The organism is Enterococcus sp. BWR-S5 (genome assembly GCF_016745255.1).
In the GTDB taxonomy this organism is placed as follows: Bacteria; Bacillota; Bacilli; order Lactobacillales; family Enterococcaceae; genus Enterococcus_L.
Map to the genome: position 1 here is coordinate 173,015 of NZ_JADOEQ010000004.1, position 57,671 is coordinate 230,685.

Genomic DNA, 57,671 nt, shown 5'->3' on the forward strand with positions numbered 1-57,671 from the left:
AACAGCAGCAGTAATCTCACCACTATTCAAAGCTGTTGGATCAAACTGAACGGACATTTTCTCTGTAGCCAGATTCACCGCCGCTTGTTCGACACCGGGCAACCGATTAACCGCCTTCTCTATCGTCTGAGCACAAGAAGCACAGCTCATCCCTTCTATTGCATACGTTTGTTTGATCGTTTGACCGACAGCAAGAAATCCTGCATCTGAAACTGCTTGTTTTATCTCTGCTTCCCCCAATTGGTCACCATCATATTGAATCGTTAACTTTTCCGTCGCAAGATTGACGCTGGCCTTTGCCACCCCAGTTAACTTACCTGTTGCTTTCTCAACGGACTGCGCACAAGAGGCACAGCTCATCCCCTCTATACCAAAGGTTTTTGTTTCCAACTCACTTCACTCCTTTACTTTCAATCAAATGACATTGGCACTGCCCCGGAATACAATTACAGGGAACCTGCTCAACAGCTGACTGCTTCTTTTCCTGTAAGAGCTGCTCAAGCTGTTCAATATCAGAAAAGCTTAATACACTGTCCTGAATCAGCTGCCCGACAACTTGCCCGACCTTACGGCTGCAGACCTTCGTCAACAGCTCATCAGATAAATCCTGAAGGCTTTTTCTTTCTTCAATCTGTGCATAATAAATAAATTTATTTCCCAAAGGCTTGGTAGCCAGCAGCTCTTTTTCTACTAAACGTCCCAGCAGCGTTTTAATCGTATTCTTCTTCCACTGCATCTTTTCGTTAAGAATCGTGTAGACATCGTTGCTGGTTGTTTCCTGCTGTGCCCAGACAACACGCATAACTTCCCACTCAGCATCCGTTATTTTCGATTCGGTCATTTTTATCCCTTCTTTCAAATTATCGATTACATTTGTAGTCGTTTAATTCATTTTCATTCTAACTGATTTATTTTCACCTGTCAAAGTTTTTATTTCGAATCCCTCCACCCATAGTTGAAGATACAGAAAAAGCATGGAATCAGCTGCTCCATGCTTAACCTCTTTCTATTCGTCTGTCTTCGAGTAAATCGATGTAATCATACCCTGCTCTATATACGAGTCCACCACACGAACCCGTACCGATTTGTTCATCTCCTTGAAAAGAGGAATCCCTTTGCCAAGAAGGATAGGCACTGTCGTAATCACATACTCATCAATCAGGTTATTAACAACTAACGGCGCGATAATTTGACCTCCGCCAACAATCCAAATATCCTTGCCCTCTTCTTCTTTTAGTCGTTGAACCAACTCATCCGGCTGCTCATCTGTAAAAATTAACTGCTCCTTACCCGCTATTGGATGATGTGTAATGATATAGGATGTCTTATCCTCATAGGGATACTCACCCGGTGTCAGCTCATTGACCAATTGATTATAAGTTGTTCGACCAAGAATAACGGTATCGATTCGTTCCAGCAGCTGTGTATAGCTGTCGAATGCCTCCACTTCAGGACTGGTATCTGCTGTCAAAAAATCAATTGACCCATCTACTTCAGCAATATAGCCATCCAAGCTAGCTGCTATATATAAAATAATTTTTCTGGACATTCTGTATCCTCCTTCAACTGACTGCTTTTTCTATTATACGATGGTTCCCAACGTTGTGATGAACATAATGCTCACACAGCTGAATCCAGTCGCTCCTTTTCCTTCCAGCGTAGATTAAGCCTTCATTTCTCGATGCAGCTGTTTCTGTGTTTTCACCAGAAGAAAAACACCGACAAAGAAAACCACGGATTCAACTAACGGCAAACTTGTCCATACGCCAACAATACCAAAAGCATTTCCTAGAAGGAAAACGGCAGGAATGATTAGCACGTAGCCTCTCAGTAATACCAAAACAAAGGAGTAATTTGATTTTGCAATTGAGGCAAAAAAGATACTGAATACGACATTCATCCCGGAAAAGAAGAAGCTGAAAAGATAGATGGGAATCCCTTGGCTGGCATAACGAATCAGCTCTTGATTATTGGTACTGTTGAAAAACTGAATGACAGGTAGTTGGAAAATGACCATGGCTGCATATAAACAGATACCAATTCCCAAACTAACAAAGCTGCCAAATTTTAACGCTGCCGTAACTGCAGAAAAGTTCTTCTTCCCGAATTCCCGACTAACAATCGGCTGTATCCCTTGAGCGGCTCCGGTAAACATCGATAACCCTATCAGAAAGATATTCGCAAGCACACCAAATGCTGCTACCGCAATATCTCCTGCCAACGAGAGAAGGACAATATTGAAGACTAAAATACTGATGCCGTTACTCATTTCAGTTAGGAAAGAAGGAATCCCCAATTTGATACTTTCCTTGACAGTTTTCCAGACAGGTGGTGTCCATTCTAAGCTAAGCAGACGATTGGGCTTCCGACGATGCATCGTCAAAATCAGCAGGCTGAGAATCGGTGAAGCAGCTGTTGCTAGCGCAGCGCCAAACATCCCCATCCCTAATGGAAACACTAGAATGTAATCGAATACGATGTTGAACAAGCTTGAGCCAATCATTGCTACCATCGTCAAATGAGGATTGTTGTCATTTCTTACAAAGCTCAGCGCAAAATTATTTACGACGAAAAATGGCGCCGCAATCAATATCACCCTTAAATAGGTCATCAGATACGGCATCGTTTCCGAACCACCGCCCAAAAGACCAGCCAACGGTTCAACAAAGAATACGCCGCATACGACGAAAATTAAGCCTAAAGCAATACTGATTATTCCTAATTGAGAAAAGTATTTTTTTCCCATTTCAGGTGCGGAGCTTTTATTAAGAGAAAACAGAGTGGCTCCCCCCATCCCCATCAATAAGCCCAAACCGTTGATTAGGTTGAATAGCGGAAGTGCCAGATTCAGTGCCGTCAACCCATACGGTCCCACACCATTAGCTATAAAATACGTATCCGCTAGAATGTATAAAGAAAGCCCCAGCATACTTAATACATTTCTGCTGACATACCCTGTCAGCTCTTTTCGTTCTGTTGTTCTCATCTCTTTTCCTCCAAAAAAAGAGCAGAATGATTATCCTTCGATGGCCTATCGGATAATCTCTCTACTCATGATTTATGCAAAACCCGGCGATTTTGTTTATGGCATAGTTATCTAGTTGTTCTGCATCTGATTTCTCAGATACTCGTTCAAACATCTGAACTCCAACTATTCTAACAATTTTTTCAATGAAAAACAACTGTCGTATCAATGAATTGATGTCTCCTAGCCTTCAAATCAGTTTTGACTCACTTATTTAATCGTCGCTTGATAGCCAGACTGTTGAATCGCCTGTTGAGTGGTGCGACCCACACAGTAGAAATGCAGCTCCCTTTTTATTGCCTGCTTCCGGTACACGGAGTAAAAACGTTCCCATAAGGACGGGCTGGTAAAATACACTGCTTCTAAAGAACCCTCATTCAGCCGTTGCGCCAACGCCTTGCTCTGTTCCTCTGAGAACAGGTTATCATACAAAATTCCTGTCAACAGCTGATGCCCCTGAAGAGAAAACTGCTCCTCCCCTAAGCAATCAGCAAGATTACTTTTAGGATAAAAAATAGTTGCTGATTTCGAGTAGACCTTCAGCCACTCCGAAAACATTTCGTATTTAGTCGCTACCTGTGACTGAAACTCCGGAATCAAACCTGCTGTTATCAGAACTCCGGCTGTTTTCTTTCCGATAACAGCAAACTTTTTCTGTTGAAGCTTCTCCAGTGGGTAATGCTCTAAAAAAACATCCAGGAAAAACAAAGCGCTGTGCTGACTCGTCAAAAATACCCAGTCTGCACAGTCCATACTCATTACTAGTTCAGAGGTTATTCGGCTTAAGGAGAGCTGCAGCAAGGGCTGCTCTATGCACTGATACCCCAGCGCTTCAAAATACTTCTTATCCTCTATGTTATCCCCCACTAAACGAGTAAGCAGGATTTCTCTCATCCGTTCAGTCCTCCCAAATCATGAAGCAGTTCCTCCCCAAGCTTCTTTCCAATGCCAACTATAGATGGAACAACAACACGTTTACTGATGGAATGCTTTAGCAGCTTATCCCCTAAGAAGCCTGACATCTGATAACCACTATCCATTTTCTCAGCATATGCACCGACAGGAACCTCACAATTGCCGTTCAGTACCTTCAAAAAGGCACGCTCTTCTGTTACCAGCTGTTCTGTCAACGGATCATTAATTTCCCTTAAAAAGTCGAACATCAGGGAGTTATCTGCACAACATTCGACAGCCAGCGCACCTTGTCCAACCGCTGGGATACATGTAGCTGTATCCAGTTGTTGATAGGCATGCGTCGGTTCATCAAACCAGCCGATTCGTTTTAATCCGGCTGTTGCCAGAACAATCGCATCCAGATTTTGCTCCTCCATCTTTTTCAATCGAGTACCTACATTTCCACGAATAGAGGTCACTTGAATATCACTTCGTAGCGCACTCATTTGAAACTCTCTGCGTAGGCTGCTCGTACCGATTACAGCATGCTCCGGCAACTCAGAAAGCTCATTTATCTCTCGAAAAATCAAACAATCTGACGGGATTTCCCGCTCAGGGATTGCTGCTAAAACCAGTCCCTCACCAATAACAGCAGGCATATCCTTTAAACTGTGAACAGCAAAATCGATTCTGCCCTCCAACAACGCCTGCTCTACTTCTTTAATAAAGAGTCCTTTTCCACCAATCTTTGACAAACTGACTGAAAGCAAACGATCCCCTGTCGTAACCAGAGGAACGATTTCTATCGGAAAGTCGCCATGCTTTTTTTTCAACAATTCTATAACAATATTCGTCTGTTTCATAGCCAACGGACTCTTTCTAGTCCCGACACGAATGGGTTTCATTTGCTTAAGCTTCTTTCTTTTATACATTTTCTTCTACCATAAATCCAGTCCTATCTCTTTCATTTCCATCTAGGTATTTTCAGAAACAAGACAATACTCTGTTTCTTGATTATGCAGTCGCCTATAAAGAGGACATTCATTCAATAGTCTACCATATAATCCAGTCTGGTAATCTATGGCAAAAGAAATCGTAGGTCTTTTATCATTTTTTATTCAACTAAATTTTACTGATTTAATAGCTTTTTCGTGCCCACTTTATACGCTAAGAAATACATCCCTGCAATAAACAAGCCGCCGCCTACAAGGTTTCCAAAAAATACACTAAACATATTTTTGCCAAACTCTGCCCAAGTATTCCCACCAAGAATAATCCCCATAGGTATTAAAAACATATTTGCAACGACATGCTGATAGCCGCAAATAACAAAGCCCATAATTGGTAAAAATATTCCAACAATCTTGCCAATAAAATCTTTTGCGGCAAAATGAAGGTAAACAGCTGTACTTACCAAAACATTACAAGCGACCCCTGACAGGAATCCTTGCAACAATGTATCCTTTGTACGTCCCAATGAAACCTGAATCGCCCGCTCAGCAAAATCTCCCTGCAATGCACCGCTAAGATAACCGAAGAAGTAAGCAACGAACAATGAACCGATTAAATTAAATACTGTAACAATCACAATATTTCTTAGCCATTCAGTACCGCTGATTTTCTTTGCAAACAGCGCCATAGAGACAACCATCATATTTCCTGTAACCAGTTCTCCGCCTGCTAATAAAAGACAAATTAGACCGAAAGGGAAAACAGCAGCTCCGATTACATTGACTAAGCTGCCCCACTCACTCGGCATCGTTCCCATAGTTCGAATCATTGCTACTCCGGCAATGGCAATAAACATCCCCGCCATAAATCCCAATACAGCCAAAGTTAGGAAGCTGGCACGTGCCTTTTGAATCCCTTTTTCTATTGTAAAATCTACTATTTCCGGTGGTTGAAGTGATCCCATTTTTTTCTCTCCTTTTTATGTATATCTATAATCCTATAAAAACTTTCTTCATATGAAGAACTGCTGCATCTTTTTTACATGTTCAAATCTTTTGAGGGTTTCTACTCATTTATGAAAACAATTGATCTTTTTGGTTGAGTTCTGTCTCTCTATTTCCCAAATAGATAATTTCATCAAAGGTATGGTCAGATAGATAGTGCTCATTTACTTCATCAAATCGTCGGTCCCTATACACACCTGTCTGAACTGCATACACATCAGCTCCCTGCTGAGTATAGCTAAGGAGTGTCTCAAAGGATACTTTATCTGAATCCAACAAAAGAATTTTTCTGCCGAATAACGGCTTTTGTTCAAACCAATCTTGCCCCTCTCTTGCTGAAACTACTTCACCAACAATAATCATGGACGGATTTCTAATCTCATGTTGTGCAATGTCTTCCAGCAAATGGCTTAAATCGGTAATCACAGTGCGTTGACGCCCCAAGGTGCCCCATTCAATAATCGCAACCGGCATTTGATCAGATACCTGCTGCTCCAATAATTTTTTCCGGGTTTCTACTGCATACTCCACACCCATGTATAAACAAATTGTTCCTTTATCCGTCAGCCCTTTGAAATCTATCCTCTCACCGGCTTTGCGATGTGCAGTAACAAAAGTAACCTTGCTGCTGTACTCACGATGAGTCAGTGGGATGCCGCTATAACTGCCGGCTGCAGAAGCAGCTGTAATACCAGGTACAATCTCATAAGGAATACCCAACTCTCTCAACACAGCAATTTCCTCTCCAACACGACCAAATATCCCTGGATCACCGCCCTTTAAGCGTACAACGACTTGTTCTTTTTCACCTTCGTCCTGAAGTAGCTTGTTAATATTTTTTTGCTTCAGCACGTGATTTTTCGGATATTTTCCACTGTAAATAAAACGGGCGTCCTCTTTTGCCAAAAAAAGAAATATCGGATGAACCAATCGATCATAAATAATTACATCGGCGCTTTCCAATAATCGTTTTCCCTTAAGAGTTAGGAGCTCCGGGTCACCAGACCCGGCTCCTACAAAGTAAACAATTCCCATCTAGTCCACCATCACATAGACTTGGTTATCCTCTACAACCGTTTCAAAGGTTCGAACGCACCCTTCATCCGGCTCTTGAACGATACCATCATTCAACGAAATCTTATAGTCATGCAAGGGACAAAACACAAATTCGCCTGAGACAATTCCTTCAGCAAGCGGGCCCTGCTTATGAGGACAAACATTTTCAATCGCTTTTATTTGATTGTCACTTAATCGGTAGACGGCAATTTTCTGTTCGCCAATCAAAACCTCTCTTCCAATTCTGGGAACTAACTCATCTATCGAAGCTACAAATACTTTTTTCATGCTATACTCTCCCTACTGTATACAACTCTTTGCGAAGTTCCTCATCCTTAACGACCTCTTCCCAAGGATTACCTCTACGTCCTTCAACCGCTTCATCCAAACGAGTAATCAGCTCTTTTCTATGGGCCGAATCAAGAAGAACCTCCTTGACCTTCTCAAAACCCAGCCGATCTAACCACGGTGCAGTCCGCTCAGCATAAACACCTGTTTCCCTATAAAACTGCAGCATCGCTCCGCAAATCTCAATAACCTCTTCTTCTGTCGCAACAGTTGTCAGAAGCTGCGCCTCTTTTACTTCTGTTCCGCCATTTCCTCCAACATAAAGCTGGAAGCCATTCTCTACACCAATAATTCCAAAATCCTTCACACCGCTTTCTACGCAGCTTCGTGGACAAGCAGAAACGCCAATTTTAAACTTATGAGGTGTATCAATAAACTCAAAGCGCTGCTCCAACTTAATTCCCAGCCCCAAAGAATCCTGTGTGCCAAAGCGACAGAAATTCGCACCAACACAGGTTTTAACTGATCGAACCGCTTTTGCGTAAGCAGCTGCTGCTGTCATATCTAGCTCTTCCCAGATTTGCGGCATATCTTCTTTCTTGACACCAAATAGGCCAATCCGCTGACTTCCTGTAATTTTAACCATCGGAACATCGTATTTTTCAGCAACCTTCGCAATCAGCATCAACTGCTGCGGATCTGTTTTTCCGCCTCTCATTCGAGGAATTACGGAATACGTGCCATCATTTTGAATATTGCCGTACATTCGTTCATTGACATATCTTGATTCACGTTCATCTGCATGCTCTTTGGGCCATGCAACATTTAAGTAAAAATTAACTGCCGGACGACATTTTGGACAGCCTTCCGGATTTAGAAATTCCAGTTCTTTATATACTTCTTCGGAAGAAGTAAGATGCTTTGCATGAATCTGCGTTACAATTTGGTCTCTAGTCAAAGGCGTACAGCCGCAAATCCCTGTTGGACCACTGACAACAGCTCCGCCCAGCGTATGAGCCAAAATATCACCAATCAATGGTTTACATTTTCCGCAAGAACCGCCGGCTTTTGTATATTTTGTGACTTCGGCAATTGAAGTCAGCTCTTTTTCTTTGATTGCACTAACAATTGTTCCTTTGGTAACACCATTACAGCCGCATATCATTTCATCATCCGGCCACTCTCCAACATCTGTACTGGTTTCTTCTCCTGCCATATGCAAAAGAGAAACCGGTGTGTAGCTATCTATTTCTTCACTTTTTTTCAAAATATTGTAATAACGGTTGCCTTCCGAAGTGTCACCATAGAGAACAACCCCTACAATTTTATTTTCACGAACAAAGACCTTCTTATAAGTAAAGTTAAGTCCATCAAAAGCTTCAATACTAGTAACACCTTCACAGTCCTTTATCTCTCCTGCTGAATACAGGTCACAGCCCGATACCTTTAGAGAAGTAAATGTCGTACTTCCTTGATATGGCGCTGTTTCCTTATCTGTCAAAACATCAGCCAGTACTTTCCCCTGTTCAAATAGCGGTGCGACTAATCCATATACCTGCCCGTTATGCTCTATACACTCGCCAACAGCATAGATATGTTCATTGCTTGTGTGCATAAAATCATTGACCAGAATTCCACGATTGACATCTAAGCCCGCCTCTTTCGCTAACGTCGCTTCCGGTCGAATACCCACAGACATAACAACAAGATTTGTTTCAATAGAAGAACCATCACTAAATGTGATACCAGTCACATGATCTGTTCCTAAAATTTTCTCAGTTCGTTTCTCCATTAGAAACTTTAGCCCTTGCTTTTCTAAGTCTGTCTTAAGCATTTCACCGGCTTTCTCGTCTAATTGAGTTTCCATCAACCATTTCTCAAGATGGATGACTGTAACATCCATCCCTTGATCAACTAAGCCCTTCGCAGCCTCCAGCCCGAGTAAACCACCGCCAATGACGACTGCTTTTGAGTAGCTTTTCGCCGCCGCCAGCATAGCTTCTGTGTCATCAATTGTACGAAAGCCGACGACTCCCGGTAAGCTAGACCCTTCAACGGGTAAAATAAAGGCTCTCGAACCAGTAGCAATAATACACTTGTCATAGGCTATCTCTGCTCCGGAAGCACTATGAACAACCTGGTTTTCCTTATCGATTTTTATGGCAGGGTCGTGATTGATTAATCGAATGCCATTTTCCTCATACCAAGCCAGTGGATTAGTGATGATTTCAGCTACTTCCATTTTCTTTTGAAGGACATTTGAAAGCATGATACGATTATAGTTTGGATACTTTTCTTCTCCAAAAATCGTTATTTCGTATCTGTCTGGATCACGTTCCAAGATTTCTTCAATTGTTCGAACTCCAGCCATACCGTTACCGATCAATACAAGCTTCTCTCTCATTGTATATATCTCCTTATTGTGATTATTTGAACATTCTCGTTTTCAGAATACCAATCCGAAGAAGCTTTGAATATTAGGGAATCTCCTAATAAGTTCATGTAAAAAAAATTTTTTATGTGTCTAAAGAACAAAAAAAGAGAAAACCTTCACGAAGTACGTGAAAATGGTTTTCTCTTTTTGCTAATCTTAAAAATATCCTTCAGACAAAGAAGGAACAAATAGCAGCGCTGCTTTTGCTTTCTACTTTATCTGCCGTTTAAGTGTCTCTTCTATTTCCTGTTTCAATCTTTTTGTTTCTGTCGGTGACTGACCATGACTTGAAAAAGCAACAACCCCCGTCTCATGCTGCAGCACAGCCATATTGTAGAAATCACTGTTCTCTTTTTGACTGCAATCATTAACCCATTGCCAGCTTGCAGCATCTGCAACAATCTGCTGATTGACTGATTTGGAATCTGTACAGGCAAAAATTAATTGTGCTTCCTTCAGCTGTTCAGAGTGATACTTTTCAGAAACAAAAGACACGTTTGTCAACGTCTTGAAACCCTCCTCCAACCTTGGTGCAATGACAGTCACACGACCACCGGCCTGCAGCAAGGACCTCGTCTTGCGTAAAGCAATCCTGCCTCCACCAATCACGATAATTTTTTTATCCGTGATATCAAGCATAATCGGATACATTTAGAGCCTCCTTTACAATCTGCTCAAGATCGTCAAGAATCCTTTGGTCAAATTCCAATGTCGGAGTAACTATAAATGTCTGCTCAGGAAAAGCTTCTGACAGCCTTGTTTTCATCAAATGAATCAAATGCCCATCAAACAAGAAGAATGGTACAATAACCAGTTGACGATTTCCCTTCATTGCTAGTTTTATTTCTGCAAGATAATCATCATGTCCTTTTAAACTTACTGCGTTAATTGGAAAATCTACTGCTGCTTGAATTTCTGCTGCTATCTCCTCCAATACTCTCTGTGGCGCATCAGTCATCTTAGTGCCGTGCGCTAATAGAATTCCTGTCAGTTTCTGATGCGGCAGGTCTTGCTGAACAGTTGCAAAACGCTCTTTTAGCACCGCTCTACTGCCGGACCGGTGCCCAAAAGTTTCTGTCTGTACAAATCGAATATCAGGGTATTTCTTCTGAACCTCCATTATTTCCTCTGGAATGTCTACTCGCGCATGCTTTGCTGCAAATAAAAGAACCGGCACAACAACAATATGGTCTGCGCCTTGTGCAATCAAGGCTTCAGCCTGACTCAAAATTGTATGAGAATGGTTCTCCAAGAATGCTGTTTCCTGCAGCAGCTCTTTTCCTATTCGTTGTTCCAAATTACTAATAAAGGCCGTTGCAGCTTTGTTCTTCTCTTCCTTTTGACTTCCATGAAAAACATATAATATACCGTTCAATCTCTTCACCTCACAAATCAATTAGATGGTGCTTGATGCTATATTGCAGTAATTCAGAAAAGCTGTCAACTTCCAGCTTTTTCATCAAATTGGACTTATGTACTTCTACAGTTTTTACCGAAATGAACAATCGTTCCGCAATTTCCTTATTTGTATATCCTAAAGAGACTAAAGGTAAAATTTCCCGCTCTCTTTTCGATAATCGCTCATAATACTGATTACTTTCACCATCAAGCTCATCTAACCATTTTTTCGGATCAGAAATAGCAAAAAGCGGATCGACGACACACTTTCCCTGCATAACCTGTTTTAACGAATCTAGTAAAACCTCATCTGAGGAGCTTTTTAAAATGTAACCTGCTGCCCCATACTCCAACGCTTTCCTCAGATATTCTTCCTCTTCATGCATGCTCAAAATAATCACCTTAACTGCTGGAAAATGTTCGCTGATTCTTCGTGTTGTCTGCAATCCGTTTTCTCCCGGAGGCATCCGAACATCCATCAAAACAATATCAACTGAATGTTTCTCCAAAAGTAAAAATGTCTCTGTTCCATCTGCCGCATCGCCTACTACACAGACTTCAGGGTACGACTCCAATAATAAGCGCAGACCGCTTCTTACTACAGCATGATCATCAGCTATCACTATATTCATCTGCTTCCCCTCCTAGTCAATCGGCAGCTTTAACGATACCGTCGTTCCTTCTCCTACTTCACTGTGAATCTTAAAAGAGCCGCCAACAGATTCTGCTCGCTCCTGCATATGTAGAAGCCCCAAACCCGCTCCGGAGGCTTGCCCGACAACTGTCGGCGAGAAACCAATGCCATGATCGCGAACCTCCAAGATTAACTGCCCTTCATGTTCTCTCAAGGTTACCCACAGCTCATCAACCGCCGCATATTTGACACTGTTCATCACACTTTCTTGAAGCACCCGATAAGTCACCGTTTCCAAACGCTCTGAAAATCGTTGCTGGCTCAACACAGGAATAAAATGAACAATCAAGCCTGTCGTTTCCATGATACGATGCAGTAATGCTTCGATTGCCGGAACAAGCCCCAAATCATCCAATGCAGTAGGACGCAGGTCAATAGCAATCTGCTTCACTTCTTGCAGCAAAGAGACAAAATCTTCATCGATAGAACCGATTCTTTGAATGATGTCACCTTTGTTCTCCATTCGTTTTAATTGACGAACATCTAGCATCAGACTATAGATACTCTGAGCCAAACCATCATGCAGCTCCTGTGAAATAGCCCGTCGTTCCGTTTCATGCGCTTGATTGACATACTCAATCAAGCGTTTGTTGTCAATGACCTGCTGCATTTTCTCTTGATTCTCTATCCCTCTCAGGCTCAATAAGGTTATCGTGTCATCTACTTGACTCAAACTGCCGCTGAAGCGCTCCTGTATTCCAACGTTTGTTTCCAGAACTACTGGAAACACTGACGGACTCCAAGTTTCTTTGACTTCACAATTTAAGCATTTCTCTGTTGTTGTATGAAGAACACAGCCCTTACCGTTAGCAATCTCAACTATCCGATCCAACGGAACCTTCACCTGTTCTTCCAGCCTTACTGCTGCCTTGTTTTTTCTTACTTCACCAGTCTCAAACAGTAGATATAAGCTGTCACTGGCTTCCAAAAACACTTGCTCAAAAAAATGTTCCTTCATTTCATGCTTCCTCCAATAATACCAGCAGCTGCTCTGCCCTTGCCTCTACCTCTTTCAGAAAGTCATTCTCTATCTTCAACGGCCTACGATAGCCAAACAGCAAAACACCTTGCACACGTCCATTTTTTAAAATGGGTGCAGCTACCGCTGTTTCTATTTTCTCCATTCGAGCAATTGGTAATTCTACCAACTCTTTTGGATCATCTTGCAGGTTCATTTCACAATAGCTTCTACCTGTGCGCCATACAATTCCAGCAATTCCCCTGCCAACCTGAAGACGAATCCGTTTATAGTTTTCATTTGTGTTCCCCGAAACATATTTCCAGTGAATTGTTCGTAAATTGGTCCCAGCACTAACTCTGGATAAAGCAATCCCAATGAAGTCAACCTGAAGCTCTTGACGTATGTTATCGATTACCTGTTGTATTTGAATAGACATTTGACTACTCCTATTCCCTAATTTTTTCCAAAAGCTCTTGTTTTATTCCGTAAACTTTTCTATGCTGAAATCACTATATCACGAAAAGAAAAGGATTGCTTATTCATGTCTAAAAACAACCAGCTTTTCAGTTCGAAGCGACTTGTGATGATTATCACAACAACTGTATTTTCATTTTCCAGTTTGACGACCGCTTTTTTTCTTATGGGGATGAAAGCTCTTCCCTATTTTATCTGGGCAGCAGCATTTTACTTCATCCCATACGCTCTCATTATATCAGAATTTACTGCTATATATAAAAACGATTCCGGCGGACTATACAAATGGCTCTCTGACTGTTTATCTGAAAGAACAGCCTTTATAGCTGCTTTTCTGTGGTATTGCAGTTATTTCGTTTGGATGATTAGCTTGTTCATGAAGTTGTGGATTCCGCTTTCTCTGCTCCTGTTCGGCAAAGACTTAACCAAACAACCAAGTCCGATTCCCTTTGTCTCCACGACTCAGTTGATTGGCTTTCTATCCATTCTTGCTGTCTGCTTTACTTTGTTCATTGTCAGTAAAGGCTTCAAGCAAATTGCCTATTTACTGTATGCCAGTAGTGTGTTGATGTTTTTACTTGTATTTATCAGCTTTAGCAGTAATTTTATTCTGTGGCTAGCTCATCCGGAAGAGATTACTATTCATTTGCTTTCCAGTATTCGCTCAGTTGCTTCGACCTCCCAAAATACAGTTGTTTCACAATTAACCTTCTTAATTTTTGCTGTTACAGCCTTTGGAGGATTGGATACCATTGCCAGTTTAGTAGATAAAACCGGGCAGCAAAAGAAAAGATTTTCAAAGCTGGTTATTTTCAGCAGTGTTTTGATTGTTATCTGCTATTTCATGGGTCTACTGTTATGGAGCGGTGCACTCAATTGGCAAGAGCTGCAAAAAGACCAATCCCTTCACCTCGGAAATTTGATGTATACCTTGATGAATGAATCCGGTCAACGTGTAGCAGAAAGTTTAGGAGGCACCATTGAGATTAATCAATTCATCGGACAGCTATTTACACGGTTAACCGCATTGACACTATTAATTTCTTATATTGCATTGTTATCTTCAATTTTCTATCTACCACTTCGGGTTTTAGTAGAAGGAACACCTAAACATTACTGGCCGTCATGGGTCCGTAAAAGAAACACTCACAATATACCCGCCAATGCACTGCTTGTTCAAGGTGGCCTCATTATTCTCTTTATCAGCATGATTTCTTGGGGAAACTCATATGTTACATTACTATATAACCAACTAACTATGATGACGAATATTTCACGTGCACTACCGTATTTACTTGTTGCATTAGCCTATCCGGCTTTCAAACGAAAATACTCAGAACAAACAGAGCGTCCACCTTATAGAGTCAAGCTGCTGCCATATTTTCTCAGCGCGAGTGTCGCTCTGACGATTGCTGTCTCCATCTTCTCACAGCTTTACCTTCCGCTTATTGAAAAGGAGTACACGCAGATGCTTAGCCTTGCAATCGGCCCTTTGTTCTTTGCAGGTATAGGTGCTTGGCTCTACCAACGCTTCTTCCGAAAAGGAATCGTTAACCAATAAATAGACGCGCAGATCGTTTGACTAGTCTGCGCGTTTTTCTTTTCAAAGGAATCACTATACCAATCAGCATTTGTATTGTAAACTGGAAGAAACATCGAAAAAAGAGGTGACCTGACATTGTTCGATTTGGAAAAAGTTCAAACCTTGAATGATTTAGAGCTGATTGTTTATCAATATATCCTTGAGCACATTACCCAAATCCCAAAATTGACCATTCGTGAGCTGTCTGCAAAATGCCATGTATCGACATCCACGATTCTCCGATTCTGTACAAAAATGGGTTTTGAAGGTTTTTCTGAGCTGAAATTTGCGGTTAAGAATACACAGGAGCGCCCAAATGGCTTTGAAGATTACTATGCAGCTGCCGTTCATGTTGATTCCTTTCTAAAAAAAATCAATCAGGGTAATTATCAGGAAACTTTCAAGCCGGCAATTGATTTAGTTCTAGCTGCACGCCATGTTGTTTTTATTGGACTTGGCACAAGCGGCGTATTAGGTGCTTATGGCAGCCGTTATTTTTCAAACATTGGTATCAACTCTTATAATGTAAGTGATCCATTCACACCGATTCCGCCGCGAGGATTTGAGAGTACACTCGTCATTGTGCTGTCTGTTTCCGGTGAAACCTCGGAGATATTAAAAATGGTCTCTGATTTCAAGTGCTCCAATGCAAAAATTCTTAGTATCACCAATGATGAAAATTCTACGATTGCCAAGCTGGCAGATTACAATATTTCTTATTATATGCCGGAAGAAAAATCAGCCTATGCTGATCCATTCATCAATCTGACCACACAAATTCCTGTCATTGCCTTAATTGAACTGCTGGCTCATCAAGCAGGAAAACAGCTGATGCTTGAACGCGCCGCCAAAGAGGAAGAATAGACCGGTGCACTCAAAAAAGCCCTGACCATTTATCTATCTACTAATAAAAATGCGTTATTTTTGTTCCAGCTTCTTAAAAAGCAGATATGGAAACGTTGTTAAATCAACATTCCTAATCTGCTTTGTTTTTTCGCTTGGAACATGTTTCTCAAACAGAGGAACCTATTCCATTTTCAATCAGAATCTTTTATATTGAATGTGTAAACGTATTCAATATGAAAAAGGAGGTCAACATTTACTTCCCCGAATACACTACATGAACTTATACTTATTTTATTTATTCAAGAGGAGATGAGTTAGAAATGAACGAATGGATTAATGAAAAACTTCTTCCACCCGTACTGAAATTTGTAAACACAAAACCAATTACTGCGCTGAGAAATGGTATGCTTTATACTATGCCATTTACAATCGTCGGTTCTATCTTCCTGTTGCTGGCAAATATTCCTTATGAGCCTGCAGCAAATTGGGTAACAGAATCTGGTTTAGGCGTCTACTTCAACCAAGCATTTGGTGCTTCATTTGCTATTATGGCCGTTTTCGCTGTTATTGGGATTGCTTATTCCTATGTTAAAACAGAAGGCTTTGAAGGTCTTCCTGCCGGGATGATCGGTTTGGTTATCTTCGTTATGTTTATGTCAGCTGAAATAACAGACGCAGAGAGCGGTATTACAATTAGTAACATTATCAACAAAGACTGGACCGGCGGAAAAGGAATGATTACAGCAATCCTTGTTGGTTTGATTGTTGGTTGGGTCTACAGCTGGTTCTTACGTCACGACATCCGCATCAAGCTGCCTGAACAGGTACCTGAAAACGTAGCAAACTCATTTACTGCATTGATTCCTGCAGCCGTATTGATTACTGGTGCAATGTTCGTCTATATCTTCTTTGATAAGGTATTCAGTACAACATTCTTTGAATTCATTTATGATGTTTTACAGTCACCATTACAAGGAGTAACAGATACATTGGGCGGCGCTTTGATTATTGGATTCTTGGTTCCATTCTTCTGGTTCTTCGGCGTACACGGTTCAACTATCGTCGGCGGTATCATGGAACCGATCTTGCAAGCAAACTCATTGGAAAATACGGAAATCCTAAATGCCGGTAAAGCATTGACAATCGAAAACGGTGGACACATCGTGACAAAACAGTTCATGGATCAATTCCAAACAGTAACTGGTGCTGGTATGACAATCGGATTAGTCGTCTTCATGGTATTCCTTGCGAAATCCGCACAGTTCAAGCAACTAGGACGTTTATCACTTGCCCCTGCCTTGTTTGGTATCAATGAGCCAATCGTTTTCGCAACACCAATCGTGATGAATCCGATTATGGTTGTGCCATTCATTTTGACACCTGTTGTGTCTTCTGTAATCACTTACTTTGCCCTTTACACTGGTTTGGTGCCACTCTTTACAGCGGTACAGGTTCCATGGACCACCCCAGCTATCCTTTCCGGTCTATTAGTCGGCGGCTGGCGTACGGCCTTACTACAAGCCTTTGTATTAGTTCTTGGCTTCTTCATCTACCTGCCATTCGCAAGAAAAATGGATGCCATCAACTACGCACAGGAAACCGGACAACCCGTTGAAGAAGACGTGTTGGAAAAAATCGAAGCAGAGCAATAAGAAAAGCGGAATTAACTTGCTCACAAAGCAAAACAATAAAACAAAGCGGGGCAGAAAACCGGAATCAATCGAAAGATACCATCACTGATTCGGTTCCTGCCCCGTTTCTATTCAACTAAATCAACTTACTAAATTTATTACGAATTAAAGAGGTCGATAATTATGTCAATTTTAAAAAATGATTTTCTATGGGGCGGTGCCGTTGCTGCTCACCAGCTGGAAGGCGGCTGGAATCAAGGGGGAAAAGGTGTCAGTGTAGCTGACGTTATGACCGTTGGCGCACATGGCGTTCCCCGTAGAATTACCGACGGAGTGATTGTTGGGGAGAATTACCCGAATCACGAAGCAATTGATTTTTACACACATTATAAGGAAGATGTGAAGCTATTCGCCGAGTTGGGCTTAAAATGCTTCCGTACCTCCATCGCCTGGACACGAATTTTTCCAAACGGTGATGAAGAGACACCTAATGAAGAAGGATTACAATTTTATGATGATTTATTTGATGAATGCTTGAAGTACGGCATTGAACCAGTGATTACACTTTCTCACTTTGAAATGCCTTATCATCTAGTGACAGAATATGGCGGCTGGCGCAATCGAAAGGTCATTGGATTCTTCAAAAAATTTGCTGAAGTCTGCTTTAAACGTTACAAAGATAAAGTGACCTACTGGATGACCTTTAATGAAATTAACAATCAGGCCAATTTTGAAGAAGATTTCGCACCATTTACCAACTCAGGCATCAAATATACTGATGGCGAAAATCGTGAAGAAATCATGTATCAAGCGGCTCACTATGAACTGGTTGCCAGTGCTGAAGCAGTTCGAATCGGTCATGAAATCAATCCTGATTTTCAGATTGGTTGTATGATTGCGATGGTCCCAATTTATCCTTATTCCTGTAGCCCCCAAGACATGATGGCAGCAGTCAGTGCGATGCAAAAACGTTACTGGTTCACAGATGTCCATGTTCGTGGGCATTACCCAAACTACATCGAACGTTATTTAGATCGTAAAGGCTATCGCTTGGATATTACTGCACAGGATTTGGATACACTCGCTCACGGCTGTGTCGACTATATCGGTTTCAGCTACTATATGTCTTTCGCTGTAAAAGACCATAACAAAGGACCTGCCTATGACTATGATGAATCCAAGGATTTGGTGGAAAACCCTTATGTCGAAGCATCTGATTGGGGCTGGCAAATTGACCCAACTGGTCTGCGTTATGCAATGAACTGGTTCAATGATCGCTACGAGCTGCCACTATTTATTGTAGAAAACGGTTTTGGTGCAATTGATGAGCTGACAGCTGACAATACCGTTGACGATCAATACCGTATCGATTACCTGAAGGCACATATTGAAGCTATGAAAGAATCAGTGGAATATGACGGTATCGATTTAATCGGCTACACGCCTTGGGGCTTTATTGATTTAGTCTCAGCGGGAACCGGCGAGATGAAAAAACGCTACGGCTTCATCTATGTAAACAAGGACAACGAAGGAAACGGCTCTTTGGAACGCTACAAGAAAAAATCCTTCAACTGGTACCAAAACGTCATCGCTTCAAATGGCGAAGACTTGTAATTCTATGATTTCCTAACACTAAACATAAACTCCGTTCAAAAAGGGTTCCCACCTGAGAAAATCTCAAGCGGGAACCTTTTTAATTGGCAGAGTCACTTTTTTCTAAATATACTGACCAGTCAGAGAATCGGTTTTCTTAATTTCCAGCGGATAGCCTTCAAACACGATTGCCCCTCCTTTATCCCCGCCATCCGGGCCAATATCAACAATCCAATCGGCTTGTCGGATGATATCCACATGATGCTCAATCACAATGACAGTATTTCCTTGATTGACCAAATGATTCATGATTTTCATAATGTGGTCAATATCTGACAAATGCAGACCTGTAGAAGGCTCATCCAGAAGATAGATACTGCCTTTTTTATAGAATTCACTGGCAAGCTTCATGCGCTGACACTCTCCACCGGACAATGTACTCATCGGCTGGCCGATTGCCAGGTAAGCCAAACCAACCTGTGCCATTGCCTCCAGTTTTTTCACAATCGCTTTTTCCTGAAAGAACTCCAGACTTTCTTCTACCGTAAGACTCAGCACTTCATTGATATTCTTTCCTTGAAACTCGTAGTTCAACACTTCCCGGCTGTAACGCTTGCCTTCACAGACAGGGCATTCTGTCTTGACGGCATCCATAAATGCCAGATTTGTTTCAATATATCCTTGCCCTTTACAGTTTTCACAAGCCCCTTTGGAGTTATAGCTGAATAGTGATGGAGAAACGTCATTTGATTTTCCAAAAAGCTTTCTGATATTGTCCATAATTCCGATATAGGTAGCAGGATTAGAACGCGAATTCGTCTGAGCCGCCGCCTGATCGATGACGATGGTTTCCGGAAATTGTGTTAAAAAGGAATCCTTTACAAGGGTGCTTTTTCCTGAGCCTGCAACTCCGGTAATCAATGTCAGTGTCTCTTTCGGCACCTTCAATGCAACCTTCTTCAAATTATGCTGTTCTGATAGCCGTCCTTGATAGAAGTCATTGGCTTGTCGCGGTGCAGTGTTAATCGTCACTTGATTATTAAGGTATGTGCCGGTCAATGTGTCTGAACGCAATAATTCCTTATAGGTTCCGGTAAACATAATTTCTCCGCCGTGCTTTCCGGCATGAGGTCCGACTTCAATTACCTGATCCGCAATTTTAATCACATCAGGATCATGCTCAATCACAATGACAGTATTTCCTTTGTCTCTCAGCTTTATCAACAGCTCATTCAGCCGGTGAACATCTCGCGGATGCAACCCGATACTTGGCTCGTCAAAAATATAGAGCAGGTCAACCAAACTATTATTCAGATGCTTCACCATCTTGACCCGCTGAGACTCCCCTCCTGATAACGTGGAGGTTTCCCTATTCAAGCTAAGGTAACCCAGACCAATATCTATCAAGTGTCCGATTTTTTCCTGAAGTCCTTTCAAAATAGGAGATGCCTCAGGAAGCTCAATCGCCGCTAATACACGTTGCAGGTCTGTCAATTGCAGCTCAAGCAGCTCAGCAATACCAAAATCCGCTACTTTTACAGCCAGTGCACGTTGTGATAGTCTTTTGCCCCCACATAGAGAACAAACAGCCTCATGACTGTGCTCACTCAGAATTTTTTGTGCTCGCGGTGAAAGCTCTCCTTCTTTCAGCAGATACAGTCGATTAAATCGTGTAACCAGGCCTTCATAGCTAGAATTAACACCATCAGTTTTTACCTTTAAATCTTTTCCATATAAAAGCAGCTCACGTTCTTCCGCAGAATAATCATTGATTTTTTTATTTACATCAAACAAGCCGGAGTCCAGATAACTCTTCATGTACCATTCTGTATTTTTGATTGGCGCAAAGATAATCGCACCTTCAGCTAAAGACAGTTCTGGATTAAGCAGCTTTTTTTCATCAACAACAACACTTCTCCCAATACCATGACACTGTTCACACATGCCTTCCTTATCATTGAAAGAAAAGTAGTTTGCTGTACCGATACTCGGTTTTCCAACTCTTGAATATAAGACGCGCAGCAATGAATTGATATCTGTAATTGTTCCCAACGTAGAACGTGAATTTCCTCCCAGTCTTTTCTGATCGATGACTACAGAGGTCGATAAACTCTCGATTCCATCCACATCAGGCTCTTTATATTTAGGTAGAAAAGAGCGCACAAAAGCACTGAAGGTCTCATTCAATTGTCGCTGAGATTCGCTGGCAATCGTTCCAAAAACGATGGATGATTTTCCAGATCCGGAAACGCCGGTGAACACCGTGATTTTTCTTTTCGGAATCACAACGTCCACATTTTTCAAATTATTCTCTCTTGCTCCGGTAATTCGTAGATATTCTGTCATATCAGTTCCCCCTTAATCTTTGTGCTTAACAGCTGTTTCATACATTCAGCTGTTTCCTTCTTTTCAATATCCTCCTTTACAACTGTTACTTACAGCTGCAGCTCTTCAACAAATGAACAGTAACCTCATCGTTCAGAAAACAGCAGCAACCTTATAATAACACTTTAATGCAAGTTCTAAACTTTTATTTCAAAACCACACTTTTTAACGTATAATTGAACAAAAAGTTTAGCACCGGAGGAGAACTGATGAATTACCGGCCGATAGATATTGCAAGAAAATTGAATATCAGTACCAGCTTACTGAGACATTACGAAAAAAACGAGCTTTTTCCGGCTCCTAAGCGGTCAAAAAGCGGCTACAGAATGTATTCTGAAACAAGCTTTCTTTATATTCAAGCGGTCAGAACCGCGACATTGGCTTATGGGTACCGCACAACAAAACAGCTGATGGAGTTTATTCGTCAGAAGGAGTATTCAAAAATGCTTTGGTTGATTAATCAAGAGCAATACCAGCTTCACCAGCAAAAAGAAATATCTACACAAACACTGGCTTTACTTCATGAAGAGGAAAGTGATTTGATTACTCAAATGCCTCGAAAGGGCTGGATAACCATCGGCGAAGCTGCAGAACGACTGTCAATTACAGAAACAACGATTCGTCATTGGACAAAAGAAGGCCTTTTGGAAGTGACTCGAGATAAGGAAAGCAACTATCGAAAATTTGATGAGCAAGCTTTGAGACAGCTGTTAATCATCCGTTTGATTCGTGCCTCAACCTGGTCATTAGATGTTGTCCGCGATATCCTTGCAACATTCAAAGCCGATAGCCCCGCAGAGATGATTCAACTGGCGGAAGAGGCTTTGCTCATGTTGAATATCCGCTTAGAGCGAGCATTTATCTCGCAAAGATACCTTTATCAGCTAATTGCTTTTTTATCGCCTGACTATTTCACTGATTTTCCAGGTATGGAGTTTTATGATTTTGAGCGGCCGGAACGAAACTAACTGGAAACAAATTTGAACAAAACTACCTTCAAGAAATAGGATACGCTTTGCAAAAATCGTCGTTCTAGGTTGCGCTTCACATTTGACAGTTGTTCGATTTCAAAATAAAAAGGAAAGCGGAACTGATTTTCGTTCCGCTTTCCTTTAGTTTTTTCGTTATAAACATGCGGTTCTTTCAAGACATAACTCTCTTTTACCCGCACTTCTTAATTTTTAATACCAGATAATCGGAATGGCACCATTTGACTGTGCACCGAAGCCTCCATTCTCAGAGCTGGCTGTAAATGAAAATTCAATTCTTTCCGTCGCTTCATCAATAGCAGTAATGGTCATTTTGTTCCCATCAAGAACTGCTGTCACTTCGCCAATAGGCTCGCCAGCCGCATCAACCTGCATTCCAATCGCCGAACGCTCACCATCAAATTGGGTAGCATACGTTACTGGATGCCTCATAACAATTTCTCTGCTTGCTCTACTGACATACACTTCCGGAAGCTCGACCATCCCTGCCCCCGTCACTTGAACTGTTTCCAAGCTTTCTAAATTGGATAAAGCACTAAAATCAAATACCTGTATATAGTAACCTAAGCTAAGATATTTCAAATTTTTCAATTCACTAAATGCTGAAATATCTACTATTTCATCGCCTTCTTCCTCGGAAGCATAGCCATAAAAATACTCCAGACTATCTATCTTTCCAATTGGACGAAAATCTACTACATCACTTAATTGCATAGAAAATGACAAATCTTTGATGTTTTTGGCATATTGAAGCCCCTCTAACGATTGAGTTTCCCCAACATTGAATTGTTCCAATCGCTCCATCTGAGCAACTGTCGGCAATTCGCTTTCTATCGGCTCTTCTTCTCCAGTTTCAGGATTCCACTTTACCTGTTCTACAATCTCGGCTCTCAGGTTATCATCAGCAATATATACCTTTTTCTCATCTGCAATAGACTGCTGTCCTAAAATAAAACCCGCGGCTGCGACAGTTATCACAGAAAAAATACCCAAGGATAGTTTCAAGCTTTTGTTCATCTATAATGCTCCTTTTCTCGCCGACTCTTCTACTTGCTCATACTTATTAATACCAAACAATCGGCACAACACAATCTGTGTTTGCAGAAAAACGACCATCTGTTGATTGTCCGCTGAATGTGAGATTAATCTTTGTTGTTTGCTCATCGATGCTGCTGATAGTTACCGTTGAACCAGATAATGAAATCTCCGGCGCTTGCTGCAAGTATTCTTCCCCATTCATTGCCTGCCCTTCAACACTCCGGTCTCCATCAAACTGAGGTGAGTAAGTAACAGGATGCTCCATCATCAACTGCTTTGTTGCTCTTGATACATAAACGGCAGGAAATTCTACTGTACCAAACCCAACGGCTGTAAAGGATTCTAAATTCTCTAAACCCGCAAGCGGACTGAAGTCAAATACTGAAGCATAGTAACCTAAGTGAACATTTTTTAAGTGTGACAATTCTTTAAGTGCTGAAATATCAAATGGCTTGTATTGCGTTTCCGAGCCAAAAGCATAGCTGTTGAAAGTCTCTAAATTCTTTAGTGCCGCTATCGGTCTAAAATCTGTTATTTGGTTCTCACTAGGAGAATAAGATAAATAGCGAATGTTTTCGGCGTATTGCAAACCTTCCAATGATGTTGCATTAGAAATATTAATTGAATCCAATCTCCCCATCAGATCCACAGTCGGTAATTCATTTTCAATGATTTCCTCTTCACCTGTCTCAGGATTCCATTTTATTTGTTCTATGATTTCCGCTCTCAGTTCATCGTTGGGAATGTACACCTTTTTTTCATCTGCTGACATACTGCTTCCTGCTAGAAAGCTTACAGCTGATAATGTTATCGCTACCATAACAACCAATCCTAATTTTTCTTTCTTTTTCACTATAAAACACCCTTTCATATCAAGATGTTTTAATTATATCAAAAATCATAAAATAATAAACATAAAATTTAATTTTTCTCATAATTATCGTTTTAATTTACTCATCATGCATCACTTGATCCTGAATAATTCCAGCAGCTTTCAGGAACATACAGGTTACAACAGGACCAACAAAGCTAAATCCTCGTTTTTTCATATCTTTGGCAATAACAGTTGCCTCGGGAAGCGTGTTTCCAACCTCATCGGAATTTTCGTATTGCTTAATAACCGGTACACCACCGACAAAATCCCACAAGTAGTCCGCAAAGCTGTCATACTCTTCCAAGAGCTTAACAATCGCACGAGCATTCTGAACAACCGCTTTGATTTTTCTAGGGTTTCGAATCATCTCAGGATCTTTCGTAATCCGTTCAATATCATCGGGGAAAAATGCGGCCACCTGGCGAACGTCCATATTGCAGAAATTTTTCAAAAAAACTTCTTTTTTCCCCGCAGCAGCCTTCCAGCTTAGTCCCGCCTGAAAAACACCAATCGTAAGAAGTAAAAATAGGCGACGATCATCTCTTGTCGGCTCGCCCCACTGATTGCTATACCATTGATAGCTTTTCATTTCCTTAGCCCACCTTTTCCACAGCAGCTGTCCTTATTCGTCTTCAGTACCGTTGGATTTTTTATTATTATTGTACCATAATCTTTTATCCAAAAACGGCAAAAAGATGGTCAGCAACGACTAACCATCTTTTTTATAAGACCTCAGAAACCTCTTATTTAGGCTGTTCTCCTTGTTTAAAAGCAATGACTTTGGATTCCTTATTTTCAGCTGTTTCTCTTGCTCTTGTAATAGCTTCATCTTTTGTTTTAAAGGAGGCTGCCGCCTTTTCAGCTCCCTTCGTTTGTACAAACCATTTATCCTCCTTGGAAAAGACTAAGACATCATTATCTAAAAGGTCCTGATTGATTTTTTCACCATCATGCTTGTCGTTTTTCTTTGGATAGCTTTCCTTTGAAAATGCCTTTTTTTCAGAATCCGTTGCTGTATCCAACCATTTTTTTGATTGTGAAATAGCAATTGGGATTGCACGGTCTTCAGGATAGCCTTCTGCGAGTAACGCATTTCCCACCTCAATTGCTTTTTTCTTTAGAAGCGGTTCAAAGTTTTTAAATGAGGTTGGGTAATCATTTTTGTCCCAAGGCATAACTAATCTCCTCTTTTCTTTCAATTAATTAAGCAAAGAAGCTGCCGCCGGTAATAGCATAGACCTGTCCTGTTACGTAGCTGGCTTCTTCCGATGCAAGAAACACATAGACAGAGGATAACTCAATCGGCTGTCCCGCACGTCCAATCAGTTCATCCTGACCGAATTCCGGAATTGCCTCCTGAGGCTGTCCACCACAAATTTGCAGCGGTGTCCAAATGGGTCCCGGCGCTACAGTATTAACACGAATTTCTTTGTCACTTAACTGTGCTGCCAGCCCTTTACTAAAGGTTGTGATTGCACCTTTAGTTGCTGCGTAATCCAGTAAATGTGCACTTGGTTCGGCGCTTTGAATAGAGGTCGTGGTGATGATACTTGCTCCTGACGGCAGATAGCTTAGCGCTTCTTGAACCGCCCAATACATTGAGATAATATTGGTTGTAAATGTATCTGTAATTTGTTGTGTGGACAGCTCTTTTATATCCTCCACGGCCTGTTGCATACCTGCATTTAACACAAGGATATCCAATCCATTTAAGGCTTCTGCCGCGTCATGAATCAATTTTCGTGTAAACTGTTCGTCCTTCAAATCTCCTGGAAGTAAGACTGCCTTTTGACCGGCTTGTTCAATCCACGCCTTGACCTCCTGCGCATCAGCTTCTTCAAAAGGCAAGTAGTTAATCGCTACATCTGCGCCTTCTCTCGCATAAGCGATTGCTGCGGCACGCCCAATACCTGAATCCCCTCCGGTAATCAAGGCCTTTCTTCCCGCAAGCTTTCCACTGCCCTTATATGTCTGTTCTCCACAATCTGGCACTGGTATCATTTGACTTTGCAAAGCCGGTGCCTCCTGTTTTTGTTGTTCAAAGTTCCCTTTATAAAATTGAGTCAACGGATTCTTAAGCTTCTTTTCTGACATCTGTTTTCCCCCCTAATTGATTTCCTGTTCTATTTTCAGCCTATTACGAATCAAAAGAACATTCAAATTATCCGCATTTCTCTATTCCAGCAAACTATCTGTCTATCTAGTATCAAACCACAACAAAGACACTCCAAAGTAATCACTACAAAAAACTTCCCTGCTAATCCATGTTGAATCAACAGGGAAGTTGGACATCATTCTATTTTATTCAAATTCCATGAAACGATCGGCATCGTTCATGTATTCTTTTTCGCCAGCTGGTGCTTCGATTGAACCAATCACCAATTGCGCTCTCAATTTCCAGTTAGCTGGAATACTCCATTCTTTTGCTACTGCTTCATCAATAACTGGGTTATAATGCTGCAGGTTTGCTCCAATGTTTTCTTGAGCTAAGGCAGTCCATACGTTTGCCTGTGTCAAACCGCTTGCTTGTTCAGACCAAACAGGGAAATTATCAGCATACAACGCAAATTGTTCTTGCAGATTTTTTACGATATCTTGATCTTCAAAGAAAAGAATTGTACCGGCACCGGCCGCAAATCCTTTCAATTTTTCCTGTGTATTTGGAAAAGCTTCCGGTGGAGTAAGTGGTTTTAGTGCTTCCCCTGTAATTTCCCACAATTTCTTATGTGCATCTCCAAATAAGAAAACAACACGTTGTGTTTGTGAGTTGAAAGAAGAAGGACTTTCTTTTACTACTTCTTTGACCAGAGCTGTGATTTCATCCTTTGATTGTGGTAGATTGTTTCCTAAAGCATAAATAGAGCGACGTTTTTTCAATTCATTTACAAAATTTGACATAGTTTATTTCATCCTTTCATATTTACAAGTCAATAATTACTATTACTACTTCAGTATATACGCTTATTAAAAGTAAGTAAAAAGATATGCTCACAAATCTGCAAAAAAAATCTGCCTCTAAAAAAGAGACAGATTTGACGGTAATTTTTATTCGTAGCGTAATGATTCGATTGGGTCCAGCTTCGCTGCTCTTCTTGCTGGAAGTGTACCCGCAAGGAAAGCAATCAGCATGATGATTAAAACAATTACCAACATTGATGGTACAGAGAACTGCAGCAATGTAAATCCTGTCATACCCTCAAGGAAGGATTTCAACGCATACTCGTTCAACAGACTTCCTGCGCCCATTGCTCCCAATATTCCCAGAACAGAGCCCCAGAAACCAATCAACAACGCTTCAACACTAAATGATAAGAAGATTTTTCCGCTTCCCATCCCCATGGCTTTCATCAAACCGATTTCTCTTGTCCGATCCTGAACAGACATGTATAGCGTATTGACGATACCAAAGCTGGCTGCCAGCAATGCAATGGCACCAAACATTGTCAGAACACCTGTGATTGCATTGATTATCTGACGAATCATCCCGATTTCATCTTCTACTGTCATTGCAGAGTAATTCTGATCACTCAAGCGCTCTTTCAGCTTGTTGATTTTATCGGTATCACCTACATAGTCTTTCTCCATTGTAGCGAAAGCCATGTAATAAACATTCTTCATATTTTCCGGTAAGCCTTTTTCACCAATTTCAACAATCTTGTCTGTCAGACCGTTACTGATGATTGACTGTCCATTTTGAACTAAGCTGACATTACGAACACCTACAATGGTCGCTTCAACAATTTCCTGTTCGCCAGTGGCCTGAGAGGTCACCGCAATCTTCACTTTCTTGTTCAACGCATCTTTAGCAGAGGAATAACCTAAGCTCTTAACATATTCCGGAGCCAGGTTTACTTCATAGGCATCGCCGGTTGTGCTAACTTCTTTTCCTTCTTCCAAATCGATTGTAATATCACTGGAGCTGGCAACAGAGAACTCATATTTCTTTCCAGATTCTCCTTCAATATAATCAGGAGAAACCATCAGAAACGGCTTAACTGATTTGATTCCATCTGTATCCTTGATTTTATCAAGATCCTTTTGAGTTAACGTCTCTGCTTCTGTTGCACTTCCCTTGTCCGCATCGTACTCCACGGGATCATCTCCACCGCCAACGTTAATTCCCATTGAATCGGCACCAGGCGAAATCATTAGCTGGTCTTCACCGCCAACACTGCCTATCTGCTTATCAATGTAATCATTCACACCAATATTGACACCTGTTGTCAACGTGATTGTAAAAGCACCTATGAAGATTGCAATAATCGTTAAAATCGTTCTTCCTTTATTCCTCCATAAATTGGCGCTTGCTGATTTTAAAATATCTGTTATCTTCATAGTACCTCTCCCTTAACAATCAATCCGTCCTTAATATAAATCTGACGGTCACAACGTGCAGCCAACTCTTCATCATGCGTGACGATAATCAACGTAATTCCTTGTTCTCTATTTAAATCAAATAATAATTTCTCGATTTTTTCCCCAGTATTGGAATCAAGATTCCCTGTCGGTTCATCCGCAAATATGATTTCCGGATTATTCACCAACGCTCTGGCAATACAGACCCGTTGTTTTTGCCCACCAGACAAATCATTGGCCTTGTTGTTGATTTTCGTTTCCAGCTCCACAGACTTTAATGCTTTCAGAGCCATTTCTTTTCGCTGTCTGCCGGAAATCCCTGCAATTTTTAAGGGCAGCATGACATTGTTCAATACGCTGTCTTTAGGATTCATAAAAAACTGTTGAAATACAAACCCGAACTGCTCGTTTCTCATTCGGTTCAATTCTTTTGTTCCTATATTGCTGACGCTCTTATTATTTAATAAAACTTCACCTGAGCTTGGTTTATCCAGCAATGCCAAGATATGCATCAAGGTAGACTTTCCCGATCCGCTTTTACCGATAATGGCAACAGATTCTCCTTTTTCAATTTGTATGTCAATTCCTTTCAAGGCATCAAATCTTGTTTCATTGCGCCCGTAGCTCTTTTTTAGATTTCTAGCTTCAATTACAGACATCTTTTCCCTCCATCACTTTTACTAACATTTTTTCCACATCTTTCATTTTGAAGTAACACCGATTATTTGTCATGGTACTTGAGATGTATTTCTTACTCGACCAAAGTCTTGTATCCCTTTCCAATTAGTAAAAGATAGTTTCAAAATAAAAAAGGCTGCTTCTTTCAGCCTTTTCAGCATAGCTTATCTATTAGATAAAATATGGTCGCAGAAAAAAAGACTGGAAAGTTATCCAGTCTTTTTTATCAACTCTATTTTTTCAATGCTGCATCGCCTTCATAGTAGAAGTCGAGTGTTGCATCTTCCGTTGCTTCGAAATCTGCTGTATGGCTGCCAGTTACAAAGCTTGCATCGCCTGCAAATGGATGATTTGCTTTCAGCTCTTCAATAGAAACTGTTTCTCCAACAGCGTACTCGATTTCTTTTGTTTGCAGCTGGTAGTCTCCGGAACCATCAACATCAATCCAATAGTTTACTGTGATTGTTACATTGAAGGCTGTTGGTGCTTCTGAGAAGATTACTTGATGAACACCAGCATATTTCAATTGTGTCGGCTCACATTTTACGCCGTAGTTAACAACACAACAGTTTTTTGTTTGACGTGTTCCAACTACTCTCATTGAAGATGGAGCGCCTTGTGCAGGATCAGCTAATAGTCCGCCTTGATTGTTCAAGTAAACCCCGCCAGGTTCAGAAGTCCAAGAATAGTTCTTCATAGTGTTCATATTACGTTTTACTGATTTGTAGTCTGTTACAAATACCGGTGTATCGAAACTGATTTCAAATGTCGGTTTTCTGTATTCTTCACGAACAACTGCACCGCAGTATGCACGAAGCATTTTTTTGTCAGCTTGCAACGCAGCGATTCCACTGTTGATATCGTTGGAGATACCAGTGATTGAGCTGCCTTTTCCTTCTGCTTGGATATGAGCAATCGCCGAACGGGCACCAGAAACTTTCCCTTCACCGACAACTGTTGCTCCAGTCCACGCATAGATATCGCGGTACGCCCAGATACCTGTTCCTTGTGTTGCAGTTCCTTTAAGAACTGAGCTTAAGAAAGGCTTGATATCGTTATTACACCAAATACCATAGTTCGTTCCGTAGGCTTCAACCGTACCGGCCTTCATACGAATTTCATTGTGCACACGAATACCGGCTTCATTTCCTTTTGCTGTGATTTTTCCTTTACCACTGGAATAGAAAGGTTTGAAGTATCCGCCAACATTGATACCGAATTGACCTTGTTTTGTATCTGCGTTTAACTCACCATTGCCGTTTACATACAGACTGCTTTTAGTGTAAATTGAATCAATATTGACAGGTACAGTATTATTCAAATTCACTGTAAGCGCACAAGAACTATAGATAACTGTTTCTTCTGTCAGCTCGTAAGACTTTTTCCCTTTCTTTAATACATTAACCCCGTTCTCTGTAACGATTGTCGTTGTTCCACCCTTTAAATCAATAGAACCTTTCAATACTTCGGCAGAGGATTCTTGGCTTCCCAAGAAAAGTGTTCCGAAAATCCCTAACGCCATTACGCTTGCAATGTGTCTCTTTTTCATTCTGTCCATCCTTTCATAAAAAACAAATATTTCTAACTCACACCTTAAATATTATCACAATAAATAACCTTCGTTTTATCATCTTTTTATCACGCAGAAAAAATTACTGATAAAATAGTAACTATTAAATTACTTTAAATCAATAATGATGTTCAATTTAAAACAAAAAATCACGATTAGGAAAAATATAAAAATAATAAAATAAACAAATAATTTCGGTTTTGAAAAAGTCGAAAAAACCGAAATCAGCAAATTTGCCGATTCCGGTTTTTTTTGATTCTTCCGTTTTATTACGCGTCGCCTTCGTAGTAGAAGTCAATTGTCATGTCTTCGTCCGCAGAGAAGTCTGTTGTTTGACTACCTGAAACAAAGCTTGCATCGCCTGCAAATGGATGGTTTGCTTTCAACTCATCGATTGAAACTGTTGCACCCGGCTCATACTTAAATTCTTTTGGCTCAGTCTTATCATATTCGCCATCACCATCTGTATCCAGCTTATAGTTTACTGTAATAGTTACTTCGTTAGCAGTTTTCACACCTTCAAATACAACTTGATGAGAACCATTGTATGTCAACCATACAGATTCTTCTTTCACGTATTTGTTTACAATTGCATAGAAACCAGTTTTACGAGTACCAGTTACAGTCATGTTAATTGGCGCTCCATCTTTACTGTACAGTCTGCCATTGTTCAACTCAACTAATCCGGCAGGATCAGAAGTCCAAGTATAGTTTTTAGCATTTTTCAAATGCCAGCCAACTTGCGTGATATCTTCAACTTTGATACCTTCTTTTTTATCTACAACAATTGTCGGGTTTTGGTAAACTTCACGAACGACACCACCACATCTAGCGCGCAATGTTGTCGAGTTATGCAACGCTGCATAACCACTGTTGAAGTTACGTGAAATACCAGTAATCTCACTGCCTTCATGGTCTGCTTTGATTAATTCGCCAGTGAAAATCCCAGCTAATTCACCTTCAGCAGTTAGTTTTGAACCTGAACGTACAAAAACATCTTCTCCGGCATATACACCGAATTTTTCTTCTGAGTTCGCATTCAGTACAGCACCAGTATAAGTTTGCACGTCACTCTTCACCCAAACACCATATTGTTTTCCGTATGCATTGATTGTTCCACCATGTTGCTCGATTTGTGATGAAGTACGTACACCGGCTTCATTCCCTTTAGAGTTGATTACTGCTTTACTCTTAGAATCAACAACTAAATCATCACCTACATTGATACCGAATTGGCCATCAGCGTCAGCATTTAATTCACCATTTCCATAAATTTTCAAGTGATTCTTCGTGTAGATAGAATCAATATTTACCGGCGTTGCATTGTTCAACGTTAATTTCAACGTTTTAGAGCTGTAGATCATGCTGTCTTCTGTCAGCTCATACGTAGCACTTTTTGTTTTTAGCAAACTAACACCGTTCTCCACAACAATTGTAGAGTCCGCCCCTTTTAAATCGACATCCCCTGTTAGTACTTGTGCTGCCGAAGCATCACTTGCTCCTATAAACATCGCACCGGCAAAACCAAGAGCCAGTACCCCTGCAAGACTTCTTTTCTTCATTAACATTCATCCTTTCAAAAAACGAGTATTTTCTTTACATCTATATATTACCACAATAAATAACACTAGTTTTATCACGGTTTTTCTAAAAAAATAAAAACAATGATAAGTCGGTAAATTATTTCTATCACAAAATACAATAAAAACCCTTATAAATCAACGTAACACAATTGAAAGGAAAAAGATTTCATTATATCTATAAATATATATAAATAACATTATTAACATAAAAATAACATATGACAAGAAATCATCCAACACTCTTAATCAACAAGAAGTACTAGCCAAATTTCACCATTCCAATGCAAGCATTTAGCTAAATATTTCTTTATCACCTCCCTCGGCACCAACCCGCCTCACAATCTAAAAGGCCAAATCGACTACATATATCCCCCATTGGTATTGCCGGTGCCAAGCTAAATCAATTTTCCCATTATCAAAAATAAAAAATGCCTGAGATAGAAGCAGCCTTCTTCTCAAGCATTCATTGTTCAATCAATAATGATAATCTTTTACATAGAGTTGTATCTTAACAGGAATACCACTCTCTCCGTAAGCAATCCTTAGACGCTTACCTAGCGATCCTTTTTCTTCCGCTTTCCCAAAGGTATCGTATAGCACAACATATTGGTTCTTTAGTTCTTCGTTTGATTTCGCCGCTAATAATTCTATTTCTCCGGCAATATCTTCTTCGGCAATTTCAGCTGCTTTCCCTAGTGCCAAAAGATACTCCTGCAGCTCACCACCATTGTAGGTTCCCGTTGATTCACTATTTATAATCTCCATCTTATACATCTCGATATAGGCGACTTCTTTATCCGGATGGTAGCTGTAATCGATTTGACTAATACTATAGATGGGATATAAATTCTCCTTGTCTCGCATAACGGTCGATACAGTATATGCCGCTTCCAGCGATTGTGAGGAAACAGAGTAGAAGGTAGAATCCACCGCCAAAGCCTCATTTTCTTCGAGATGGCCCAAGCTTATCTCCTGTATATTTTCCACAAATTCAGGAATTTCCAGTTGCAGCTTGTCTTTTACAGCGACTTCCGCTTCTTCTTTCCCAACATTCTGCAAACGATAATCCGAAAATTTCCTTTCTCTTTTTACTGTCGCAAGCAATGCTTGATCCGATTTCGAAAGATCATTTCGCTCCTCTTCCTTATCCTTTTCCGAACAGCCTGATGCCACAAGCAGCAGCCCAAAAAGAATTATCAGCGTTTTTTTTATACTATTCATCCTCTTACCACCTTTTAGTCGAACGTGCTCAGGTCAAACCCAATAGGCTCTCGCTGTTCAAATTCCGATTCAAGAAACTCTACGTAGACCGTATCCTCTTTATCGGAAAGAAGAGAATAGAACGCCAGTCCGGCACTGCTTTCTCCTTTTGCCAAGGATTTATTATTATCTTCTGCCAAGACCTTTAGATTTCCAGCTTCATCATTGTCTGGAAAATCCGCTTGCTTCAAAACGGAATCTCCTTGCTTAACATTTACTTTGTCGTACCAAATTTTCGGCTTCAACGCTTCATCACCATTATTCAATATACTAAACCGAACAGCCAGATATGCCTGATCCTCTATCGTGATTTTTCGATAGCCAGTGACATTAAAGCTCAGCTGCTCGTTTTCAACAGCTGTTTCCGGAATTTCACTTGATTCCTGTGTTGTTTCAGCAGCAGAATCACTTGTTGCCGAACCCGTTTTTTCTTCTTTCCGTTCTACCGTATCTACAGACTGATCAATGATTTTTACGCGATCCTCGTATCTGTTGTCATCTGCAGAGTAGAAAACAAACTCCAAAACTTCATTTTCTGTGAGTACATAATAAGAATGGACCCACACACTTTCATCTTTATAATAGCCATTTAGCGTATATTTATAAACTTGATTGCCATTCACTTCGTAATCTGTCATATAAATATCTTCTAAATTAGAGTAGCCATATATTTTTTGCAGATTTTCTCTTGTTGCATCGCCGAAATCTGTCATGTCCAGTGTTTCTTTAGGTGAAACCTGTACAAACATCTGTGAGTTGCTTTGCTTATCTACTGCAGCAAAGACTGCACGAGACCCAAACTCCGCTTGGTAGTCAGCCTCTGCGCGCTTTTCCCACGTGCTGGGTAGTTGAAATTGATAGACAGAAGAATCACCGTCAAAGGTTTCTGCCTTATCCGAAAGCTTCGCCTCACAACCAGATAAAACCAGTAAGATTATTGTCATAAAATACATGATTTGCTTTTTACGCATCACGTGCCCTCCTTTTTTAGAATACAGCCAGCCATTGTAACCGAGAAACAGCACGATACACCCAACAAATAGAATCGCACCAAGCATAAAGCCCTGTGGTAAAAAGACAAATTCAATCGTATGTGCGCCTTTAGGAATACTCAACGTAAGAAACGCTTTATTCAAATTAGGCATTTCCACTTTTTTTCCATCAATATACGCTTTCCAACCGGCATCATATGGAATCGTCGTAAACAACACCTGCTCCTTTTCAAGCGCAACTTCCGCTTTCGCTTTTCGTCCCGAAACCTCAAGTGCAATGCCCTTTTGATTAATTTTTTCAACTGCTCGCTCAAACTTTTGCGTATCAATCAGCAATACATCAGGCTTGAACAGATTAACGATTCTAGTTCCCGTGAAATTAACTGTCACCGAAACCGTTGTTCCTTCTTCATAATAGCCCAGGTTATAATACTGCCCTGTGGAGGACAACGGAGACGAACGCGTAACACCATTCACCGTCCACTCTACTGTACAATCCTCCATGTAACTGAAGGTGGAAGGATACATGCTAAGGTATGCTTGCTGCTTTGCAGGCACAAAGACCTCCCAAACAATTTTTTTAGGCTCAGTCATGCTGGTTCCTGTATAGGTCACTTGATTACCAGATACAGCTTCTGTAATATTCTCTGTTGTGACCTGACGCGCTTCAACCGCCCGAGTCATCTCTTCTTCCTCTTCAGATAGATAGTTAAACAAGCCGACCTGACTCTTGATTGCATCTGTTTCAAATATTTCATCATCCGTCAGTACCCCAAGAGGCAAAGCATACTTATTTTCATACAAGGAATACGCCCCTTGCTCACCAACCTTCTCATAACCAAACTTCATAATGTCAGTTTTGGAAAGATTGTATTTGATTCCCAAAAGCGAGTCCATCAGTAGTGTATTATTCTCATACTTAATATTCAGATTACTCCCTAGCGATCGGTAGCCTAAATTATTCAAATAAGCAGAAGAATGCCTATTCCTGATGGATGAAAACATCGAGACACCGCTATAGCCAAACCTAAAGCTGTCATTCAAGGTTAGCCGATCCAAATTTTCCAGTCGGAAAAAATGATCGTTCTGCTCTTTCGTTTCATTTACCAGCGTACGAATTTCCTTAGAGCGCTCATTGTAATCGAACGCAGAATCGGTAGGATAGCCCCACTCTGTTCCAATTCCTATAATTAATGCATCCGCATTAATACCTGCTTCTGCCACCATTAAGAATAAAAACAGAATCGGCAGCAGCTTGTTTAAATATCCTTTACTTCGAAGTAAAAGCAACACTAGAATCAATACTAAGAATCCGACTGTCACATATAAAGAAAAATCAGTAATATAGTCATAACGCTTCTTGTTCGAAAACAGAACTGCGGCCAGAAACAACCCACCCAATACCAAAATAATGTTTACCAATTGATTCGTGTCTTCTTTTCCGAACCGTTCGAAGCCATATCCCCCCAGCAAAATAATCATAAAGGAGAATAGAAAGCTGAAACGAAACAAAAACATGTTTGGGGAATGCAGCCCATGCCACAAAAGATTCAAGGGATCAATGTACACACTTGCCACCAACACCAGTAATAGAATGCCGTATAATAGCTTATTGCGCAGCGGTACCTTCTTCGTTGAAAAATAATAGATTGCAAACAGCAGCGGAACTAGTCCGATGTAAATAAACGGAGCACTGCCATACTTACTCGTGTCGTAAACGGCCACCATGTTTTTGACAATAAAATCCCAGATACCTGTATCCCTGGTCCAAAAGCTATTGAGCGCATCTAAGCCTTCACCGTTATTCGTCAAATCAAAAATAGTAGGAAGAATGGTCAGCATCGATGCACCACCGGCTAATAACGACGTACTTAAATAGCAAAGAATGCTTTTTTTGTATCGTTTAGTATCCGTAAATAGGCGCAGCCAGAAATACATAAATGAAAATAACCCTACCATAAATGCCATATAGAAATTAGATAAAAACAACGCAAGATAACCAACAAACAAAATCATCGGTTTACGCTCGTCCATCACTCGATGAATCCCCAGAATAATCAAGGGAAGATAAACAAATGTGTCCAACCACATAATTACTTCTGAATAAGCAACAGCATACCCCATCAAGGCATAGGCAACACTAAAAGAAAGCTGATACCATGAGCCCATTTTCTTAAATGTATGATTCGCAAACACCCAAAAAGAGACGCCGATACAACCAAACTTAATTAACGTAATGACATATATCGCATCCGCCATCGCGTTATTATCAAAAAAGAGAACCAGCGGGGTGAAAAGGCTGTTCAGATAATAGGCGGAAAAAGACCAGTAGTTAAGCCCAAGAGAGCCATACCACGTATAAAAGATACTCTGTTCTCCTCGCAACATACTATTGAAGCTGGCATGAAAATTAGAGTATTGGGAGTAACTGTCACTCGCCAAAATCATTCGGTCACTGCCTAAATAAATGTCATTTAATGCATATACAACACCCATTACTGCTAAGGGAATCAAAAAACTTAGCAATAAAAAGATGCCCTTCTTCTTTAAGAAGTCTTTTATTTTATCTTTCATAGAAACCTCACATTCATTTTGCTCTACTTCACTAATCCAATCGAATCAAAAGGGTAGTATCTGAAAATAACAACACCATCAATCTGATCCTTTTTGATTAAGCCTAAATGCCGACTGTCTGTAGAGTTGCTTCGATTATCACCAAGCACAAAATAGCTATCTGCCGGAATCTCCTCTAAATCTGAAAGAGCATCCCAAACCTCTTTGGTAATCGTCACCTTTAGTGTGCCATCCGGTAATTTTTTAGCTTCAAGCCCCTCGGTCAACGCACTATTCTCAGCCAACTGCTCATTGATATACAACGCATTTCCTTCTGTCCTGATTTTATCTCCGGGCAGCCCGACAATCCGTTTCACATAAGAGGTCTTCTTCTGTTCATCCGGAAAAAAAGTAATCAGCTCATAGCGCACAAGCTGTTTTTCTTTAGCTATGAACAGCCGATCACCATCCTCAAATGTCGGATTCATTGACAAACCATCTACTTGATAGGTACGAATAGTCCGAATACCCCAGATAAGAACAAACAGAAAAAACAGAAAGAAAAAAGCAGAAAGAATGGTTTTTTTCTGCTTCTCAGACGATATTCTTTCAGGTCTTTTCAATTTAAATTTTTTTCGTTCTGATGTTTTATTCATTTTGCTTTTTCCTCTGATTTTCTCAAAATCCAGCTAATGTATGAAATGGAAAGAAGCGGAACTCAACAACACCCACAATATTTTTTTGGTCAATAAAGCCAAAATAACGACTGTCTGTAGCGTACTGCCTATTATCCCCCAGAACAAAATATTTATTCTCAGGCACACTGTTTTTTCCCGTCAGCTGCATCAGCGTAAAATCCTCTGTCGTCTTCATGCCACCTTGCTTAGCAACAGAAACAGCATTTTCTAAGTATCGTTCCAGCTTTTGCTCTTCATTTATGTATAGCTGATCATCTTTGTAGTAGAGGCGGTCGCCCGGCGTACCAATGACTCGCCGAACCAATATCTCCCCTTTACTATCTTTAAACACTACCAAGTCCAATTGCTTTGGCTTCTTCATTCGATTAACAAACAGCCGATCACCATCATTCAACTGTTCTGTCATCGAATAGCCTTCAACCTTTATCGTCGTAAAGGTTACCTTGGATAAGATAAATACCACGGCAGTAAAAAGCAGCAATGTGATGCCGACTTCTAAAAGAAATACTTTCACTGACTGCTTTTTCCGCCGAACACTCTTCTTCCGCGGCTTCTTTTTGCCTTTCTGCGACTGTTGAACCGATTTTCTTTTACCAGTTTTCTTTACAGGCTTCACGGAGCGCTGACGTCTTCGATTATCTATCTGCTTCTTGGAAGAAGACGTTTTTTTCTTTTTCCTCACGCGCTCCACTTGCTCTGTTGTTTTTCGCTTCTCTGATTTCTTCCTTCGGCGTTGTGTCATCATCTACACCTGGCCTCTATTTTTTCTGCTGCAATGCCTGTTCATTGACTTCGAATTCCTCAATGATTTTCTTTTGCTGCTCCTTCACACTTTGAATATCACCAATATAGACCTCAATCGTTTCCGGTGACTGAAGACTTTGAACCGTTTGAGCATTTAAATTAATTGCTAAATCAAGATTCTTTTTAAAGTATTTAGTCAGCAGTAAACGATACTCTGCCGCCATACCGCCATAAGGCGTTTCAGCAGCAGCGGAAGCCAGCTGAGAGGAAATCTCCTGTAGATTCTTCACGGTTTTTTCCGGGCTTGCACCGCCCTTCAAGTTCTCAAACTGTTGTTCAGCTTCATCTAACAAGTAATAGCATTTTGATAATGCCGCAGCATTGGGAGAGCTCAAATTCGTCAATTGATAGTGTCTCGCATAGAAGCCGCTACCGCCTAAAAGCACGCCCAGAAGCAAGGTAATAAAAGCTGTTCTGAACTGACGACCTCGTTGCTTAGCTAGTCTGCTACACGCTCGTTTCCAACGTTTTCGCTTTTTTTTCATCTTAGGGCGTTTACGTTTCAGTTTTCTTAACTGACTGCCTGAGCTGATTCCGAAAATAATGAACAGAACAGAAAATAACAGTAGGAGAACACCTAAGGATAATAGACCGACAAAGGTCATATCCAGCATACTCATATTCAATTTCATTTCATTTCCTCCTGTTATAGCTTTTCAAAGCGCGCACCTATTTCTTTTTCGAAGGTCTGTTCTTCTTCTTTTTCTTCCCTTTTTCTCTGACTTTCTTCACAGCAAAGAAAATAGATAGTAGAAGTAAGAAGGCAATTCCTGCCAGCAAGGCAATCAACTTCCAATCGATTCCCTTCTCTTGAACCAACGATACGTCCTGACCGTTGAATTTGTCTGCATCTTCATCAGTAATAGTAAACTCTCTCGTCCATTCCCATCTTCGCTCCCCTGAGGTTACAACAATATTTGCTCTATAGTCTCCGGGAACCATCCGTTCCCCATTCATCGTAACAGGAAAATCAATCAAGGAATTCGGTGCCATGCGCATCCCGGCACTTTTCGTATCATAAAGCACCTCTTCTGAATCCTTTGGTGTCACTTGCACATCAACCGTCATATCATTTAAATAATCAGCTTCTATGTTGGAAAAGTTAACGTATACTGCATTTCGGTAATTTGACAGCCCCGGATAAACATCATTCAACTCCAGTTCGACAGTAACAGGCGTTTCATTTTCCCTCAATATCATGCCGACTAAGTAGGCATATTCGTTGATTACACCACCCTGCGACTCATCTCTCTTAACGATTTGTTTTAGCTTTATCCCACCGGCAATTAATCCATCATAAGAAGTTTCAGGCATTGTGATTGTTACATCCAACATCTGTTTAGATTTCGGTGCGATCGTCACTCGCTCCTCTGATTTAACCAAGTCTGTAAATTTGAATTTCAGGGATTTATCATCTTGTATATCCGATGGCCCGTATTCAATAACGCCATTTCGATTTGTTTTCGCTCCATTCAAAGACACTTCGATTTGCATCTCGTGATTAGAGGCATTCTCTAACTCAATTTGCAGCGTTTGCTGCTGACTCGGAGTCATCATTAAATCAAAATAACCAACCTCTGGATTATATTGATTCTCCGGCAAAATCACGCGATAGTTGAATTCACCGTAAGCATTAGCGCCGCTTTCAGTAGTTGCTTCTTCTGCATATGTAGTGGTTCCGGTTATAAAAAATAGTACTATGTACAGAAGGAAAAAAGGAATGATTTTCTTTTCTTTAATTACCATTATTCTTACCTCTTTCGGTCAAAACAGAAAGAATTCTACCGATTTGTCTAAAACCGGTAGATTCTTCTGTTCAACATAAATTAACATTTCATTGTTGATAATTGATTAGTTTACTGTTTCCATTGTCCATTCAACTACTGATTGGTAAGCTGAAGTGTATGCTAAGCTAGTTTCAGGTAAATGGAATTTAACTGAGTCAGCAGCTGTTGAATCGTCACCGAAGCAAAGCTCGTAAACACCGATACCTTTAGTTGCTTCAACGTTTGTATAAGCAAGCTGTTTGCCTAAACCGTCAGCAATAGTGATGTTTGTTTCAAATGCTGGTGTAGTTGGGTAATGTGTCGCATTATCAATTGAAGCAAGATTCAGGTTGTTGTACGTGATTGTTGCTCCATCCAATGTATGCGTTTGACCATCTACATCACCTGTAAACGGAGAAACCATTTGAACGCTTAATTTGTATTTGTGATCCAATGTTTGACGATCATCACGGAACTTCACGAAGTTTGGAGAAGTCCATTTGTCCGCTCCATTCGCATTACCAGTAAATGGTTTTGCAAAGTAATCTTCTGTTACAGTACCGTTCATGATTTCATGCTGACCAAAGTTTAATGGTGTAACAAAGATAATACCGAAATCTCCTGGGTTTGTTGGTTGTATCTCTGAAGAATCGATATCTGTCGCTTTAGAGCCAGTGCTGTCACCTGGTTTTGTGATTTGTGTAACATCTGTTTCACGAGTAGAATCACGAGTAAACTCGATGTATGCGTTCCCTCTGTGAGAATGCTCCTGTGCTTTTGTTGTATTTGGAACAGCTAGTGCTACCCCTGCTGCAGCAACTAATGCTGCTCCACATAATTTGTGTGTCAATTTCATTTGTGTTTCCTCCTAATATATTGTGTGTGTTTAATCTATGGTAACTCGGCTAAAATCCAAGTTAACACCGTTGTGTAATTGACCGGATCTTTTTCTGTCTTTCCCGGTATGGACAAGCGAATGGCACTATTTTCGTGCACTTGCTGATTATTAAAGACTGCATCCAAAATCGGATTGCCATCCTTTCCATTCTTCGGAGTCAACGTAGAACTCAACTCTGCCGGATTGGCGGCTGATGCCCCAAAACTGATACTCCAAGTCCCCAATCCGCCGCCAGTTTCAGCGGTAGCCAGATTGTACGTTTCTCCTACATGCTCCAACCGAATGATTTCTTTTGAAACCAACGGAGAAGCAATTGTGTCTTTATTTACAGAATTCGTCCATGATTTATCAAAGGACAAAACTGCTCCATTTAAAACACTGTTTTTGGTATCAAAATTACTAAATTGACTTTCCTGCCTCAGCTGTAATGTCCAGCCTTTCGCTGATTTTCGATAGTCAGAAATCTGCACAAAATTACCTCGTGCTTCTGTTTTCCCATCTAAAAACAACTGCGCATTCACAGGATAAGAAACATCCTTATTCGAAATAGCATTCACATGAAAGTTCAATTGCGGTACAAAATCAATCCGTAGCGGACCGCTTGTACTTGGACTCTCTCCCGGATCAACTGAAACATCAGGATTCTCAGGATCTCGAATATCGTCTATTTCTGTATCCGTGTTAGAAAATTCAACGGTTGCTTTGTTGTTTGCAGAATTAGATTCCGCCTGCACTTGCTCTGAACTACCTAAACCAAGTAAGGCGATAAACAGGGCTGCGGGGATAAAATGCTTACTCTTCATTCATCATTTCCCCTTCCCTTGTGCTTCTTTTTCCTGTTTCCTTTTCCAAAACAGAAAGGCAGCAGCGATAACAATCAGCGCCGCTCCGCTGATTGTCAAGCTATTCTTGACTAACTCACCGGTTGAAGGATAACTGCCTGTCGGCTTCGTTGTTCCTCCTACTGATGGCGACTTTGATTGGGAGGTCGTACTTTCTAAAGGACGACTGCTTTCTGAAGTCGCACTGTCGGAGCTGCTGCTCGAAGTGCTGTCGCTTGTCTCTTCTTCATAAAATCCGATGACTCCATTTGTCTGAACCGCACCGCCATTCGTTGTCGCTTCACTTATCACAGGAATGGTAAAACAAAAAGCAAGCCCCAGAACAAGGGAAGCAATCAAAGAAACAGTGTGTATTTTTTTCATATATCTTCCCCCATTCTATGGCGCTATAGGCGTATCTTCTAAGGTAAATTCAAGAACCGCCTCATATTTTCCAAGCTTGTTCACTTTTCCGCCATCAATATAGAACTTGAATCCCTCACCTGCCGAACTCCAGCGTGAATTAACGTTATACTCCCCGGCATTCGGATGTGTGTAGGTGAGAATAGTGGTACCATCCGCAGTAATAACTTTTTCTTCAGTACCTGTGTTATAACGAATCGCATCCTCTAAAATATATCTGGCATCTGTTTCGCCTACAGCTTTCATAGGTGCCAACAGCTTCGCTTTCAGTGTCCACGATTTTTGTGTCACACGATTGTCTGCTACCACCAGACTGCCTGTAATATCCGGATCTATGACTCTAGTTCCCTTATTCAGCTTGGCTTCCTCGATTTTGAAATCGATATCCGGCACGGAAGTAATACTCAATGTGCCGGCGACAGCAACCAATGCATTGTCACTGGCTGACACTTCCTCATAAATACCTGTTGCACTTCCCGGACCATCGACGAAACGTGGTGATTCTCCCAGCGCTGTCGCTGTATTGTTGATTGAACCTGAGGCCGTTCCGGAAACTGTTGCTTTAAAGACTACTACAGCACTTTCCGTACTATTCAAGTTACCAACATTCAGCGTCAATAGACGAGTTCCTTCATCGTAAGAATACTCATTCACACCTGGTACCCCTGTCACATGTGTCGCAGAAGCGCCATTGATAGTCACAGCTGCTGTCGCAGGAGTGAATGTCAAGCCGTTTGGCAGTGTGTCAGTAATTACAACGTCCTTCCAAACAGTTGTCGTTGTAGAAGGTTTGTTATTTTTTGCAGTTAGTGTGTATGTCAGCTCTTCGCCGACATCCGCATCTGTCGTGCTCCCGCTTTCCGACACGACCGCTTTCGTCATGACTGGAAGGTTCGGCAAGACATCTGCCACAATATACTTCTTAACACCCTCGAAAACAGCATCATGATAGGCATAATCAGTGTACGGATTGATATTCCCACCGCTTTGATTCGTCGCCGGCGGCTTAATCAACCCTGTCTGATCATATAAAACAGGCGTTTCACCAGCCGCTGATACTACTTGCGCAGCAACATGCTGAATGGCATTATCACCTAAATAAACACTTAATTCTTTTGTGTCAGTCAGATAATAAGGAAGCGGATAGGTCCACGAACCATCACCCTGGACTGTTGCTGTTCCCAATAACGTTCCAGAAGAGCGATCGCCGGAATCATAGTACACATACACTGTCGCATTCGCTTCAGCACCTGTTCCCGAAAGTACATTTGTTGCATTATTCAAATTCTCATCTGTCAAGCGTGTCGGTTGTGGCGGTGTGACATCCAGAACAGTTCGCTGTGGTGTTTGAATATCTGTTGACTCACTGATATGAACATTTGAGCCGCCTTCATCCGCTAACCCACCACGCCAAGCTGATTCAACTTTTATCTGCTGTCCTTTAACTAAAAAGCCGCCATTCGAAGTTGGAATTTTGAAAATCCCGGTACGTGCATCATCACCATAAACAGACACTGCACCTGAACCGGCAGGGTCTTCAACTACTGTTCCTGCTGCCGTATAAGCTGCAACAGAGCCAGCTGCTGACACAGAAACTCTCACACCAACTTCACCTGTAAAGGCCGCACGAATTGGATCGTACTTCCCTTCCGGCACAGTCGCATGACCCCAGATATATTTATCAGCATCTGTTGGTACACGCAGCTCATCAATAACTGCTTTTTGGTTATTGGCAGTCATACGTGAATAGGCCGGTGCTCCTTTAAAGTTGCTAAAGTCTACTCCGTTCGTTGTTACACCCGCATTGAAATCCTCTGTAGTCCAGATACTATCAATCAAGCTCCATGCATCACTTGGGTTTCCATCTAAATTCGAACCAGCATCCCAAACTTGTAAGTCAGATTGCGTCATTTTGAATTCAGAGTTTGCTGCTCCGGCGAACAAAAGACCGCCGCCTGGGCAGTTGTTTCTGAAATCAAAGTATTTAGGCTTATTCATAGTAAATGTCAGCTTGTTTTTGACAGTTCCGGCGACATTCGAACTACTAAACACCCCTTTATCATTACTAAGTGTTTGACCACGAACAATAAAGTATGTTCCTTCTCCCGCATTAATATCCAGCTCTTGAAGGTTACAGTCAATAGCAGCTCCGTTATCTGTAATAAGCGAAACGTTTGAATTTTCTCCCGTTACAGAAAAACTACTGGTTTTGGCAGCATTACCGTTCCGGTATTGAATCCCCTGATTTCGGTTATTTGCACCAGGATCTTTTGGCACACCATCCCCAACATTACGAAGAATAAAATCTGATCCACTTTGGATATCAATTTTGTTTTCATCTCCATACATCCGAACAGCCGGTGTTGGTCCACCATTTTTATTAAATGCAATTTTAGAATTATTTGTTGCTTGCATAAGATGGTTTCCTACATAGCTAAGTCCACCCGGATCATCGTAACGAATCATCGCTCCATTACTTGATGCATCAGAGCTTTCTGAGTTAATCATAAATTCAGCGCCATCATTCGTAACAATTTTGCTGTCTTTTGAATAAATCTGTAGTGTAGGTGCACCTTTAGAAACTGCACGAGACTCAAAAGTTACTTTTGCCCCATTATCAACTAGAATTTCAGAACCGATTGCAGCATCAGAAGCTTCTCTTGTAGCCTCCCAAATAGCAACAACAGCTCCTTGTGTCGCTGTAATCGCATTAGGATTTGCACTGCTCCAAGCAGCACTCGTAAGATTGCCGGAAATCGTTACATCTGTTTTAGCTCCGACAAATGCCATTTTTGCTTGTTTCGAACTGATTCTAACCGCCATAACTTCTGCATCTATCCAGATGTTCATTTTGGCATTATCAACATTGAACGAAGCACCATCTACCAAGGTTTCAAAAAACAAGGTTCGCAAGTTCGCTTCTACATTCGCATCCTCTTCAACAGAAAGTGTCTTAGCACGAAGAAACGCCGCCAGAACAAATCCGCTTGATTGGAAATTGTTTTCTCCGGATAATTGGATAGTTCCATTATCCAAATGTGCGAATGGGCGAGCATTGCCTGAAAGTACATTGACATTGTTCGTTGCTACAGTCCAATTAGCACTTGCTGCAGTATTAACTGCACCTACCATCGGGTCAACAGACGAACCAATCAAATCAATATCGGAGAATATCACTCGTGAATCAACTGCTGCTGACCCTAATGTAATATTTTGACTTCCCATATCAATTTTTCTTTTTGTTCCGTTGTCATCACCATTAATCACCTTGGATATCGTCACGTTTCCAACTGCGGCATCTGCTGTCAGATCCGCTTTGACATTAATCCAATCAACAGAGGTAGACTCCATCGCTGTCTTAAACTCCGACCAAGTGGTTACATTTGCAGTTACCCCTGGTGTAGGCAACGTCAGCCCAAATGCTGCAATACCTGCTAAAGCGTCTGCTTCTGGCTGAACAGGTGTTTCAACTTCCGTTTGATTGTGTATATCATACTTCGCTTCAGCAAGTACCTTTCCACTTTGCGATAACAGCTGGATATACCCTTCCTTTAGTTGACTATCCTTATCTATCTCTACTACAAAATCAGCTTCAAAAGATTTCCCATCGTCAACAAATGCAACATCCAAGACATTACTGTCTTCAGTCTCATTCATAGATAAACGGTCAAATTCCTTTTCATCCAAATGATTCAAAAGATTGTCTACGTGAACAGAAGCAGACCCTTCAGATTTCAACTGTATTTTTTGCCCGGAAAGCTTGGGTATACTTAGCTTGGCAACAACTAACTTGTTATACTCTTGAACTCTGATAATTTCTACTTTATACTCATCGGAAGATGCTTTGATTGCATTCCCATTACTTAAAAACGGGATACTACCAAGCAACAATGCCAACACAACAACTAATAACAGATAAGACTTTTTTCCGATTTTCATTTTTTTATCTCAACTCCTTTCCTATTAAAAGATTATTCGTATGTTCGTCCAACACACTATATATTTCAATTTTTTGGATAACTGATTAAGAAGCCAACTCCTGATACTCCTAATTAACCTCAACCTATCGTTTCCAAAAAAATGAAACCAAATTTATTTTTGCATTTCCTCCATAAGGCTGCTTATCGCTGTACCTCTTCTACATTCAACAGATAGCCCTTCGAATGAACCGTCTTGATATACCTCGAACCGTCCAAATCCCCGAGCTTCTCTCTGATACGAAAAATCGTATTACTGATTCGATAACGTTTACTGCTGTGATACTCCTGATGCCACAAATGCTCATAAATTTCTTTATAGGCAAATGTACACTTGGGTTTCACTGATAAAAATTCCAACAGCTTGAATTCCATTTTCGTCAGCTCAATTTCTGAATTCCCATCTAAGCTAACTGAAAAATTACTATGAACAAGTTTGATGTCACAATTTTCTTCTCCACTGTCAATCCCCTTAGGCTGATCCTGTAATTTACATGGATACTTTATAGAGTTATCTATCGATAGAAACAACTCAGATAAGCTGAAGGATTTGTCGAACACACCGTTCACACCTAATTGCAAGTATAGTAAACGCTCATAGGTCAGCTCACGCTCACCAAAAACCCAAATCGGCAGCAGATTAAAACGACTATTTTTTATGCTCGTTATAATTTCACATACAGCATAACTATCTTCATCGCCTATGTTCATAATTACTGCGTCAACTTGTGCCAACTCATTATTATCAAACAACTCCGCCTTACTGATTTTATGTATAGAAAAATCTTTTTTTAAAAACTTCTCTATTTTCTCAAATATGTTCCCTTCATCCGAGAAATCAATGAATCCTAGTATTATGTTCATTTACTCACCTATCTTTTCTTTTTATTCAAAAGAAACAAATTTTCTTATTAATTATATCAAAACATTTTCTCTTTTTACTCTCATTTTTTTATGAACAAAAAACATATTCTGATGATAAATATTATTTAAAACAAAAAATATTTTATATAATTTTTCTTATTTAGGTTTCAACCTCTGCCCAAAACCTTTTAAAAACCATTGATAAATATGGTTTTTAAATCCACGTTTAAATAAAGGAGACTATACCAAAAATATGGAAAATCAGATATTATAAAAATATCTAATTTAATTAAATGTGATTACAATGAGAAAAAATAAATATAATCTATATTCTAAGATATTATTTAATAACGCTATTTCTTTCCTTCTCGCGCACTCTCAGTCTGATGACATACAAAAAAAGACTGAGACAAAACTCAATGAGTTTTGTCTCAGTCTCTTAAAATCCGGATAAACGGTGGAATCAGAAGTAACTCCTCTTATTTCTCGGAGTTAAACACTTCTGTCCCGACCTCTTTACTATCTTGTTATTCGGCAGTTTGAATGCTACAACAGATTGCTGCCTTTATGATTTAAGGATAATTTGCTCCAATAAGCGATTCTCAGTTTGAATAATGTCAAAGAATGCGCTGATTCTTTCCAACTGTTCGTAATCAATTTGATACAGCTTTACATGGGGCTTAATAAAGAAGAAAAAGCCACGATGAATTCTTACCCTATTATTAATCAAATGACACTGCTCCATCATTGATTGGAGATCCATCTCAGACACGCTGTTCTTGATTCTCTCAACACGCTCTCGCTCGTAGGTCAGCTCGTTATTGGTAACAGTCATCTTCTCAGTAATTGTTACCAATTCTTTGTTGAGCTTCCAAGAATGTTCAATGAATTTTGCTTTTTTGTACAAATCATCATAATGAATAAGATCGATTTTTACCGGTTTATACCAGTCTTCCTCTTCTACCTTTATTTTTCTATTCTTCTTAAATCGTTTTAATCCACTAACAAGCAAGTTATTTTCTATAGCGAGCAGTTCTTGCTCCAATTTTTCTTTTGCTACTCGCACACGTTCCTTTGACGCCTTTTCACGCTTCAGGCTTTCTTTCAGAAAGACAACTTCATTTTCTTCTGATCGAGCAACAGAATGCTCACTAACCTCTTTTATTTCCCGAGATTTTTTAGCAGGAGCTTTCTTTTCTTTCTTGCTCGGTACGACTTTTTCAGGAACCTCAGGCGCCGGAGCTGAAGCTATACTCACATCAACAGGAAACGAAAGCTCTCCTACATCAAATTCAGGCTCCTCTTCGTCCTTCAATATTTCATGAAGATGTTTCTCTACCTGTTCACTAATCGACAGCTTAAGGTCACCTTTCATTTGTTTCAGGCTTTCTTTTAAGCTGAAAGTAATCGGTTGTTCCTCTTCGCTTCCCTCATTAAAAACAGCAGGGAGAAACTCACACGCATAAGTACTGAATTCTTCTTCTATTTCTTCTGATACTTTGACCCAGATAAACTGAGGGAATAGTTCCTTCAGTTCATCCAACAAAGCTTCTTCATCAAGCTGAACTTGAAAAAATTGAATTTCAAGGTAGTTACGATAATTCTGTGAATGCTGCAACTGCTTCAACAGGTTATCAGCCTGCGTTAAAGACAAATCACTTCCAGTCACTCGGCTATAGATGGCTTCACATTCAACTGCAAGCTCTTCCGCAGAATCATGTTCAAATATGGTCGTTCCAAAATAATCAGGAATTGCTTTTTGGTGAAAAAAAACATCAAACGCCTCATTCACTGAATCTCTCCTCCTTCTAAATATCCATCTGATCGTCTTTGACTAGTTCAATAATTTGATTGAATGCCAACTCAGATTCTTCTTTCACATTCTTGATGCGGTTATAGTAATTTGTATATTCTTTCTCGGCTCTTTCAAGACGCTTCAAGATGACAGCTTTTCTCTGAACCTCTTCATTTACCAATTGCGCACGGTGATTCGCTTGATTAATGATTTCTTTCGCCTGACGCTTCGCCTCCAGCAACACTTCGCCGATGTCTTCCTTAGAAAGCTTCGTCTCATGAGAAAGCTCTTGCTGTGCCAGACGACGTTTTGTCGCTTCAAGCTCTTGACGTACACGTGACAGCTCTTCATATGTTCCAGTATCAGTAGAAACCGGATCACTGGCCATAATCACAATTCTATCTTCGGATAACTTATCAATTTCATCTTGTTTTGAAAGTAATTCTTGTTCGTATTGACGAATCTTTTGTGAGAAGCGCTCCGCTTTTTTCCGATTTAAATCCAACTCATCCGTTTGACGCGTATGGTCTCTGGACAGCTCATCGTATTGGCGTTGCAACTGCTGCAGTTCAACAAAGCGTGCTTCATAATCTTTCGGCACTGCTTGAACTGTTGCAAGTTCATTTTCCAACGATTCATTTTCTTCTCTTAACTCAGCCGCTTCAGCCTCAACCTTAGTTGCCGCACGCTGACTCTTACGAAGCTCTGCTTTCAATTGGCGCAACTCTTCTTGAAGTAGTTCATTCTCTTCTTGAAGCTCATCCAATTCTTCGTTTTCTACACGTACAGGACGTTTCTTCTTAGGTGCAGATGCCACAACCTTCTCTTTCTTCTTGAAAGGGAAACGCTTTGGCGCTTCATCATAGTCATCGTCATCTTCGTCATCATCTTCGTCGTCGTAATCATCATCATCATAATCATCGTCGTCATCTTCGTCGTCGTCGTAATCATCATCATCATAATCATCGTCGTCGTCATCTTCGTCGTCATCATCATCATAATCATCATCGTCGTCATCTTCGTCGTCGTAATCATCATCATCATAATCATCGTCGTCATCATAATCGTCGTCATCATCATATTCATCATCATCGTACTCGTCGTCATCGTAGTACTCATCTTCGTAATCATCATAATCTTTTTTAGATTTATTTTTGCCTTTTTTTAAAAAAGAGAACATGTATTCACAGCCTTCCTAGTTTATATTAAAAAATCGCTACATATCTATTTTATCCTATCCTCCTTTTCACTTCAATCGTGCGGTTCATCATTTTTTTGTAGTTTTATATAAATTATAGAGATAAGTCGTTAATTGATCGTATCTTTCTATAATATTTTTATGATTTCTTGTTTCATCCCTTTGCATTCGCATGATTATTATCCTTTTTTGCACAGGTTAGAAAGACAAAAGTCGTTTGTTTTTTCTCATTTCAAAGACTTTTCAAAGAGAATATCATTTTCATTCTTGTCTTGAATGATTGAATCAATATAATCGGTCAGCTCAGAGGACTCCTCTGAGATAATTTGATATGCTTTTGACTCTTTGATTTCTTTCACTTCAACATCAGAAATGAAATCTTCACCGGTGAAAAATCGTAGATTCAGCTCACCAACAAGCTCTGCTGCAAGATCAAGCTGTTCTTCTTTCGTATAGCCAGCCTCAAGCAAGTAACGATACCCCAGACTGCGACTTTCTTTAATGAACAACTCTTCCAAATAGTCGCTATGGTTCAACAAATCATCCTTTGATTGATGATTTTCGCGCGCCCATTGGTCTACATCTATTTCTTGCCTTGTATACTTAAGCTTCTGATTATTCACTTGGAGTACCCCCACCGGATTCGGCGTAATAGCATAAGAAGCTGTCACTATTTCAGTAATACCGGAGTCTTTGTCCGTTAAGATATCCTGAGCATGAATATGCCCGGAAAAGCACACGGGTACCTCGTATTCCTTAAAAAGAGCAAGCATCTCTTCTGCGTTATTTAAAACAAATCCTTTATTGACCAGTTTATTGTGAGAGAATAAATTATGATGCATAAACACAAAGGTTTTCTTCCCTTTTTCCGCACCAAACTCGAGCTGCTCCTTCACCCACTTTTTAGTTGCTTCGTCTATCCTGCCAGCAGTTGTTGGGTTTCGTGTGGACGGCTCCAAGGTGTAGATATTACTATCTAAAAAAAGAAAATTATACTGCTTGTTCATCGAAACCAAATAGCTTAATGATTTTTCATCTTGGCTGACTGATTGCTCATAGCCATATTCAGAAAACATTTCTTTAAATTCCTCTGCAGATATCTGCGGTGTTTTTTCCTGTGTATCTCCGCTAAATTTTCTGGCCCAACCATCGTGAATGTCATGATTGCCCGGAATAACAAAAATTTCTATACCGGCATCTTTTACCGGAGCAAGCAGCTTCACAAATTGCTCAGCACTGACAAATTCTCCATTTAATGTAATATCTCCTGTGACAATCAACCCATCCGGTTTTTCCCTCAACAGCTGTGTAGTTAATGCCTGCAAGCTTTCTTTTTGATAGGTCAAATCTTTTCCGGCAGCGGTTGTCTTGATATATTCAAACGCTTTTCCCTCATCATAAAGCGACTCGTCAATGTAGTGCGTATCCGTTATAATCCAAAAATCCATTTCTTCTTTTTGCAGCAAGGTCTCCGCAGCTTTCAGCTCTCTCTTTGTTCCATCATTCTTAAAATGAACAACTGAAAAAATGACAATCAGCAGGAGCGCTATCCCACAAACTAATACTGCAATCCGCTTTTTCATTTATTTCTCCACCTGATATCGTCTAATCAATTTGCTTTAGACGGTTTCGTCTGCTTTCTGTATATTCGTTAGTCACAAAAAATAAACAGCGGGACAGAAGCCACTTCTGTCCCGCCCTTTTCGATTCCATTTTCTTTAAAGAGAAGTCGCATATGGCGGAGTTAAAACCAATTCCTGTCCTTCAGTCAAGAAGTATTGATCCAAATTGTTCCATTCCTTCAATGACAGAACTGAAATTCCAGTTTTCTTGGAAATTTTTGCCAAGGTATCTCCAGATTGCACTTCATATACACTTGAACTCTTCTGCTTAGATGCTGTCAAATTATAAGATGATTTCTCATTTGTTTGTTCGCCACGAAGTGAGTTAATCACTCGTTGTACACTTCGTAAAGAACGGTCAACGATTTCTTCTGTTTTTACTACTGTTGTTTCTTCAACTACTTCTGTAGTAGGAATAACCAGCTTTTGACCTACGAAAATCATACGTCGTTCAAATTGATTCCGTTCTAAAATAGCAGAAATTGGAATGTTATATAACTCACTGATAGATTTTAATGAATCGCCTTTTTTGACAACATGGTAAATGATATTGAGCTTCTCTTCAAGCGCTTTGTCATCTTCATCTTTTTTAGATAAATCGGTTTTCGCACTCTTCTGCCGAACATCTTTATCCATACTGGCGAATGTTTCACTTTTCTCTGTCAACTCATCATATTGTGTAAGATCGTATGCTTCAATCAAACTATTCAATTTGGATGCATAACTGGTATCTGTTGCATAGCGACCAGTCAAGAATTTCGTTGCATCTTTGTATTCTTCTGTCTTATTCTTCCAAGTACCGCTATAAAAGCTCTCATTTCCGCTGATACCACCAGACAACAGCTTCATATAATCAGTTAAGGACTCTTTATATGATGGATACTTTCTAAAGCTTGCACGGATACTAATCATATCTCCGCCGCCGGTATCCTCCTGTGTTAGGAAATTAACACTAGCTCCTTCATAGCTTCCTTTAATCCCAAACAAGTTATAGTTTGGTGCAGAAGCCAGAGCACTGTTCCCGGAACCACTCTCAAGGATGGCCTGCGCAATCATTACAGATGCATACAGATTATTCTTGCCTGCGATTTCACGAGCATCTTCCCCAACTTCATCAATAAATGCCTGTGTCGTCAAATTCCTAGGAATATAGTACACTGCCGTCGAAATACCATACTGGCTTGTATTGGTTGCACTTGATGTCTGATTGTATTGTGTCGTTGCCTGTGAAGGTCCAGCTGTTCCGGCCGAAGCAGTTCCACCTGTCGCGGCATTGTTTTGATTATTGTTAGAAATACTTGGTTTGTTTGGCTTGTTCGGTTTATTCGGCTTGCTAGAGCTCGTTGTTGTCGAACTGCTTGAGCTGCTGGTCGACGAGCTGCTTGAGCTTGAAGACGAAGACGTACTGGAACTGCTGCTTGATGATGACGACGTCGATGAACTATCTGAAGTCGAAGTTGACGTACTGCTGTCAGTCGTACTTTCTTCGGTTTCAGTTGATGATTCCTCCGTTGTCTCAGTGCTGCTTTCTTCGGTACTGCTCTCCTCTGTACTGCTCTCTTCAGTTGACTCCTCTACACTTGGTTCTTCTACTGTTGTTTCTGTCGTTCCAACATCAATCGCAGAAGACGAACTTGCTTCAAGGCCTGTATATTCTGTTGTTACTTCTGTCTCCAGTACAACTTCCTGATTCTTCTCGGTACTTTCAATCACTGAATCTTCTGTTTTATTCTGTGCAGAAATAATCGTACTTTCTGTGAAAGCGGAAGCCGTAGAAGCAGTCAAAAGTCCGGCACTGGCAAGACATATTCTTTTTAGACTTTTTTTCCTTTTCATGATTTTCTTCCTTTCAGCACATAAACGTTTTCTTGGTTGTCTACACACTTATCTATCTTATGTATCCACTTTTATTAAAAACCAATATCCCCCTAGGACACTCGTTACCATTATACCAGAAAAAAAAGCTGTTTTCTTCTCAAAAATTTATAAAATCAGTAAAATTTTGAAGACAAACAAAGGAAAATCGTCCTTTTTCTCATCAACTTATCATCATAAAGCAGTTATTGAAGCAAGCCTCCCTCCTTTTCAAGAAATAGACACCAATTAATCTCCTTTTTTTGAAAATCTTCTTTAGCTAATAGTTATAGTCAGTATACTCTATTTTCTCACTCATTTTTACGATTCTGCCTACCTTTTTTAGATACACAAAAACATCTCTTGAACATTGGCAACAAGGCACTGTTCAAGAGATGAACTTTTATTGAGCTATTCCAAACAGTTACGTTAGAGAGCATCGATTTTCGCCATAATCATCTGTTCTGATTACAGCTTGACCATTTTCATCGCTTGACTCCTACTTGCCACAAATCAAAACGCCGGCAGCAATGTATCACTATGATCATTCACCAAAAACTCACGGACTTTTTCACTGGTCATTGCTTTTTTCAATGCCTTTATTTTATCAGAATCCTGATTGTCTTCACGTGCCACCAAGCTGATTGCAAAACGATCATCAATCGTTTTTTCCAAGAATAACGCGTCTTTTGGTGTCAAACCAACTTTCGCGATGTATGTTGGATAATTATAGACAAGCGCAACATCTTTTTCATTATAAGCTTCCGCCAGATTCAATAAGTCTACAGAAAGCCATTCCAGGTTTTTGGAATTTTCAACAATATCTTTAATTGTTCCATCAAAGCCGACGCCCTCTTTTAGCTTGATTAATCCCTGATCCGCCAGAATAGCCAGCGCACGCCCTTCATTCGAAACATCGCTGGGAAGTGCCACCTTCGCTCCATCCGGAATTTGGTCAATTGCGGTATATTCCTTTGAATAGAACCCAACTTTTGCGTTGTAAATTTTCTGAATCATGACTAAGTTTGCTTCTTTTTCACTGTTGAATTTCTCCATAAACGGCTCATGCTGTGCAAAGTTCGCATCGACTTCTTTATTGTTTAACAACTCATTGTACTGAATATTATCATTGACCTGAACCAATTCAATTTCATAGCCTTCATCCTTGATTACTTCAGCCGCTATTTCTACAACATCTGTCATTGGCGGCATGTGGGAAGCCACCTTTATTACGTTATTCTCCTTTGTTGCTTCCTTGTCTGCCACTTGTCCCTCATTGCTGCAGCCGGCAACTATCACTGCAATCAGCCCCATAGCTAAGAATAGTCCTACATACTTTTTCATGCTAGTTCCTCCTAATGTTTTTTATCTAAATATTTTGCCAGTCGACTACCGCCAATCTGGATAAAGCTCACAGCAATAATCATGAGAACTATTGCTGTATACATCAATCCATACTCATATCTCTGATAACCGTAGCGCATAGCAAAATCACCTATACCGCCACCGCCGACAACACCCATGACGGTTGAGTAGGAAACCATGCTCACAATAACAGAGGTCAAGCTCAGGACTAATCCCGCTCTGGCCTCTACATAAAGAAACTGAAAGATCAGCTGACGATGTTCAGCACCCAGAGTATCCGCCAGCTCTGTTACTTCATCAGGAACCTCCAGCAGTACTTGCTCCACCAGCCGTGAATAAAGCGCGGCTGAAACAAAGCCTAATGGAAAAGCTGCAGCTCTCGTCCCAAATGCTGTACCCAGCACAGCCCTTGTCAAAGGAATTAACGCGATAACCAATAGTAAAAAAGGAAACGAACGGATGACATCTACCACCCGATTTAATAGAATCACCAACACCTTTGAAGAGCGGTCTGTCCGCTTTCTCATGAGATACAAAAAAGTGCCCAGCGGCAGCCCTACAAGAACAGCGGAGAAAACCGAATACATCAGCATTTCGCCACTTTCCAACAAGGACTTGAGCAATTCAGGAAGATAGTAAGCGAGCTGTGTCAAATAGGCATTCATGTCAACCGCTCCTTTACTCGCTCATAGTAAGAAGAAAATACAGTTTCTTTCTGCTGCGGAGATAAAACAACCGTCTCAAGCAAGCGACCATTTTCCAAAATTGCCGCACGGCTGCAAAGCTGCTGAATCAGCTCCAGCTCATGACTGACAAGAATGATTGTTGTTCCCAGCTCTTGGTTAATTTTCCTCAGTAGTGCCATCACTTCATAAGCATTTTGACCATCCAATGCTGAAGTCGGTTCATCACACAAGAGCAAGTCAGGAGCGTTAACCAGCGCTCTGGCGATTGCGACTCGTTGTCGCTCCCCACCGCTCAGCTGCTTGGGATAATCATTCATCTTCCCTTCCAGTCTGACAAAGCGCAACGCTTCCTTGGCCTTTTCCTGTTTTTTTTCTCCCGCCAGCTTCAGTGGAAGTGCGACATTTTCCAACACCGTTCGGTTATAAAGCAGATTGAAATGTTGAAAAATCATTCCAATGTTTCGCCGTCTTTGTCGCTGGATATCCTTTGATTCGGAAAAAATGTCCTGACCATCCATCCTAATCTGTCCATTATCAGGTTTTTCCAACCGATTCAACAGCCTCAAAAGCGTTGATTTTCCAGATCCGCTCTCCCCAATCACACCAAAAATTTCTTTGGATGGGATAACCAAATCAAGCTCCTCTAACGCATATTTTCTCGTTCCTCTATGCTCATAAACTTTACTTACTTTATCAAATACAATCATTCGTTGTTTTCTATTTATCCATCATCAGACGAATAAACTCCTCCTCGGAAATATTGGTAAAATATTCATGAAATTCGATTGCTGCGATTGCGTTCTCCAGCGACTGCTGCGTGTAATCTAAGCCAATCAACAGCGCTTCAAATTCCTCTGTATCCTTTTGATTGAAGTAATCACCATAGATTTTCAATGCCGTGATTTTTCCCTTTTCTATTGATAATCCGATTTCAACCAATCCGCCGGCAAACTTTTTTTCTCTATGGATTGTAAACTTAGGCGCCTCTCCGTAAATCCACTGAGGGTTTCCGTAAACATCTCTGACGAGCCGCTGAATCTCTTTTTGATCCGCTTCAGTCAACTCATATCTTTTTCCTTCAATTTCTTTCAAATCAGCTGCCTCAAACAGTTGCAGTAGTAATTGATTTCGAAATTCTTCGATTGTCAACGTTTGATAGGCGCTATCCAAGTATGGTTTTAGATTGGTCACATGGCTTCTGACAGATTTCGTTCCCTTTGATTCGATTTTTATCTTAGAAACATTCAACACATTGGTCATTTCTACCAAGTCAACATCGAACATCAAGGTCCCGTGCATGTACATCTTTTTCCCTTTTTTATACATCGCATTACCGGAAAACTTCTTGTCATCAATGAACAAATCGTTGCGACCATTCATTTTTGCTTCGGTGGCACCCATTCGATGAAGCGCCGTAAGTATTGGCTGAGTCAATGTCTTAAAATCACCAAAGCTCTTATTTGCAGCCTCCATCACAAAGCTGAAGCTGACATTTCCTAAATCATCATAGACTGCTCCACCGCCAGACTGTCGTCGCGTAATCGTGATATGCTTTTGCTGCGCATAAGTCATATCGATTTCAGCTAAGGCATTCTGATTGCGGCCAATGATTACACAGGGCTTTTGAATATAAAAAAGGACGAGCGGCTCGTCGAAGTCTAACTGATTCAGCAGATATTGTTCCGCTGCCAAATTTTCTCTTATATCTCTGGATTCAAGCAACACGTAATACATCCTGATTCCCTCATTTCTATCGGCTTCCATAGCGTCTCACAAAACAACGGCTTTATT

50 protein-coding genes (1 of these 50 cut by a window edge) are annotated in these 57,671 nt (G+C 40.6%); 5 read left to right on the forward strand and 45 right to left on the reverse strand.

Annotation, left to right across the window (positions count from 1 at the left end; translation table 11 throughout):
• The 15 genes from IW510_RS07085 to IW510_RS07155 all read right to left on the reverse strand — a co-directional run.
• Nucleotides 1-390 carry the 5' portion of a heavy metal translocating P-type ATPase gene (locus IW510_RS07085; RefSeq protein WP_202058148.1) on the reverse strand. The gene continues 2,073 nt to the left of window position 1, outside the view, so only the first 390 of its 2,463 coding nucleotides appear in the window; its start codon is at nucleotides 388-390; its stop codon lies off the left edge, out of view.
• Nucleotide 391: 1 nt separating this feature from the next.
• Nucleotides 392-841 (reverse strand): CopY/TcrY family copper transport repressor, encoded by a 450-nt coding sequence (locus tag IW510_RS07090; protein ID WP_202058149.1) that lies wholly within the window; start codon nucleotides 839-841, stop codon nucleotides 392-394.
• Between the two features lie 165 nt (nucleotides 842-1,006).
• Complete coding sequence (locus IW510_RS07095) at nucleotides 1,007-1,549, reverse strand: dihydrofolate reductase family protein (RefSeq protein ID WP_202058150.1); 543 nt, start codon at nucleotides 1,547-1,549, stop codon at nucleotides 1,007-1,009.
• A 114-nt stretch (nucleotides 1,550-1,663) separates the two neighbouring features.
• Nucleotides 1,664-2,986: an MATE family efflux transporter gene (locus IW510_RS07100; protein WP_202058152.1), complete on the reverse strand. Its 1,323-nt coding sequence runs from the start codon at nucleotides 2,984-2,986 to the stop codon at nucleotides 1,664-1,666.
• A gap of 249 nt (nucleotides 2,987-3,235) precedes the next feature.
• Nucleotides 3,236-3,919, reverse strand: coding sequence for a uroporphyrinogen-III synthase (locus IW510_RS07105; RefSeq protein WP_202058153.1), 684 nt, complete (start codon nucleotides 3,917-3,919; stop codon nucleotides 3,236-3,238).
• A complete protein-coding gene (gene hemC, locus IW510_RS07110; protein WP_202058154.1) occupies nucleotides 3,916-4,824 on the reverse strand; it encodes a hydroxymethylbilane synthase in 909 nt (302 codons plus the stop codon). The genes IW510_RS07105 and hemC overlap by 4 nt, the downstream gene beginning before the upstream one ends.
• Before the next feature lie 224 nt (nucleotides 4,825-5,048).
• On the reverse strand, nucleotides 5,049-5,834 hold the full coding sequence (locus tag IW510_RS07115; protein ID WP_202058155.1) for a formate/nitrite transporter family protein: 786 nt from the start codon (nucleotides 5,832-5,834) through the stop codon (nucleotides 5,049-5,051).
• A 109-nt stretch (nucleotides 5,835-5,943) separates the two neighbouring features.
• Nucleotides 5,944-6,909, reverse strand: coding sequence for a uroporphyrinogen-III C-methyltransferase (cobA, locus tag IW510_RS07120; protein WP_202058156.1), 966 nt, complete (start codon nucleotides 6,907-6,909; stop codon nucleotides 5,944-5,946).
• Nucleotides 6,910-7,218 (reverse strand): nitrite reductase small subunit NirD, encoded by a 309-nt coding sequence (gene nirD / locus IW510_RS07125; RefSeq protein WP_202058158.1) that lies wholly within the window; start codon nucleotides 7,216-7,218, stop codon nucleotides 6,910-6,912.
• Nucleotide 7,219: 1 nt separating this feature from the next.
• Nucleotides 7,220-9,622, reverse strand: a complete 2,403-nt coding sequence (nirB, locus tag IW510_RS07130; RefSeq protein ID WP_202058160.1) for a nitrite reductase large subunit NirB — start codon at nucleotides 9,620-9,622, stop codon at nucleotides 7,220-7,222.
• Between the two features lie 240 nt (nucleotides 9,623-9,862).
• The gene (locus IW510_RS07135; protein ID WP_202058161.1) at nucleotides 9,863-10,303 is read right to left on the reverse strand and encodes a precorrin-2 dehydrogenase/sirohydrochlorin ferrochelatase family protein; all 441 of its coding nucleotides are present in this window, start codon (nucleotides 10,301-10,303) and stop codon (nucleotides 9,863-9,865) included.
• Entirely contained in the window at nucleotides 10,284-11,027 is a 744-nt protein-coding gene (locus IW510_RS07140; protein ID WP_202058162.1) for a sirohydrochlorin chelatase, read from the reverse strand. The genes IW510_RS07135 and IW510_RS07140 overlap by 20 nt, the downstream gene beginning before the upstream one ends.
• 10 nt (nucleotides 11,028-11,037) lie before the next feature.
• Complete coding sequence (locus tag IW510_RS07145) at nucleotides 11,038-11,682, reverse strand: response regulator (protein WP_202058163.1); 645 nt, start codon at nucleotides 11,680-11,682, stop codon at nucleotides 11,038-11,040.
• Between the two features lie 12 nt (nucleotides 11,683-11,694).
• A complete protein-coding gene (locus IW510_RS07150; RefSeq protein WP_202058164.1) occupies nucleotides 11,695-12,702 on the reverse strand; it encodes a sensor histidine kinase in 1,008 nt (335 codons plus the stop codon).
• A gap of 1 nt (nucleotide 12,703) precedes the next feature.
• Nucleotides 12,704-13,141 carry a GAF domain-containing protein gene (locus IW510_RS07155; RefSeq protein ID WP_202058165.1) on the reverse strand — a complete coding sequence of 146 codons (438 nt, stop codon included), beginning with the start codon at nucleotides 13,139-13,141 and terminating at the stop codon, nucleotides 12,704-12,706.
• A gap of 105 nt (nucleotides 13,142-13,246) precedes the next feature.
• Between IW510_RS07155 and IW510_RS07160 the strand changes: the two genes are divergently transcribed.
• The 4 genes from IW510_RS07160 to IW510_RS07175 all read left to right on the forward strand — a co-directional run bounded on the left by IW510_RS07160 (nucleotide 13,247) and on the right by IW510_RS07175 (nucleotide 18,852).
• The gene (locus tag IW510_RS07160; RefSeq protein WP_202058167.1) at nucleotides 13,247-14,740 is read left to right on the forward strand and encodes an amino acid permease; all 1,494 of its coding nucleotides are present in this window, start codon (nucleotides 13,247-13,249) and stop codon (nucleotides 14,738-14,740) included.
• Nucleotides 14,741-14,857: 117 nt separating this feature from the next.
• Nucleotides 14,858-15,625: a MurR/RpiR family transcriptional regulator gene (locus IW510_RS07165; RefSeq protein ID WP_202058169.1), complete on the forward strand. Its 768-nt coding sequence runs from the start codon at nucleotides 14,858-14,860 to the stop codon at nucleotides 15,623-15,625.
• A 302-nt stretch (nucleotides 15,626-15,927) separates the two neighbouring features.
• Complete coding sequence (locus IW510_RS07170) at nucleotides 15,928-17,259, forward strand: PTS sugar transporter subunit IIC (RefSeq protein WP_202058171.1); 1,332 nt, start codon at nucleotides 15,928-15,930, stop codon at nucleotides 17,257-17,259.
• A gap of 162 nt (nucleotides 17,260-17,421) precedes the next feature.
• Entirely contained in the window at nucleotides 17,422-18,852 is a 1,431-nt protein-coding gene (locus IW510_RS07175; RefSeq protein ID WP_202058172.1) for a 6-phospho-beta-glucosidase, read from the forward strand.
• Nucleotides 18,853-18,954: 102 nt separating this feature from the next.
• Here the strand turns inward: IW510_RS07175 and IW510_RS07180 are convergent, their stop codons facing one another.
• On the reverse strand, nucleotides 18,955-21,177 hold the full coding sequence (locus IW510_RS07180) for an ATP-binding cassette domain-containing protein (protein ID WP_202058174.1): 2,223 nt from the start codon (nucleotides 21,175-21,177) through the stop codon (nucleotides 18,955-18,957).
• Between the two features lie 248 nt (nucleotides 21,178-21,425).
• Here IW510_RS07180 and IW510_RS07185 point away from each other — a divergent pair, with 248 nt between their 5' ends.
• Entirely contained in the window at nucleotides 21,426-22,184 is a 759-nt protein-coding gene (locus IW510_RS07185; protein WP_202058175.1) for a MerR family DNA-binding transcriptional regulator, read from the forward strand.
• Nucleotides 22,185-22,397: 213 nt separating this feature from the next.
• On the opposite strand, the gene IW510_RS07190 is transcribed toward IW510_RS07185, so the two are convergent.
• The 29 genes from IW510_RS07190 to IW510_RS07330 form a co-directional block, all read right to left on the reverse strand.
• The gene (locus IW510_RS07190; protein ID WP_202058176.1) at nucleotides 22,398-23,222 is read right to left on the reverse strand and encodes a hypothetical protein; all 825 of its coding nucleotides are present in this window, start codon (nucleotides 23,220-23,222) and stop codon (nucleotides 22,398-22,400) included.
• 46 nt (nucleotides 23,223-23,268) lie between these two features.
• Nucleotides 23,269-24,096: a hypothetical protein gene (locus IW510_RS07195; protein WP_202058177.1), complete on the reverse strand. Its 828-nt coding sequence runs from the start codon at nucleotides 24,094-24,096 to the stop codon at nucleotides 23,269-23,271.
• Between the two features lie 97 nt (nucleotides 24,097-24,193).
• On the reverse strand, nucleotides 24,194-24,706 hold the full coding sequence (locus IW510_RS07200) for a DNA-3-methyladenine glycosylase I (RefSeq protein ID WP_202058178.1): 513 nt from the start codon (nucleotides 24,704-24,706) through the stop codon (nucleotides 24,194-24,196).
• A 154-nt stretch (nucleotides 24,707-24,860) separates the two neighbouring features.
• Complete coding sequence (locus IW510_RS07205) at nucleotides 24,861-25,292, reverse strand: DUF2188 domain-containing protein (RefSeq protein WP_202058179.1); 432 nt, start codon at nucleotides 25,290-25,292, stop codon at nucleotides 24,861-24,863.
• Nucleotides 25,293-25,320: 28 nt separating this feature from the next.
• Entirely contained in the window at nucleotides 25,321-26,211 is an 891-nt protein-coding gene (locus IW510_RS07210) for an SDR family oxidoreductase (RefSeq protein ID WP_202058180.1), read from the reverse strand.
• Between the two features lie 207 nt (nucleotides 26,212-26,418).
• Nucleotides 26,419-27,015, reverse strand: a complete 597-nt coding sequence (locus IW510_RS07215; RefSeq protein WP_202058181.1) for a nitroreductase family protein — start codon at nucleotides 27,013-27,015, stop codon at nucleotides 26,419-26,421.
• Between the two features lie 147 nt (nucleotides 27,016-27,162).
• A complete protein-coding gene (locus IW510_RS07220; protein ID WP_202058182.1) occupies nucleotides 27,163-28,452 on the reverse strand; it encodes an ABC transporter permease in 1,290 nt (429 codons plus the stop codon).
• Nucleotides 28,449-29,132, reverse strand: a complete 684-nt coding sequence (locus IW510_RS07225; RefSeq protein WP_202058184.1) for an ABC transporter ATP-binding protein — start codon at nucleotides 29,130-29,132, stop codon at nucleotides 28,449-28,451. The genes IW510_RS07220 and IW510_RS07225 overlap by 4 nt, the downstream gene beginning before the upstream one ends.
• Nucleotides 29,133-29,383: 251 nt before the next feature.
• A complete protein-coding gene (locus tag IW510_RS07230; RefSeq protein WP_202058185.1) occupies nucleotides 29,384-30,700 on the reverse strand; it encodes a hypothetical protein in 1,317 nt (438 codons plus the stop codon).
• Between the two features lie 290 nt (nucleotides 30,701-30,990).
• Nucleotides 30,991-32,283, reverse strand: coding sequence for a hypothetical protein (locus IW510_RS07235; RefSeq protein ID WP_202058187.1), 1,293 nt, complete (start codon nucleotides 32,281-32,283; stop codon nucleotides 30,991-30,993).
• A gap of 495 nt (nucleotides 32,284-32,778) precedes the next feature.
• On the reverse strand, nucleotides 32,779-33,525 hold the full coding sequence (locus IW510_RS07240; RefSeq protein WP_202058189.1) for a hypothetical protein: 747 nt from the start codon (nucleotides 33,523-33,525) through the stop codon (nucleotides 32,779-32,781).
• A gap of 14 nt (nucleotides 33,526-33,539) precedes the next feature.
• Entirely contained in the window at nucleotides 33,540-37,130 is a 3,591-nt protein-coding gene (locus IW510_RS07245; RefSeq protein ID WP_202058190.1) for a YfhO family protein, read from the reverse strand.
• 23 nt (nucleotides 37,131-37,153) lie between these two features.
• Nucleotides 37,154-37,765 (reverse strand): signal peptidase I, encoded by a 612-nt coding sequence (lepB, locus tag IW510_RS07250; RefSeq protein WP_202058191.1) that lies wholly within the window; start codon nucleotides 37,763-37,765, stop codon nucleotides 37,154-37,156.
• A gap of 22 nt (nucleotides 37,766-37,787) precedes the next feature.
• The gene (gene lepB, locus IW510_RS07255; protein WP_236674641.1) at nucleotides 37,788-38,552 is read right to left on the reverse strand and encodes a signal peptidase I; all 765 of its coding nucleotides are present in this window, start codon (nucleotides 38,550-38,552) and stop codon (nucleotides 37,788-37,790) included.
• A 13-nt stretch (nucleotides 38,553-38,565) separates the two neighbouring features.
• Complete coding sequence (locus IW510_RS07260) at nucleotides 38,566-39,243, reverse strand: hypothetical protein (protein ID WP_202058192.1); 678 nt, start codon at nucleotides 39,241-39,243, stop codon at nucleotides 38,566-38,568.
• A 37-nt stretch (nucleotides 39,244-39,280) separates the two neighbouring features.
• Entirely contained in the window at nucleotides 39,281-40,357 is a 1,077-nt protein-coding gene (locus IW510_RS07265; protein ID WP_236674642.1) for a DUF916 and DUF3324 domain-containing protein, read from the reverse strand.
• A 105-nt stretch (nucleotides 40,358-40,462) separates the two neighbouring features.
• Nucleotides 40,463-41,233, reverse strand: a complete 771-nt coding sequence (locus IW510_RS07270; protein WP_202058193.1) for a WxL domain-containing protein — start codon at nucleotides 41,231-41,233, stop codon at nucleotides 40,463-40,465.
• Nucleotides 41,234-41,268: 35 nt separating this feature from the next.
• Nucleotides 41,269-42,078: a WxL domain-containing protein gene (locus IW510_RS07275; protein ID WP_202058194.1), complete on the reverse strand. Its 810-nt coding sequence runs from the start codon at nucleotides 42,076-42,078 to the stop codon at nucleotides 41,269-41,271.
• A 3-nt stretch (nucleotides 42,079-42,081) separates the two neighbouring features.
• On the reverse strand, nucleotides 42,082-42,480 hold the full coding sequence (locus IW510_RS07280; protein WP_202058196.1) for an LPXTG cell wall anchor domain-containing protein: 399 nt from the start codon (nucleotides 42,478-42,480) through the stop codon (nucleotides 42,082-42,084).
• A gap of 15 nt (nucleotides 42,481-42,495) precedes the next feature.
• A complete protein-coding gene (locus tag IW510_RS07285; protein WP_202058198.1) occupies nucleotides 42,496-46,458 on the reverse strand; it encodes an isopeptide-forming domain-containing fimbrial protein in 3,963 nt (1,320 codons plus the stop codon).
• Between the two features lie 182 nt (nucleotides 46,459-46,640).
• Entirely contained in the window at nucleotides 46,641-47,360 is a 720-nt protein-coding gene (locus IW510_RS07290) for a winged helix-turn-helix domain-containing protein (RefSeq protein ID WP_202058200.1), read from the reverse strand.
• A gap of 565 nt (nucleotides 47,361-47,925) precedes the next feature.
• A complete protein-coding gene (locus IW510_RS07295; RefSeq protein WP_202058202.1) occupies nucleotides 47,926-49,152 on the reverse strand; it encodes a hypothetical protein in 1,227 nt (408 codons plus the stop codon).
• A gap of 16 nt (nucleotides 49,153-49,168) precedes the next feature.
• Complete coding sequence (locus IW510_RS07300; RefSeq protein ID WP_202058204.1) at nucleotides 49,169-50,335, reverse strand: hypothetical protein; 1,167 nt, start codon at nucleotides 50,333-50,335, stop codon at nucleotides 49,169-49,171.
• Nucleotides 50,336-50,580: 245 nt separating this feature from the next.
• The gene (locus IW510_RS07305) at nucleotides 50,581-51,936 is read right to left on the reverse strand and encodes a metallophosphoesterase (protein ID WP_202058206.1); all 1,356 of its coding nucleotides are present in this window, start codon (nucleotides 51,934-51,936) and stop codon (nucleotides 50,581-50,583) included.
• Between the two features lie 135 nt (nucleotides 51,937-52,071).
• Nucleotides 52,072-53,811, reverse strand: a complete 1,740-nt coding sequence (locus IW510_RS07310; RefSeq protein ID WP_236674643.1) for a glucosaminidase domain-containing protein — start codon at nucleotides 53,809-53,811, stop codon at nucleotides 52,072-52,074.
• A gap of 531 nt (nucleotides 53,812-54,342) precedes the next feature.
• A complete protein-coding gene (locus IW510_RS07315) occupies nucleotides 54,343-55,173 on the reverse strand; it encodes a MetQ/NlpA family ABC transporter substrate-binding protein (RefSeq protein ID WP_202058208.1) in 831 nt (276 codons plus the stop codon).
• An 11-nt stretch (nucleotides 55,174-55,184) separates the two neighbouring features.
• The gene (locus tag IW510_RS07320) at nucleotides 55,185-55,859 is read right to left on the reverse strand and encodes a methionine ABC transporter permease (protein ID WP_202058211.1); all 675 of its coding nucleotides are present in this window, start codon (nucleotides 55,857-55,859) and stop codon (nucleotides 55,185-55,187) included.
• On the reverse strand, nucleotides 55,856-56,587 hold the full coding sequence (locus IW510_RS07325) for a methionine ABC transporter ATP-binding protein (protein WP_202058212.1): 732 nt from the start codon (nucleotides 56,585-56,587) through the stop codon (nucleotides 55,856-55,858). Before IW510_RS07325 ends, IW510_RS07320 begins: the two co-directional genes overlap by 4 nt.
• 10 nt (nucleotides 56,588-56,597) lie before the next feature.
• Entirely contained in the window at nucleotides 56,598-57,614 is a 1,017-nt protein-coding gene (locus IW510_RS07330; RefSeq protein WP_202058213.1) for a lipoate--protein ligase, read from the reverse strand.
• Nucleotides 57,615-57,671: the final 57 nt, after the last annotated feature.

Bases quoted from the DNA above. Each gene is read 5' to 3' on its own strand.
- IW510_RS07090 (WP_202058149.1), bottom strand. From the start codon at position 841: ATGACCGAATCGAAAATAACGGATGCTGAGTGGGAAGTTATGCGTGTT.
- IW510_RS07095 (WP_202058150.1), bottom strand. From the start codon at position 1,549: ATGTCCAGAAAAATTATTTTATATATAGCAGCTAGCTTGGATGGCTAT.
- IW510_RS07100 (WP_202058152.1), bottom strand. From the start codon at position 2,986: ATGAGAACAACAGAACGAAAAGAGCTGACAGGGTATGTCAGCAGAAAT.
- IW510_RS07105 (WP_202058153.1), bottom strand. From the start codon at position 3,919: ATGAGAGAAATCCTGCTTACTCGTTTAGTGGGGGATAACATAGAGGAT.
- hemC (WP_202058154.1), bottom strand. From the start codon at position 4,824: ATGAAACCCATTCGTGTCGGGACTAGAAAGAGTCCGTTGGCTATGAAA.
- IW510_RS07115 (WP_202058155.1), bottom strand. From the start codon at position 5,834: ATGGGATCACTTCAACCACCGGAAATAGTAGATTTTACAATAGAAAAA.
- cobA (WP_202058156.1), bottom strand. From the start codon at position 6,909: ATGGGAATTGTTTACTTTGTAGGAGCCGGGTCTGGTGACCCGGAGCTC.
- nirD (WP_202058158.1), bottom strand. From the start codon at position 7,218: ATGAAAAAAGTATTTGTAGCTTCGATAGATGAGTTAGTTCCCAGAATT.
- nirB (WP_202058160.1), bottom strand. From the start codon at position 9,622: ATGAGAGAGAAGCTTGTATTGATCGGTAACGGTATGGCTGGAGTTCGA.
- IW510_RS07135 (WP_202058161.1), bottom strand. From the start codon at position 10,303: ATGTATCCGATTATGCTTGATATCACGGATAAAAAAATTATCGTGATT.
- IW510_RS07145 (WP_202058163.1), bottom strand. From the start codon at position 11,682: ATGAATATAGTGATAGCTGATGATCATGCTGTAGTAAGAAGCGGTCTG.
- IW510_RS07150 (WP_202058164.1), bottom strand. From the start codon at position 12,702: ATGAAGGAACATTTTTTTGAGCAAGTGTTTTTGGAAGCCAGTGACAGC.
- IW510_RS07155 (WP_202058165.1), bottom strand. From the start codon at position 13,141: ATGTCTATTCAAATACAACAGGTAATCGATAACATACGTCAAGAGCTT.
- IW510_RS07160 (WP_202058167.1), top strand. From the start codon at position 13,247: ATGTCTAAAAACAACCAGCTTTTCAGTTCGAAGCGACTTGTGATGATT.
- IW510_RS07170 (WP_202058171.1), top strand. From the start codon at position 15,928: ATGAACGAATGGATTAATGAAAAACTTCTTCCACCCGTACTGAAATTT.
- IW510_RS07175 (WP_202058172.1), top strand. From the start codon at position 17,422: ATGTCAATTTTAAAAAATGATTTTCTATGGGGCGGTGCCGTTGCTGCT.
- IW510_RS07180 (WP_202058174.1), bottom strand. From the start codon at position 21,177: ATGACAGAATATCTACGAATTACCGGAGCAAGAGAGAATAATTTGAAA.
- IW510_RS07185 (WP_202058175.1), top strand. From the start codon at position 21,426: ATGAATTACCGGCCGATAGATATTGCAAGAAAATTGAATATCAGTACC.
- IW510_RS07190 (WP_202058176.1), bottom strand. From the start codon at position 23,222: ATGAACAAAAGCTTGAAACTATCCTTGGGTATTTTTTCTGTGATAACT.
- IW510_RS07200 (WP_202058178.1), bottom strand. From the start codon at position 24,706: ATGAAAAGCTATCAATGGTATAGCAATCAGTGGGGCGAGCCGACAAGA.
- IW510_RS07205 (WP_202058179.1), bottom strand. From the start codon at position 25,292: ATGCCTTGGGACAAAAATGATTACCCAACCTCATTTAAAAACTTTGAA.
- IW510_RS07210 (WP_202058180.1), bottom strand. From the start codon at position 26,211: ATGTCAGAAAAGAAGCTTAAGAATCCGTTGACTCAATTTTATAAAGGG.
- IW510_RS07215 (WP_202058181.1), bottom strand. From the start codon at position 27,015: ATGTCAAATTTTGTAAATGAATTGAAAAAACGTCGCTCTATTTATGCT.
- IW510_RS07220 (WP_202058182.1), bottom strand. From the start codon at position 28,452: ATGAAGATAACAGATATTTTAAAATCAGCAAGCGCCAATTTATGGAGG.
- IW510_RS07225 (WP_202058184.1), bottom strand. From the start codon at position 29,132: ATGTCTGTAATTGAAGCTAGAAATCTAAAAAAGAGCTACGGGCGCAAT.
- IW510_RS07230 (WP_202058185.1), bottom strand. From the start codon at position 30,700: ATGAAAAAGAGACACATTGCAAGCGTAATGGCGTTAGGGATTTTCGGA.
- IW510_RS07235 (WP_202058187.1), bottom strand. From the start codon at position 32,283: ATGAAGAAAAGAAGTCTTGCAGGGGTACTGGCTCTTGGTTTTGCCGGT.
- IW510_RS07240 (WP_202058189.1), bottom strand. From the start codon at position 33,525: ATGAATAGTATAAAAAAAACGCTGATAATTCTTTTTGGGCTGCTGCTT.
- IW510_RS07245 (WP_202058190.1), bottom strand. From the start codon at position 37,130: ATGAAAGATAAAATAAAAGACTTCTTAAAGAAGAAGGGCATCTTTTTA.
- lepB (WP_202058191.1), bottom strand. From the start codon at position 37,765: ATGAATAAAACATCAGAACGAAAAAAATTTAAATTGAAAAGACCTGAA.
- lepB (WP_236674641.1), bottom strand. From the start codon at position 38,552: ATGATGACACAACGCCGAAGGAAGAAATCAGAGAAGCGAAAAACAACA.
- IW510_RS07260 (WP_202058192.1), bottom strand. From the start codon at position 39,243: ATGAAATTGAATATGAGTATGCTGGATATGACCTTTGTCGGTCTATTA.
- IW510_RS07265 (WP_236674642.1), bottom strand. From the start codon at position 40,357: ATGGTAATTAAAGAAAAGAAAATCATTCCTTTTTTCCTTCTGTACATA.
- IW510_RS07270 (WP_202058193.1), bottom strand. From the start codon at position 41,233: ATGAAATTGACACACAAATTATGTGGAGCAGCATTAGTTGCTGCAGCA.
- IW510_RS07275 (WP_202058194.1), bottom strand. From the start codon at position 42,078: ATGAAGAGTAAGCATTTTATCCCCGCAGCCCTGTTTATCGCCTTACTT.
- IW510_RS07280 (WP_202058196.1), bottom strand. From the start codon at position 42,480: ATGAAAAAAATACACACTGTTTCTTTGATTGCTTCCCTTGTTCTGGGG.
- IW510_RS07285 (WP_202058198.1), bottom strand. From the start codon at position 46,458: ATGAAAATCGGAAAAAAGTCTTATCTGTTATTAGTTGTTGTGTTGGCA.
- IW510_RS07290 (WP_202058200.1), bottom strand. From the start codon at position 47,360: ATGAACATAATACTAGGATTCATTGATTTCTCGGATGAAGGGAACATA.
- IW510_RS07300 (WP_202058204.1), bottom strand. From the start codon at position 50,335: ATGTTCTCTTTTTTAAAAAAAGGCAAAAATAAATCTAAAAAAGATTAT.
- IW510_RS07305 (WP_202058206.1), bottom strand. From the start codon at position 51,936: ATGAAAAAGCGGATTGCAGTATTAGTTTGTGGGATAGCGCTCCTGCTG.
- IW510_RS07310 (WP_236674643.1), bottom strand. From the start codon at position 53,811: ATGAAAAGGAAAAAAAGTCTAAAAAGAATATGTCTTGCCAGTGCCGGA.
- IW510_RS07315 (WP_202058208.1), bottom strand. From the start codon at position 55,173: ATGAAAAAGTATGTAGGACTATTCTTAGCTATGGGGCTGATTGCAGTG.
- IW510_RS07320 (WP_202058211.1), bottom strand. From the start codon at position 55,859: ATGAATGCCTATTTGACACAGCTCGCTTACTATCTTCCTGAATTGCTC.
- IW510_RS07325 (WP_202058212.1), bottom strand. From the start codon at position 56,587: ATGATTGTATTTGATAAAGTAAGTAAAGTTTATGAGCATAGAGGAACG.
- IW510_RS07330 (WP_202058213.1), bottom strand. From the start codon at position 57,614: ATGTATTACGTGTTGCTTGAATCCAGAGATATAAGAGAAAATTTGGCA.